The following is a 54,558-nucleotide window of genomic DNA, read 5'->3' on the forward strand; positions in this document are numbered from 1 at the left end:
CGCGCCGGCGCAGAACCATGTCGGCGTCTTCTTCGGCCGCAACGAGAAGTTCGGCGCCACGCAGGCCTGGTCGCGGTTGAAGCCGTTCCAGCCGGCGATCGAAGACAGGCTGAAGCTCAGGCCGGAGCAGAGTTGCGAGGGCCTCGGCATCAATTCGATGTGGCGGGTCAACTGCTATGCCGAGGACAACTGGCCGGCCATGGCCGACTGGCTGGTGACGGAATGCTCACGCATCGAGCGCGCCGTCACCGAGGTGCTGGGGCAGAGCAAGATATGAAATCCGGCGTCGGGTCCTTCTTTGGCCAGCGCTGGCAAGGCTTGGTACCGCTCGACCGGCTGTTCTGGCGCGACCTGGCCTTTGTCGGCACCGCCATCAACATCGCCTCGACGGTGGCGGCACTCATCCTGCTCGGGCTGAAGCTGCCGCTCGCGTTGGTTCTGGCAGTGCATTTTTCGCCGGTGCCCTACAACATCTTCCTGACCCTTGCCGTCTGGCGAACCGCTGAGAAGGCCGGTGGCGCCAAGGCCTCGGCGATGATGCTCGGTTCCGCCTTGTGGCTGATCCTGACGGCTGTCCTCTGAGGCCGTCGCTGAACGAAAAGGGCGGCCGGAGCCGCCCTTCGCGAGATGACCGAGTTGCGGTTTAAGCCGCCGGCTCGAATTTCAGCGCCACGCCGTTGATGCAATAGCGCAGGCCGGTCGGCGGCGGGCCGTCGTCGAAGACGTGGCCGAGGTGACTGCCGCAGCGGGCGCAGTGGCATTCGGTGCGGACCATGCCGTAGCTGCGGTCGACCGTGTTCTCGACCGAACCCGGAACCGGATCGTTGAAGCTCGGCCAGCCGGTGCCGCTCTCGAACTTCAGCTTGGATTCGAACAGCGGCTGGTCGCAGCCGACGCAGGAAAAGGTGCCGGCGCGCTTTTCGTAGAGCAGCGCGCAGCTTCCCGGCCGCTCGGTGCCATGGTTGCGCATCACCGCATATTGCTCAGGAGTCAGCCGGGCGCGCCATTCGGCGTCGGTGCGGGTCACGGGATAGGTGTGGGTGTCCATTTGATCTCCTCAGCCTTGACGGCTCGTTGTTGATTGCAAGCTATATTCGCACCAACATAGGCATTTGTTACAGCGATATTCAGGTGAGGCCGGCCTGCAAATGGCTGATACCTGCGCTTCCGGTGCTCACATACGAAAAGTACGCTCCGCTCCGGTTCTCGGTATCAACCATTTTCGGCTCGACCTGACCTGAATCTCCACCGTTCGAGCAGGCAAATCAATGTTTCCTGGAAAGCTGCTTGGTCGCGCCTTCCAGACCGGCGAGCGTCAGCGGAAACATCCGGCCGCCAAAGATGTCGCGGATCATCGCGATCGAATGGGTAAAGCCCCAATTCTTCTGGTTTTCCGGGTTGAGCCATACCGCGTTCGGCCATTGCTGCAACAGGCGACCGAGCCAGACGACGCCGGCCTCCGGGTTCCAGTGCTCGACCGAGCCGCCGGGGTGCGCAATCTCGTAGGGGCTCATCGAGGCGTCGCCGACGACGATCACCTTGTAGTCCGGGCCGTATTTGTGGAGCAGGTCGAAGGTCGGAATGACCTCCGAGTGGCGGCGGCGATTGTCCTTCCACACGCCCTCGTAGACGCAGTTGTGGAAATAAAAATATTCGAGCTGGCGGAATTCGGCGCGAGCGGCCGAAAACAATTCCTCGACGGTTTTGATGTGATCGTCCATCGAGCCGCCAACATCGAAGAACATCAGCAGCTTCACGGCGTTGCGTCGCTCGGGCCGCGTCTGCACGTCGAGATAGCCGTGCTCGGCGGTGGCATGGATGGTGCCGGGCAGGTCGAACTCTTCTTCGGCGCCTTCGCGCACCCAGCGGCGCAAGCGCTTCAGCGCGATCTTGATGTTGCGGGTGCCGAGTTCGACGGCATCGTCGAAGTTCTTGAACTCACGCTTGTCCCAGACTTTGACCGCGCGGCGGTTGCGGCTTTCGTGCTGGCCGATGCGCACGCCTTCGGGATTGTAGCCATAGGCGCCGAAGGGCGAGGTACCGCCGGTGCCGATCCATTTCGAGCCGCCCTGGTGGCGGCCTTTTTGTTCCTCGAGCCGCTGCTTCAGCGTCTCCATCAATTTGTCGAAACCGCCCAGCGCCTCGACCAGTTTTTTCTCTTCCTCGGTCAGGTGCTTTTCGGCAAGCCGGCGCAACCATTCCTCGGGAATATTGGCGACGTCTACCGCATCCGGCCCGCCCAGCGCCTCCACGCCCTTGAAGACATGCGCAAACACCTGGTCGAAGCGGTCGATATGGCGCTCGTCCTTCACCAGCGCGGCGCGGGCAAGATAGTAAAAACCCTCGACATCATAATCGACCAGTCCCGCTTCCAGCCCTTCCAGCAGCGACAGATATTCCCTGAGCGAAACAGGAACCCGCGCAGCCTTCAGTTCGAGGAAGAAGGGGATGAACATGGTCTATCTACAGCAGATCGTACTCAATGAAGCCCGTCCGCCGTGCCACGTGGTCGTAGAGCTTGCGCGCCGTGGCGTTGGTTTCGTGGGTCATCCAGTAGACGTTCTTGACGCCGATCTTGGCCGCTTCCTGCTTCACCGCTTCGATGAGGGCCGCGCCGATGCCTTTGCCGCGCACATCGGGGTCGGCGAACAGGTCCTGCAGATAGCAGTTGTTTTTCTCCGACCAGCCGGAGCGGTGGTAGAGATAGTGGGTGAGGCCGACCGCCTTGCCGTCGAGCGTAGCGATGAAGCCCTTCGGCTCGAACTCACCTTCCGTGAACAGTCGTTTCCAGGTGATGGCGTAGACCTCCTGCGGCAGTTTCGTCTCGTAGAAGGTGAGATAGGCGGTCCACAGCCGCTGCCAGTCTGCGTGATCGGATTGCGCCAGCGGGCGCACGGTGATTTCGGTCATTTCATTCCTCCGAAGTTTTAGAGCGCCAAGCTGCCTCGGCGCGCAGTCGCCGGCAACGGTCCACAGCAGGGGAAAACCCTATTGCTGCCGCTTACCCCTGCCTTCGCGCCATGAAGGCCAGGCGCTCGAACAGGTGCACGTCCTGTTCGTTCTTCAACAGCGCCCCGTGCAGCTTGGGCAGAGCGTTCTTCGGGTCGGCGCGCAGATCCTCCGGTGCGATGTCGTCGGCGACGAGCAGCCTGATCCAATCCAGTGCTTCGGAGGTCGACGGCTTTTTCTTCAGCCCGGGCACGTCGCGGATTTCGTAGAACTGGGTGAGTGCGGCGCGCACCAGATTCTGCTTGATGCCGGGATAGTGGACGTCGACGATCTTGTGCAGTGTGTCGACGTCGGGAAAGCGGATGTAGTGGAAGAAGCAGCGACGCAGGAAGGCGTCCGGCAGTTCCTTCTCGTTGTTGGAGGTGATGATGACGATCGGCCTGACCTCGGCGCGGATCGTCTCGCCGGTCTCGTAGACGAAGAACTCCATCCGATCGAGTTCCTGCAGCAAATCGTTGGGGAACTCGATGTCGGCCTTGTCGATCTCGTCGATCAAAAGCACAACCTTCTTGCCGGCGGCGAAGGCTTCCCAAAGCTTGCCGCGCTTGATGTAGTTCCTGATGTCGTTGAACCTGTTATCGCCGAGCTGGCTGTCGCGCAGCCGCGACACGGCGTCATATTCGTACAGACCCTGCTGTGCCCGGGTCGTCGACTTGACGTGCCATTCGATCAGGTCGAGGTCGAGTGCGGATGCCACTTGCCTGGCAAGTTCGGTCTTGCCGGTGCCGGGCTCGCCCTTGACCAGCAAGGGCCGCTCCAGCGCGATCGCCGCGTTGACGGCCACCATCAGGTCCTTGTCGGCGACATAGGCCGCCGTGCCTTCGAAACGCATTTTTGCTCCTTGGTTCTCTTCAGTTGAACCGTAAGGACGCGGCCTTGCCTGTGCAAGGCTGCGGCGAAGCTGCCGTGAAACCTCGTGCCGCCAAATACGTTGCTTCGTCAGGTCCAACCTCGGACTGGGGGCGACAGAGTTGAAAGAAAAGACGTTCGGCAAAGCGGCGCTACAAGTGGCTGTCGGGGTGCTGGCGGCGACGCCGGTGCTGGTCGGCTTCGAAGGCATGGTGTCGGGACCGCAGTTTCTGCATGTCACAGCACCGTGGCCGGTCGATCTCGACAGCCATTTCCGTTTCCTCTCCGGCTCTTTCCTCGCCGTCGGCATCGCCTGGTACAGCTGCATTCCTGGCATCGAGACCAATACCGAACGGTTTCGCCTGCTCGCCGCCTGCACCTTCACCGGCGGGCTGGCGCGGCTCTTCTCGCTGCTGATGGCCGGCGCGCCGTCGGCGGGCCACATCGCCGGGCTCTGCGTCGAACTGCTGGCGGTGCCGGCGCTGGTGTGGTGGCAGGGGCGTGTCGCGAATAAAGCGGTCGAGAATGCCCTGGCATCTGGTCTATAGGCCGCAACAAGCCTATATCAGGGGCGACGGTCTGCGCTTCCCGGCAGGAGAACATTTTCCCCGGGGCCTTAATGATCCCTAGGGAGCTGTCCCTGGGAAGACCCGTGGGTTTTCTCATACGGCGCCCACCTACTTTGTAGGTTCCCGGGATCGCTCTCTCCACCGGTTGTGTGGATCGTCACTCAAACGCTTTGGATCCACTGACATTTCGGCGGATCATGCGGTAGAAACGTCGTTCCTGACACTCCGTTCAAACCCGACCTTTTCTACCTTGGCTCCATGACATCTCCAAAAGAATTGAAAAAACACCTCCGCAAGGAAGCACTCGGCCGCCGCGATGCGCTCGATGCGTTCTGGCGGGTGGAGGCCGCGCTCGAAATGGCCGAGACGGCGCGCGATCATCTAGCGGTCGAATCGGGCCAGATCGTCTCTGGCTTCTGGCCGATGCGCTCGGAGGTTGATGTGCGGCCGCTGATGTTTGCCTTGCGCGAGCAAGGAGCGCGGCTCTGCCTGCCGGCCATCCTCGACAAGACGACCATCGTCTTTCGCGAACTGGTGCGCGGCGCGCCGATGGTCGAGATGGGATTCGGCACTGTCGGGCCGCATGAAGAGGCAGAGGTGCTCGACCCCGCGGTGATGCTGGTGCCGCTCGCCGCCTTCGACGCGCGCGGCCACCGCATCGGCTACGGCGCAGGCTATTACGATCGTGCCATCGCCAGACTGATCGACAAGGGCCTGCCGCCCCGGCTGATCGGCATCGCCTTCGACTGCCAGGAAGTGGCGCTGGTTCCCGACGAGCCGCATGACGTCGTCATCTCGGAAATACTCACCGAGAGCGGGTTGCGCCGGTTCGCGCCAAAATTGTAGATAGATTATCTTTCAGACGCATGATCCTTTCCAAGGAGCCATGCAGCTTTTCAGGACCTAGATGAGACTTCTCTTTCTTGGCGATATGGTCGGCAAATCGGGACGCACGGCAGTGTGGGAACAGCTGCCTGGCCTGATCTCGGATTTCAAACTCGATTTCGTCATCGTCAATGGCGAGAACGCCGCCGGCGGCTTCGGCATCACCGAAGACATCTTTCGCGACACGATCGCAGCCGGCGCCGATGTCGTGACCACCGGCAACCATGTCTGGGACCAGCGCGACGCGCTGGTTTTCGCGCCGCGCGAGGAACGCTTCCTGCGCCCGTCCAATTTCCCCAAAGGCACGCCGGGGCGTGGCTCCGGCGTCTATATCGCCAGGAACGGCGCGCGCGTTCTGGTCGCCAACATCATGGGCCGGGTGTTCATGCATCCCGAGCTTGACGATCCGTTCCAGGCCGGCGAGCGCGAACTGGCCGCCTGTCCGCTCGGCGAACAGGCCGATGCGGTGGTCATCGATTTCCATGCCGAAGCGACCTCGGAGAAAATGTGTTTTGCGCATTTCGTCGATGGCCGCGCCAGCCTCGTCGTCGGCACCCACACGCACCAGCCGACCGCCGATCACCAGATCCTCAATGGCGGCACCGGCTATCTGTCCGACGCCGGCATGTGCGGCGATTATGATTCCTCGCTCGGCATGGACAAGGAAGAGCCGCTCAACCGGTTCCTGTCGAAAGTGCCGAAAGGCCGGTTCGAGGCGGCGACCGGGCCGGCGACACTGTGCGGCGTCGGCGTCGACATTTCCGATCGCACCGGCCTGGCCGAGAAGATCGCGCCGTTTCGCCGCGGGCCACGGCTGGAGGAAACCGCGCCGTCCTTCTGGTCGTGACATTGATATGGGTGCGCGCAGTACCTAACTGCCGGCCAACCGCGAAACTGCTCTAGATCGTTAAAGAGGGGACGACCTCCATGCAGCTCATCGAATTCCTGGCGCCGCATTTTGCCTTCGTCAACGATCCGACCGCGTGGATCGCGCTGCTGACGCTGGTGGTGCTGGAGATCGTGCTCGGCATCGACAATCTGATCTTCATCTCGATCCTGACCAACAAATTGCCGGAAGCGCAGCGGGCCCGCGCCCGGCGGCTCGGCATTTCGGCGGCGCTGGTCATGCGGCTGGTGCTGCTTGCCACCATCTCGATCATCGTCCAACTGACGACGCCGGTGTTCACCGCCTTCAGCCACGGCTTTTCCTGGCGCGACCTAATCCTGATCGCCGGCGGCCTGTTCCTGGTCTGGAAGGCGACCAAGGAAATCCACCACACGGTCGATCTCGACGACCATCAGGATTCAATGATGGGCGAGACGCTGCAGCTTTCGCTCGCCGGCGCCATCTTCCAGATCCTGTTGCTTGACCTCGTCTTCTCGATCGATTCGATCATCACCGCCGTCGGCATGACCGACGAGATCGCCATCATGTACATCGCGGTGATCGTGGCGGTGAGCGTGATGATGCTGGCGGCCGCGCCGCTGGCCAATTTCATCGCCAAGAACCCGACCATCGTCATGCTGGCGCTGGGCTTCCTGCTGATGATCGGCATGACGCTGATCGCCGACGGCATGGGCTATCATGTGCCCAAGGGCTACATCTACGCCGCCATGGGTTTTTCGGCGCTGGTCGAAGGTCTCAACATGCTGGCACGCAAGCGCAAGAAGTCCCGGTCCAGCGGCCATTAGTCCAGGAAAAGGCCGCGATCCTGAACGCGGGCGCCGCATACACGGCGCGGCTGGACGAATTGAGCCGATTTATCTATAAGCCGGCCATTCCGACAGAGAGCGCCGTTGCGTCCATCCGGACGCGCAAGGCCGTTCTAAATTTTGAATTTGAGCATTGCGGAAGACGAGGTGAAATCACCTTCGCTTCGGCATGCTCAGCCGAAAAGACGACAGGGGTGCCATGGCTGGCCATTCACAGTTCAAGAACATCATGCACCGCAAGGGCCGTCAGGACGCGGTGCGGTCGAAAATGTTTTCCAAGCTGGCGCGCGAAATCACCGTCGCCGCCAAAAGCGGTACGCCCGATCCATCGATGAACCCGCGCCTGCGACTGGCAATCCAGAACGCCAAGGCGGTGTCGATGCCGAAGGACAACATCCAGCGCGCCGTCAACAAGGCGTCGATGGGTGATGCCGAGAATTACGAAGCGGTGCGCTATGAAGGCTACGGGCCGGGCGGCGTGGCGCTGATCGTCGAAGCGCTGACCGACAACCGCAACCGCTCGGCCTCGAACGTGCGCGCCGCCTTCACCAAGGCCGGTGGTGCGCTCGGCGAAACCGGCTCGGTGTCGTTCATGTGGAACCGCGCCGGCGAGATCTACTATCCGGCGTCTGCCGGCAGCGCGGACAAGGTCATGGACGCGGCGATCGAGGCTGGCGCCGATGACGTTGAAACGGACGAGGAAGGCCACACCATTTATTGTGGCTTCGAGAGCCTCGGGGAAGTGTCCAAGGCACTGGAAGCCTCGCTCGGCGAGGCCGAGTCGGTGAAGCCGATCTGGCAGCCGCAGAACAATGTTCCCGTCGACGAGGAACGGGCACAGTCGCTGATGAAGCTGGTCGCCACGCTCGAGGATGACGACGACGTGCAGAGCGTCTACGCCAACTTCGAGGTCGATGACGAGACCATGGCCAAGCTCAGCGCGGCGTAAGATATGAGCGGAGCTCAATCTGATATGAGCGATGCTCAATCCGTGATGACCGACAAGCCGCTGCCCACCATCCGCATCACCTACTGCACGCAGTGCCAGTGGCTGCTGCGGGCCGGCTGGATGGCGCAGGAGCTGCTCTCCACCTTCGGCACGGATCTGGGTGAAGTAACGCTGGTGCCCGGCACCGGCGGCATTTTCACCATCACCTGCAACGACACGCTGGTCTGGGACCGCAAGCGCGACGGCGGCTTTCCCGATGCCGCCAAGCTCAAGCAGCTGGTGCGAGACGTGATCGACCCGGACCGCGATCTGGGCCATTCCGACCGCAAGGCCTAATCTGCGTCGATATTCAGCTGAGGCCGGCCTGCAAATGGTGGATACCTGCGCTTCCGGTGCTCACGTACGAAAAGTACGCTCCGCTCCGGTTCTCGGCATCCACCATTTTCGACTCGGCCTGACCTGAATCTCAACGCAGCTTACTTGCTCAACGACTTTCAGAGCAGCGCGAAGATGAAGCAGGCCATCGCCACGATGGCGGTGATGGTTCGGACGTGGTTCCACATCACCCATTGGCTCAGATGGTTCGCCCACACGGCAGCGCCGTTGGCGCTGGCCGGGTCGACGGCGGCGAGCGCATCGTTGAGCGGCACGTTGAAGACCATGGTCACGATCGGGTTGCCGATCAGGTAGATCACCGCGCCGGCAAGCAACCAGTACGAGCCGGACTGGCTCCAGCCCATGATGGCGGCGGCGATAAGCACCACACAGAGCAGGCCGGTGCCGAAAAGCGCCGTCATGAAGGTCGGGGTGATCACCGTGATGTTGATCGAATTCATCGCGGCGATGCCCGCTGGGACGGGCAACCGGGCGAGCGCTGCCATGACGAAATTGGAAAAGGCGAAGAACACGCCGCCGACGACGCCCGAGCCGATTGCGGCAATGATGGTGAGGGTGGGAAGAAGCTTGATCATCTCATTTGCTCCAGATGCCGGTTGCGGCGGTTTCGGTTGCGTAGGTGGAGAAGTCTTTCGGCGCGCGGCCAAGCACGCGCTGGACGCCGTCGGTGAGCACCTCGTTGCGGCCGTCGAGCACTTCGGTGAACAGCTCGTTGAGCAGCCAGGCGAACTCAGGCGGCATGTCGTGCGCGGCCACCGCGGCCGTGAACTCGGCGTGCGAAATCCTGACAAAGCGGATGTCGCGCCCTGTGGCCCTGGCGATCTCGGCGACCGCGTCGGCGAAGCTCAGGAGTCGCGGCCCGGTCAGCTCATAGAGCTGGCCGACATGGCCTGGCTCGGTCAGTGCGACGAAGGCGGCTTCGGCAATGTCGTCGGCATCGACGAAAGGTTCGCCGACACTGCCGACCGGCAACGCCACCTCGCCGTCGAGCAAGGAATAGATGAGGAAGCCTTCGCTGAAGTTCTGGGCAAACCAGGCGCAGCGCAGGATCGTCCAGTCGGCGCCGGAGGCTTTTACCATCTCTTCGGCGCGTTGCGCTTCCGTTTCGCCGCGCCCCGACAGCAGCACCAGCCGCGTGACGCCGCTGGCCACGGCAAGCCTGGCGAAGGCGCCGATCGCTTCGGCGGCACCCGGCACGGCCAGGTCGGGATAGTAGCTGATGTAGACAGCGCCGACGCCCTTGAGCGCCGGGCCCCAGGTGGCGGGGGTTTCCCAGTCGAAGCCTGGGGTGCTCGTGCGCGAGCCGATCCGCACCGGCAGGCCGCGCGCGGTCAGCCGCTCGGCAAGGCGGCGGCCGGTTTTTCCGGTGCCGCCGAGTACCAGAATTGGTTTCGATGTCGTGTCAGTCATTTCGGTTTCCTCTGTTTTGAAAATATGAGTAATCCTCACATTTGCAAAACGTGATAAACCCTCGTATTTTGCGAGTCAAGCGATTTTGGCGGCGAATTTTGGCGGCGATTTTTGGGAGACAGTCATGGAAGACACCGCAGCATCCGTTTCGCCGCCGGAGCAGATTGCATCGCCGCGCCGGGCGCCGAGCCAGCAGCGCAGCCGCGAACGCGTCGAGCGGATGCTGGCCGCCGCATCAGTGCTGATCGCCGAGCAAGGCAGCGACGCCATGCGCATGGGCGAAGTGGCGGAAAGGGCCGGCGTGTCGATCGGTTCGCTCTATCAGTTCTTTCCCGACAAGCGGGCGATCATCTGGGCGCTGGCCGAGCGCCACACCGCCGAAAGCCAGGCCTGCATTGCGGCCGCTTTGGCCAATGTCAGTGACGCCGAGGGCCTGCGACGGGCGTTTTCGGAGTTGGTCGATATCTATTACGGGCTGTTTCTGGCCGAGCCGGTGATGCGCGACATCTGGTCGGGCACACAGGCCGACAAGGCGCTGCGTGAACTCGAACTCGCCGACAGCCGCGCCAACGCCGAATTCCTCACCACGGTGCTGAAGCGGCTGCGGCCGGCCGCCGATCCTGCGGCGCTGGAAACCACGGCATTTCTCATCTGGCAGATGGGCGAGGCCGCCATGCGGCTGGCGATCTCGGTTGAGCGGCAAGAGGGCGATGATCTGGTCGCCGCCTACAAGCGCATGGCGCTCAGGGAGTTGGTGGGCGAGTAGAGACGAACCGCCCTTGGCGCTTTTCCCGCAGCGTTGGTGGTTGGCGAAACCGTTAGCGAGAGCGCCCCTCTCCCCGTCGCTATACGGGGAGAAGGGAGCTGTGGCCAACAAAAAACCCGCCTCGAAGGCGGGTTTTTCAAAATGCTGCAGGCGTATCCGGCTTAGAGGCCGAAACCTTCGAAACGCTTCTTGAACTTCGACAGGCGGCCACCGCGGTCGAGCAGGGTCTGCTGGCCGCCGGTCCAGGCCGGGTGGGTGGTCGGGTCGATATCGAGGTTCATCGTATCGCCTTCCTTGCCCCAGGTCGAACGGGTCATGTATTCGGTGCCGTCGGTCATGACGACCTTGATGGTGTGGTAGTCGGGATGGATGTCGGTCTTCATTGTTCTGATCCTGGGCTTTGTTCGTGGCTTGCCGGAGCGGCCGACGGGCGCAAAGCCTGCGTCGATGCGCCCCTTTTTAAAACTCGAAGCCGCAGCTATTGAGGAGCCACGGCTTCTAAAACGGTCGGCGAGCCTATACATCAGCCGGAATTGAATCACAAGGCCGCGGCAGGCGCATATTGAAGCGCCCACCCGGAAGCGGCCAGAGGAAACGGTCATGGCGGATATCAGCGGCGGGGAAGACGAGCGTCGGCGCTCGCTCAGGCCGCTGCGGCGCCTGTTTCCCTATCTCACCCGCTACCGGAAAATGGTCATCGGCGCGGTCATCTCGCTGGTCGTTGCGGCGGCAACGACGCTGGCGCTGCCGCTGGCCGTGCGGCGCATGATCGACCACGGCTTTTCGGCGTCCGATTCCAGTTTCATCGCCGAGTACTTCGCCATGCTGGTGGTGATGGCTGCCTTGCTGGCGGCGGCGTCGGCCAGCCGCTACTATTTCGTCATCACGCTGGGCGAGCGCGTCGTTGCCGACATCCGCAGCGATGTGTTCCGCCATGTCACCACGCTATCGCCGTCCTTCTTCGACACCGCCCAGTCAGGCGAGATCGTGTCGCGCCTCGCCGCCGACACGACGCAGGTGAAATCAGCTGTCGGGGCGACCGCCTCGGTGGCGCTGCGCAACGTCATCCTTGGCCTTGGCGCCGTGGCGATGATGGTCGTCACCAGCCCGAAACTGTCAGGGTTGGTCATCGCCGCAATTCCGCTGATCGTGCTGCCGCTGGTCGCCTTCGGCCGTTCGGTGCGGCGCAAGTCGCGGTTGGCGCAGGACACGCTTGCCAATGCGACGGCCTATGCCAGTGAGCAGATCGGCGCTGTGCGCACGCTGCAGGCCTTCACCAATGAGAAGCTGGTCACCAATCGCTTTTCGGCTGCCGTGGAAGCCGCGTTCGACGCGGCGCGGGCCTCGGTCTTTGCCCGCTCCTTCCTCACCTTCTTTGCCATCTTCATGATCTTCTCCTCGGTGGTGGCGGTGCTGTGGTTCGGCTCGCGCGACGTGCTCGCCGGCACGCTGTCGCCGGGCACACTCGGCCAGTTCCTGCTCTATTCGGTGTTCGCCGCCGGCGCGCTCGGCGCGCTGTCGGAAGTGTGGGGCGAACTTGCCCAGGCGGCCGGTGCCGCCGAGCGGCTGACCGAAATCCTCGCTGAAAAACCGGCCATCCAGGCACCGGCCGATCCGAAGCCGCTGCCTGCGACGGCGAAAGGCGCGATCAGCTTCGATGACGTGTCCTTCTCCTATCCGGCCCGGCCCGATCGCGCCGCTGTCCATGGCCTCAGTTTCCAGGTCAGGCCGGGCGAGACGGTTGCGATCGTCGGTCCCTCGGGGGCCGGCAAGAGCACGGTGTTCTCGCTGATCCTGCGCTTCTATGATCCCGAGACCGGCAGGATCGTCATCGATGGTGTCGATGTGCGTGAGGCCGATCCCGCCGCGGTGCGGGCGCGCATCGCCATCGTGCCGCAGGACGTCACCATCTTCGCCGCGACCGCGCGCGAAAATATCGGCTTTGGCCGGCCGGGCGCCAGCGAGGCCGAAATCGAGGCGGCGGCGAAAGATGCGCTGGCCGACGAATTCATCCTGAAGCTCGAGAAAGGCTATGACAGCCAGGTCGGCGAGCGCGGCGTGACGCTGTCCGGCGGCCAGCGCCAGCGGGTAGCGATCGCCCGCGCGATCCTGCGCGATGCGCCGATCCTGCTGCTCGACGAGGCGACCTCGGCGCTCGACGCCGAAAGCGAGACGCTGGTGCAGATGGCGCTGGAACGGCTGATGCAGGGCCGCACCACCATCGTCATCGCCCACCGGCTGGCGACGGTGCTGAAGGCCGACCGCATCCTGGTGATGGATGGCGGCCGCATCGTCGAGGAAGGCACCCACCAGAGCCTCGTCGCCAAGGGCGGCATCTATGCGCGGCTGGCCAAGCTGCAGTTCGAAACCGGCGCCAGCGCATTCAGGGGCGCTGCCGAGTAGGCATTTCCGGGGCTCAGTTTGGCAATCGTCTTGAGATACCAGTTGAGCTGAAATTTGGTCGGCGTGCTCGACCAGCGCGCCTTGCTACGGGACATTCCGAGATCGGCGATGCGTTGCGCCTATAGCATTGCGCCGTAACGCTCAAGCAGCCGGATAATCTCCACCTGTTGCGTCTTTGCCTCTGGTGAACTGCTGCCGCCACGGCCTGTCTGCCGCGTTGCAAGCATCATTGGCGTCGAGCCGTTCCCGTTCCTACGCAAGGCGTCAGCGCCGCCGTCCAGGAGCGCGCTCGCCGCTGCCGCGCACCGAGTTCTGACGGCGCGATGTAAAGGCGTCACGCCGTTCAGGTCGACGGCGTTGGGATCGGCCCCTGACGCGATCAGGCAGGCGACGGTAGCGGATTGGGCGACTGGATCCCACTTTGGCGACCCCGGAATCCCATCGGCGGCATAATGGAGCGCTGTCGCACCCCGCCGGTTTTTCGCGGCGACGTCGGCCCCGAGGCTGATGAACTTGCTCACGATCTCAGGCCGATGGGCCGCCGCCGCGACGTGAAGCGCCGTGTCGCCAGTATAAACTTGGTGGTTGATCTCGGTGAAAGCGTTGCCTGCCGACGCCCGGGTCGCCCCCTCTTTCAGGGTCGCCCGGCAGAGAGCAGGAGAGGTGGTCAGCAAGTCCAGCATGGCTGCGTCGTCAGCCAATGCGATAGCACTCATCAGGCGCCGGAGTTCAGCGTCATCGCCCATGGTTTGCTGCAAATCCTTTCGTTCGGGAATTCAGCGACGAAAGTGTATGTCCTACAACGGCATCTCACGATCCCGATTGACGTTTCATGCGATGGTGCCTTGCGGGCCTATAGGCCATGAACAAACAGCAGGAGCGGAAACGCAACTGTGTTCAGTTCCCATACCGCTTGCGCAAATGATCGGTGAAATGCGTGGCATTGAGCTTTTCGCCCGTGGCGCGTTCGAGCAGTTCCGGTGTCGACCAATGCGACCCTTGCGACCAGATTTTCCTGCGGCGCCAGTCGTTGATGGCGGCGAAATCGCCTCTGGCAAGATCGTTGTCGACTGAGGGATGGTCTTTCGTCAGCGCCGCCCATTGCTGCGCCGCCATCATGGCACCCAGCGTGTAGGAGGGGAAATAGCCGAAGGCCGCACCCGGCCAATGTACATCCTGCATCGGCCCGTCGGCCGGATTGTCGATGGTCGAGAGGCCGAGATAGTCGCGCATCTTGGCGTCCCAGGCCTCGGGCAGGTCGGCCGCCTGCAGCCGTCCGGAGACCAGTTCCTGCTCCAACTCGTAACGCAGGATGACATGCAGAGGATAGGTCACCTCGTCGGCGTCGACGCGGATCAGGCCACGCTCGACACGGTGCACATGCGGCAGGATGTCGTCGAGCGTCCAGCTTTCGCCGAGATGCCGTTCGACCACCGGCAGCGCCCAGCGCCAGAATTCGGGGTTGCGGCCGAGCTGCTTTTCGACGAACAGGCTCTGGCTTTCATGCACCGCCATGCCGCGCGCCTTGCCGAGCGGCCAGTGCGCCCATGCCTTCGGCAGATTCTGCTCGTAAAGAGCATGGCCGGTCTCGTGCAGCACGCCCATCAGCGCCGACAGGAAATCGGAGGTCTTGTAGCGGGTGGTGATGCGCACGTCGCTGGGCACGCCGCCGCAGAACGGATGGTGCGACACAGACAGCGAGCCATGGGTGAGGTCGAAGCCGACCGCCGCCATCATGGCGAGACCGAGCTCGCGCTGCCTGTCGATCGCATAGCTGCCCGAAAGCGGCTTTAGCGGGCGTTTTGCCAGGCGCTCTTCCTGCACCGCCAGCGCCTCAGGGACAAAGCCTTTCAGAAAGGTCTTCAATTCGGCGAACACCGGCGTGATGTCGGCGACGCGGTTGCCGGGATCGTACTGCTCCATCAGCGCGTCATAGGGATCGAGGCCGAGCACATCGGCGCGCAGTGCTGCCTCTTCGCGCACTAGCGTCACGATGCCTTCGAGCGCCGGCAGGAAACCGGTCCAGTCGTTCTCGGCGCGCAGGTCGCGCCAGAGCTGTTCGGAACGCATGCGGGCGACCGTCTGCCGCTCGACGAATTCCACCGGCAGGCAGGTCAGGTTGGTGTATTGCCGGCGCAATTCCCTGACCGCCACCTGCTGTTCTTCGTTCAGCACTTCCTGTTCGGCCGCCGCGATCCAGTCGGCGATCTCCGGCGCTGTCGCCTGTCGGTGATGCATGCCGGCAAGGGCCGACATCGCCTCGGCACGCTTCTCGCCACCGCCGACGGCCATATGGGTCGCCTCGTCTGCGCCGAGGATGGCAAGCGCATGCTCCAGCGCTTCGAGCTTGTGGCCGAGGTCATCGAGTTTCTGAAAGGACATGGGCTGCTTCCGGTGGGTTTGGACGGCGGGAAAAGATACCAACGCACGGCGATTGGCAACCCTCCAGGGCCGGTCTCGTTGATGCACCTTGCGGAAGTGACGGCGCGCGTGGAATGCTGGTGACTGCAAAAGACGGCGATGGAGGGAGACAAGATGATCGGCAACATTCTGGTCGGGCTGGTGGCCCTGATCCATGCCTACATCGTCTATCTGGAGATGGTGCTGTGGGACACGCCGCGCGGCCACAAGGCGTTCAGCCTGACGCCGGAATTTGCAAGCGCCTCGAAAGTGCTCGCCGCCAATCAGGGGCTCTACAATGGCTTTCTCGCCGCCGGGCTGATTTGGGGACTGTATCTCGGCGCCGCCGGATTCCAGATCAAAGTGTTCTTCCTGCTCTGTGTCGCCATCGCCGGTCTCTACGGCGCGGCGACGGTGGGCAGGAAAATCCTGTTCATCCAGACGGTGCCGGCAGTGCTGGCGCTGCTGGCGGTGTGGATCGGCTGGTAAAAAAGACGCCAGCGGGGCAACAGCCCCGAGGCGCCAGGCAGTCCCTTCCTTGTCCGTGCTGGACAGCGTCAACCGTTCGGATAGTTTCCGCCGTCGGCACCGTCGCCGATGGCGAAGCCGCTGCCGGTATCGCTCATCAGCCGCTGATCGAGGTTGTCGAGCCGGTGCAGCAGCTGGGCGTATTGCGCTGCCGGTATCCTGCCATGGTCGGCGGCGGCGGTTTTTTCGGCGGCCTGGCTGATATGGGCAGCCCGCTGGTGCAGCTTTTGCGCCTCGGCCGGCGTGATGGTGTTCGCCTGCTTGCGTCGGTGATGCCCTTGTCCACGCCTTGCACCTGCTCGATGAGGGCTGCAACGCGCGGGCCGGTTAGATCGGTCGGTGCAGCCTCATCGAGGGCGCCCTTGTGGTGTCCGGCGGCGTAGGCGCCTGCGAGTGGGACGGCGATGAGAAGTGCGGTGAGCGTTGCAGTCCTGTTGAAAGAGCGCATGGTTGCGTCCTCCTCTTATTGGGGAAGGCGGCGATTGTTTCGCCAGGCTTCCGTCCGGGCCGTCCGGTTCCGTCGCGTCGCGATGATGGGAGCCATCGCCGGCGGTTCTCGGCCCATGGCGGACGCTAGGATCGCGTTGCGGCAAAGTGTAATTAAAAAAAGATAATCTTTTCAGGCCTTGCCGGCCTCGGGCTGCGCCCTAGAGTTGAGCCGACGAAACAAATTCGCGTGATACCGCGTGAAGATCGATCAACGTTCGGTGAGCTTCAATTCGATACGGCGGTTCTTGTTGCGCGCCTCTTCGGTGTCGGCGGGATCGAGCGGCTGGAATTCGCCGAAGCCGGCGGCGACCAGCCGGTTGGCCGGCACGCCGTTCTCGATCAGGAACTTCACCACCGAGGTCGAGCGCGCCGTCGACAGTTCCCAATTGTCGCGGTAGCGGCCGGCGCCGGACAGCGGCTTGTTGTCGGTATGGCCGTCGACGCGCAGCACCCAGTTGATCTCCGGCGGAATCTCTTTTTGCAATTCGATGATGGCGTCGGCGAGCTTCTTCATCTCGACCTTGCCGGCGTCGTTGATTTCTTCGGAGCCGGTCGGGAACAGCACTTCCGACTGGAAGACGAAGCGGTCGCCGACGATGCGGATGTTCTCGCGGTCGGCGAGGATTTCGCGCAAGCGCCCGAAGAAGTCGGAGCGGTAGCGGTTGAGTTCTTGCACGCGCTGCGCAAGCGCCACATTGAGGCGGCGGCCGAGATCGGCGATCTTGGTGTTGGAGTCGCGGTCGCGCGTTTCCGACACGTTGAGCGCATCCTCGAGCGCGCCGATCTGCTTGCGAAGTGCGGCGATCTGCTGGTTGAGGATCTCGACCTGGCTCAGCGCCTGCTGGCTGATCTGGCGCTGGCTGTCGAGTTCGCCGCCCAGCTGTATGGCGCGCTGGTTGGCGGCGTCGCCGGCGCCGGCACCTTGCGCCAGCAACTGTTCGAGCCGGCTCTTTTCCGCCTCTGACGCCGACAGCGATGCCTGCAGATTGGCGAGCGAATCATCCTTGTCCTGCGTCGTCGAGCGCTCCAGCGCCAGCAGTTGCGTCAGTTCGTTGATCTGCGAGTTGAGGCGGGTGAGCGCCGTATCCTTGCCGGAGAGTTCGCGACCGAGCAGGAATTGCGCCAGAACGAAGACGGTGAGCAGGAACATGATCGCCAGAAGCAGCGTCGACAGCGCGTCGACAAAGCCCGGCCAGTAGTCGATGCGGCGATCGGTGCGCCGCTTGGCGAGCGCCATGTTAGTGGACCCCGGGCTTCTTCAGGGCGTCGGCGATCTTTTCCAGCGTGTTGCGCATCGCCTTCTGTTCGTCCGACTGGGCTTCGACCCAGTCGCGCATGATCTGCTGTTCCGAGCGCATGTTCTTGACCAGACCCGAAATGCCATCGGCGAGATTGGCCATGGCGGTGGCAACGCGCGGATTGGAGCCGCCGCCATTCTCCTGCATGCTGCGCAGCCTTTCCGACAGCACGCGGATCTCGTCGGAGGATTCGGTCTTGGCCGGATCGGCGACGACGATGTCGGACGACAGGTCAGTGACCGAGGACAACCAGTTTTCAAGTTCGGTGTAGAAACGGGTCTGGGCGCGGCCGGCCTGCAGGTCGAGGAAGCCGAGCACCAGCGAGCCGGAGAGGCCGAACAGAGAGGACGAAAACGCGGTGCCCATGCCGGCCAACGGCGCCGACAGACCCTGCTTCAGCGAATCGAGCACGGCGGCGGCGTCACCGGTGCCGGGATCGAGCGACTCGATGGTTTCGCGGATCGAGCCGATGGTGTTGAGCAGGCCCCAGAAGGTGCCGAGCAGACCGAGGAACACCAGCAGGCCGACAAGGTAGCGCGAGGTGTCGCGGCTTTCGTCGAGGCGGGTGGCGATCGAATCAAGCATGGTGCGCATCGAGCTGGTCGAGAAGGCCACGGTCGACGAGCGGCCGATCATCGCCTTCATCGGCGCCAGCAGCACCGGTTCGGTGGTTTCGGAGCCGGCACGGAAGGAGTTGACCCAGCGCACTTCCCGAAACAGGCGCCCGACCTGGGCGAAGGCGAGCAGGATGCCGACCGCCAGCACGCCGACAATCAGGCCGTTGAGGCCGGGATTGCTGCCGAAAGCGGTCGAGATCTGGCGGGTCAGGATGGCGGCGATGAAAGCGACGATGGCCAGGAAGATGACCATGGTCAGCACAAAGACCTGCGGGCTCGACAGTTTGTGCGGATCGTAAATCAAGACGTCGGAACGCCTGCCCATGCCGAAGGATCTGAGAAAAGCCATCCGTGCCCCGTTTCCGATGCTCTATTTGCCTTGACGCAATTCCGAACGGGAAACCGCTCACACTTTCCCTTGAATTGCTCCAGTGCCGCCGATCACGTATTTCGCGACTTTAAACGGAATTGTGACCAAATTGAATGGCGCCTGGCAATATTGCCGGAGAGCCTAGAACCGGTTGATGACCAGGCAGTCGACCATGGCGGCCAGATGCAGGCCAGCGCCGGTGACGACAAAGCCGTGCCACAGCGCATTGTGGAAGCGCAGGCCTTTCCAGGCGAAGAAGATGACACCACAGGAATAGACGACGCCGCCGGCAACGATGAGCGCGATCGACGTCGTCGGCAGCGTCTCGACAAGCGGCTTGGCCACGACGATGCCGCTCCAGCCGATGGCGAGGTAGAAGACGATGGCCAGCCGGTCGAAGCGGCCGGGAAGCAGCACTTTTATGGCGATGCCGATGGCCGCCGCGGTCCACACCAGGACGATCATCGAAACGGCCAGCGGCGAGGTGTCGAGCTGGGCGAGGAAAGGCGTGTAGGTGGCGGCGATCAGCAGGTAGATCGCGGCATGGTCGAAGCGCCTCAGGATCCACTTCGCCGGTGACGACACAGGCCACAGATTATAGGCGAGCGACACCGACAGCACAGTCAGCAGCGAAACCACGTAGAAGGCGGCGGCGACATATTCGCCGGGACCGACATGGAAGGCGGCCAGCGCCAGCAACGCCGAGCCGGCTGATATCGCCAGCACGATGCCCACCGCGTGGACGACGCCGTCGGCGATCATTTCGGCGCGCGAATAGTGCCAGCGACCCACGAAGGGGATTTCAATCTCTGGCCGCGCGTCCGTCATGAATGATCCTGCATCACCCCTATTTGGGCGCTTGCCGGACAGTATTTCAAGCTTTGGTTGCGGTTTTGCGACTGCGGCGCTTCAGCGCGCCAGGTGCTTTGGGCGCCAAGCTTCTCAGCGTGGCGTGACCGGCTTTTTGACCGTCTTCAACAGCGCGCGATGGATGACCTCGTTGCCGGCGACGACCGAGCCGTGGTCCAGCATGTCCTGGCCGCCATCCATGTCGGAGACAAAGCCACCGGCTTCGCGGATCAAAAGAATGGCCGCGGCCATGTCCCAGGCCGACAGGCCGGTTTCCCAGAAACCGTCCATGCGGCCGGCGGCGACATAGGCGAGATCGAGCGAGGCGGAGCCGAGGCGGCGGACGCCGGAAACCTCGGCCATGACGTTGCGCAGTTCGACGAGGAAATTGCCGTGCTGGCCGCGCCCGAGATGTGGCACGCCGCAGCCGATGACGGTGTCGACCAGCTTGGTGCGGCCGGCGACGCGTAGCCGGCGGTCGTTCATGAAGGCGCCGCCGCCGCGCTCGGCGGTGTAGAGCTCGTCCATCGCCGGATTGTAGATGACGCCGGCGACAACCTGGCCCTGGCGCTCCAGCGCGATCGAGATGGCAAACAGCGGAATACCGTGCAGGAAATTGGTGGTGCCGTCGAGCGGATCGACGATCCAGCGGTGCTGGCCGTCGTCGCCTTCGATGGCGCCACGCTCTTCCATCAGGAAGGCGTAGCCCGGCCGCGCCTTCGACAGTTCGGCAAACAGGATGTCCTCGGCCTTGCGGTCGGCCTGGCTGACATAGTCGCCCGGCCCCTTCATCGACACCTGCAGGTTCTGCACTTCGCCGAAGTCGCGCGCCAGCGAGCGGCCGGCCTTCATGGCGGCCTGAACCATGACGTTTAGAAGTGCGGAGCGTGCCATCGTTATTCTTCCTGCTGCGCTTTAACCTTTGATTTGATGCATGTCGTTGACCCAAAACCGGGGCCACTTTTGGGCGACATGCATCAGTCCGCGCGGCGCACGTAAGTGATTTCGTTGGTGTCGACGATGATGCGCTCGCCCGAACCGATGAAGGGCGGCACCAGCACGCGGATGCCGTTTTCCAGTACCGCGGGCTTGTAGGAGGACGCGGCTGTCTGCCCCTTCACCACAGGATCGGCCTCGGTGATGGTCAGCGTAACATAGTCGGGCAGTGAAATGCCGATCGGCCTGTCTTCATAGAGCTGAACTGTCACCATCATGCCGTCCTGCAGGAACGCAGCACGATCGCCGACGAAGTCCTTGTTCAATTCGAGCTGCTCGTAGCTCTGGGTATCCATGAACACCAGCGCGTCTTCTTGCGCGTAGAGGAAGGAAAAATCCTTCAGGTCGAGCCGGATCTGCTCGACCGTCTCGGCCGAGCGGAAGCGCTCGTTGAGCTTGGTGCCGTTGATCAGGTTCTTGAGTTCCACCTGGTTGTAGGCGCCGCCCTTGCCGGGCTTGACCGTGTTGGTTCTGACCGCCACCCACAGGCCGCCATCGTGCTCGATGACGTAGCCGGGACGGATTTCGTTGCCATTGATCTTGGCCATGATGATTTTTGATCCGGAATGAGATGTTCGCCGCTGCGAATTTCGGCCTCCAAGACCACAAATCGCCAGAAGAGGCAAGGGAGGCGGCTTTGAGGGGGGTAGACCAGGGGGTAGGCGTCAGGGCAGGCGGTTTGCCTTCTGCAACGCCTGCTTGGTCTGGTCGTCGGTCAGGCCCTGCAGGAAATCGTCCATCTCGGGATCGATGAGCCCGGCGCGGCGGGCGACGATGTACCAGGCGCCGGCGAGGATGAGATCCGGATCGGTGCCGATGCCTTGCATATAGAGTTTGGCGAGGCGATTCTGGGCGGCGACGTTGCCGCCCTCGGCAGCCTGTTTCATCCAGCCGAAGCCGGATTTCATGTCGCGCGCGCCGCCACGTCCCTCGATCATCCAGGCGGCAAGATCGATCTGCGCGGTGTCGTAATTCTGCCTGGCAGCCTGTGCCAGCAGGCGGCGGGCCTGGGCATCGTCGCGCGGCTTGCCGCCGGCGCCATTGGCATAAATCTGCGCCATCGCATACTGCGCGTCGGCAAGGCCGGTGGCGGCGGCCCGCTCGTAGTAGGATACCGCCTTGGCGATGCCGGCATCGCCGGAGTCCTGCTGGACCAGCAATTGCGCGAAATTGAACTGCGCCAGCCGATTGCCGGCCTCGGCGGCAGCCTGCATCAGCGCATAGGCCTCTTTCTCGTCCTTCTTGACGTAGCGGCCGTCGAGCAGCATCAGCGCATACTGGAATTGCGATTCAGATACGCCTTGCTCGGCGGCAAGCGCGTACCACTTGGCGGCCTCCGCCGCGTTGAGCGGCACGCCGAGACCGCGCGACAGGATCTCGGCCAACAGGGTCTCAGCTGCCGGATCGCCGTTCTGGGCGCGAACCAGCGCGAGATTGTAGGCTGTCTTGTAAAGCCCGCGCTGAAAGGCGCCGTAGGCCGGGTCCGCCGGCTTGGCGCCAAAGCGATCGGGATTGATGGTGTCGGCCGACGGCAGCGGGGCGGGTTCGGCGGTGGTGGCGGGCTGCGGCAGCGGCTTGTCGATGGGCTTGTCGACATGCACGCCGATATCGGGCACGCCGATGTCTGGCTTGGGTTGCGGCAGCGGTATGGTCTGCGCAGCGGTGGCGGCGCCCTGCATCATCAAGACCGCAACCAGGGCCTGGAGAGGAAGCATTGGCGAGGACATTTCAGTCCTCGAAACGCGGAGCTGTTTCATCGAGCAGCAAATTGGCGGCGGCGACCGCCGCCTTGGGGTCGACACCATCGGCGAAGACGGCGCTGGACAGCGCCACGAATTCGGCGCCGATGGCGGCCACCGCTGTCACCGAAGCGAGATCGGAACCGGCCATGACGATGCACGGGATCTGGATCACGTCGGCCCAGAATTGCCCAAGCGACAGGTTGCGGGGGTGCGGCTCCGGCTTGTTGTCGTAGCCGAAGCGGCCAAAGAACATGTAGTCGGGCCTGAGCTCGCCGAGCTCCAGCGCATCGTCGCGGGTCTTGGCGCCACCGGTGCCGACCATCATCTTTGCCTGGAAATGTCCGATCGTCTCGGCAAGTTCGGCCTTGCCGACCTCGACATGGATGCCGTCGGCCTGGACGCGGCCGGCAATGCGGGTGTCGCCGGCAATGATGACCGCGACACCGGCCGCTTGTGCAACCGGCACGATCTCTTCGGCGAAGGCCTGGAAGGAGGCTTCATCCATGCCGTTTTCGGGCAGGATCAGCGAGGCGACGTCGCCGCCTTCGAATGCCGCCACAATACGTTGCGCAGGCGCACCTGGCGGCGCGATCAGCACGATGCGGCAGCGGTTTGGAGGTGTTGCTTCGTTCATAGGCCTTCGATCCCGGTTTTCGCCTATGCCGGGCGAAGATGGTTGGATTGCGGCATAGAGCAAACTGCCCGCCTTGAACAGGCGGGCAGCCGGGATCGCGATTTGAAAGTCTAATGCCTGCTTTATCGGTTCACTTGATCGCTTGCGGGCTTTCCAGCGGGGACCTCGACTTCCACAGCGTCCAGCCGAGATTCATGCCGGCGGCGGCGATCAGGATGGCGGCAGCGCCGACGATCTGGAGGGGATGCAGCCGATGGCCGAAGGCAACGACATCGACCAGGATCGCGACCACCGGGTAGATGAATGACAGCGATCCTTGCAGATGCGTCGGCAGCTTCTGGATGGCGCCATACATCAATATGTACATGAAGCCGGTATGGACGACGCCGAGGGTCGCCAGCATGGCCCAGCTCCACGCATCGGTGGGAAGCTGGGTGAGATTGGCAAAGGGTGCCAGCATGACGACGCCGACGCAAACCTGGATGAGAGCGATCAGGTGCGGCGGCGTGCCTTTGAGCTTCTTGGTGACGATGGCGGCAACGGCCCAGAAGAAAGCCGCCCCCAACGCCATGGCGATGCCGGTGAAATAGTCGGTGCCGACGTCGCCGGCATCAGGCGTGGCCTGCACGATCAGCAGCATGCCGGCGAAGGCGATGCCAAGCCAGGTCAGCTTTGTCAGGGTCAGCCGTTCGGAGAAGAACAGCGCGCCGAAGCCGACCAGCATGAAGGGCTGGGTGTTGTAGACCGCCGTGGCGATCGAGATCGAGGCACGCGAAAACGCGCTGAACAGCAGCAGCCAGTTGATGACGATGGCAGCGCCGCCGAGAGCAGCGATGCCGATGACGCGCAGCGACAGCCTGCCGCGCAGCAACCCAAGGGCGGCACAGATGACCAGCAGCGTTATCGCACCGAAAGCGCAACGCCAGAACACCACGTCCATGATCGGCTGGCCTGAGAGCACGACGAACCAGCCAATGGTGCCCAGGATCGCCATTGCGGCGGACATTTCGATCGTGCCGCGTACCGTGTTGTCCATCAGAAACCTCTACAGTTTGAGGCTTCATGATCTCATGCCGGATCGTCTCTTTCTATAGTCCACAAAAATCCGTATAGGAGGTTTGCCTTATTATCTAAGGTAAATCCTGTTTTCACCTAAGGAACAAAAATGCTGGATGAGCTGGACAGAAAGCTTCTCGAGATCCTGCTCAAGGATTCACGAACCTCGCTGAAGGAGCTGGCGAGCCAGGTCGGGTTGTCGTCGCCGAGCGTCTCGGAACGGCTTCGGCGGCTCGAGGAACGCGGCGTCATCCGGGCCTTCACCATCGAGATCGATCCGCAGGCGCTCGGCTTTACGTTGCAGGCGATCGTTCGCATCCGGCCTCTCCCGGGCAAGCTGCATATCGTGCAGAAGCTGATCGAGGAGATCCCGGAGTTTGGCGAATGCGACAAGGTCACCGGCGATGACTGTTTCGTCGCCCGGCTGTTCGTGCGCTCGATCGGCGACCTCGACCAGATTCTCGACCGCATCGCCGACGAGGCCGAGACCAGCACCGCCATCATCAAGGGGCAGCCGATCCGCCGCCGCCCGCCGCCGCTGGCGCCTGTGCCGAACATGTGACCGGCCTCGGCGCGCCGCGCGATGTTTGCAGTCGCGGCGTGACCATTTCTGGTCTATTCCAGAATTCCCGTCCTTCCCTCCAGCCTCCTCTCCCCCATGTCAGGTCTGCTCGCCGATCCCTGGTTTTATGCCGCCGCCCTTCCGGCGGTCATTCTCGTCGGCCTGTCGAAGGGCGGCTTTGGTGGTGCCGTCGGCTTTGTCGGCGTGCCGCTGATGGCGCTGGCCATGCCGCCGGTGCAGGCCGCCGCCATCCTGCTGCCGATCCTGTGCCTGATGGATATCGTCTCGGTGTGGACATGGTGGGGCGTCTACGACCGCAAGATGCTGGTCGACATGATGCCGGGCGCTTTGATCGGCATCGGCCTCGGCTGGCTGACGGCAGCCCTTGTCACCGAAGAGATGGTGCGGCTGATCGTCGGCGCGGTCGCGCTGATTTTCGTGCTGCGCTGGCTCTATCTGCAATTTCGCCACGGCGCCGATCATGCGGCGGCGCCAAACCGCATCGCTGCCGGCTTCTGGGGCACGGTCGCCGGCTTCACCAGCTTCGTCGCCCATGTCGGCGGACCGCCCTTCCAGGTCTACGCGCTGCCGATCCGGCTCGACCCGAAAGTGCTGACGGGCACATCGGCGATCTTCTTTGCCGCCACCAATGCGCTGAAGCTGGTGCCTTATTTCGCGCTCGGCCAGTTCGACACCGCCAATTTGACGGCTTCCGCCGTGCTGATGCCGCTGGCGCCGCTGGCGACCATCGCCGGCGCCTGGCTGGTGCGGCGCATGCGGCCGGAAATCTTTTATCCGTTCACCTATGCGACGGTCGCAGTCGTCGCGGTCAAGCTGCTGTGGGACGGCATCGCGGGGCTTATGTGATGCGGGCGGCTGCCTTGCAGGCCGCTCGCATCATCCGATGGCCTTAGGCCGCGCTCGGCACCATCCTGCGGCTGCCGCCCATGGCCAGCATGGCGCCCGCTGCCAAGACCATCGCCATGCCGGCGAGAACGCCGATGTCATGCACGGTCGGCTTGAGCGCCATGTCGGCGAGGATCACTAGCATCACCGCATAGTCGAAGCGCGCCGCACTCATCATGCGCTGGCCAATGGCGAGAACCTCGGGCGTTATGCCGTCTTTGGCGATCATGGCGCCCATCCGCTCGCCGGTCGGCTTGAAGATGAACATGCCGATCGAGAAGGTCGTGGCATAGCCGGCAAGACCGATCAGGATCCACAGGTCGGTGAACCCAACCCAGAAGCTGCACATGATGAGCCCGAACAGCAGCGTCAGCATCGACATCGGCGCAAAGAAGCGGCTGCCCAGCTGTCCGCTGGCGCGCATCGCCTGCAGCTTTTCCTCGATGTTGCCGGCGCGCTCGGCCATCACGCCAAGCAGGAACAGGACGAAACCGCCACCGACCCACAGGGTCGCCGAAACGATGTGCAGAAACTTGACGATCGAGTACCAGTCCATGGTTTTATCCTTTGATTTCTTATGATTGCGAGCAGGGCTGGGGTGCGCTGCGTAGTTTCGAGGAGCGGGCGTTTAGCGCGGCGGCTGTTTCGGAACGATGTCGCGCGCCAAGCCGGTTTGTTTCGGCCGTCGAGTCGCCGCGCCGGGACAGGGCGGGCGCGATGCGGCATCATCCGGAAACATTGCCGATGCTAATGCGCCTGTGCCGGGAACCCGGTGGCGGGGAAACCGCCTGACATCAACCCATTCCCAGCAATGGGAACAGGCAATTCGGGGGATACTATGCAAGGCGTCGCACGAAATTTCTTCACGCTGGCCATCGTCTACGCGCTGTGCGGAATGGCGCTTGGCATTCATATGGCGATCAGCGACGACCATGGCCAGATGCCAACCCACGCTCACACGATGGTGGCGGGATGGCTGATGTCGGCGGTGTTCGCCTTCTTCTACCACCTGTTCCCGGCGATCGCGCAAAAGACGCTTGCCAGCGTTCATTTCTGGCTGACCGCGATCAGTGGCATTGGCCTTCTGATCGGGCTCTATTTTCTGCTTGCCGGTCACCCGGCGATCGAGCCGTTGGTGGCAGCATCTTCGATGGCGTTCTATGCCGGCATGCTGCTGTTCGCCTTCATCGCTTTGCCGGCGGTGTGGAAGGCCTGAGCGCCGTCCTGATGTGCTGTTCCGGCACAGAAGGGTGGCGCTCGATCGAAAAATATCCGCCCCGTTAAGGCTTCATTAAGCTTTACAGGCGTTTACTACGTTCATCCAGTTATCTGGATTCTTACCGAGTGGTTGGAGCCACTTCGTTTGACGCCTCCCTGTTAAACTCCTGAGAGCCGCCTTATCCGCGGCTCTTTTTTTGTCCGCTTTCCCGGGTCGTCCGGCGTCAGTGCCGCCGTTAACCGTTTGTTAAACATGTGCTTGCCTTCACCGGTGACGAAGCGCATTTTCAAGCTTCAGTCGTTTAGGGTGCAGGGGTGACGGTGATGAAGCCGAATCAGCCAGCGGGTAGTGCAGGGGCGTCTCCAATGAACGAGCCTTCGAAGGGCATCGCGAAAACCATTAAGCTGGCGGAACGCCGGGTTTTCTCCCAATCCTTCAAGCCGCTTTACCAGGAGGGTATGGGCCTGGTCGAGCAGGCGGCAGAATATCTCGACGGCAAGGGCCGGGCCGAGGCGAAGAAGCTCTCCAGGCTGGCAGCAACGCTCTATGCCGCTGAATCGATGCGGCTGACCACGCGGCTGATGCAAGTCGCCTCCTGGCTGCTTTTGCAGCGAGCCGCGAACTCCGGCGAGATGACCCGCGACCAGGTTGCTTCCGAAAAATCCAAGGTGCGTCTCGACACCGCTTCCGCGCATGACGAAGCGGCAGGCTGGAGCGAACTGCCCAAGGACTTCCTTGACCTCGTCACCCGCTCGTTGCGGCTGCAGGCGCTGGTGCGCCGCATGGACGAGGAAATCTACGGCGGTGCGATGGTCGACACGCCGCCCATGGGCCGCCGCGCCAATCCGGTTTCCGACCAGATCACGCTGCTAAACACGGCTTTTGCCCGCGGCTGACAGACTGCTTGACAATTCTACTCTGACGGCCATCTGGCGTCGCTTTCTGCGCTTCCGGTGCTCGCGTATTTATGTACGCTGCGCTCCGGTTCTCGAAAACCACGCCATATGTCTCGTCAGAGCGAGTTCTGAAGCAGCCTGTGGTCGCGTGAGGCAACGTTTCTGGTTTGTTCACATTTCGCTGGCATCGCTGTCCGCCGGAGGTAAAGTCGGCGTATGGGGGAAGCGATTCGCATCATCGGCATCGATCCGGGGCTGAGGCGCACCGGCTGGGGCATCGTCGAGAGCCTCGGCAATTCGCTGCGCTTCATCGCCTCCGGCACCGTGCGGTCCGACGACAAGGCGGCGCTGGCGACGAGGCTGTGCCAACTGCATGACGGGCTCGCCGAGATCCTGCACGCCGCAATGCCGCACGAAGCGGCGGTCGAACAGACCTTCGTCAACAAGGATGCGGTGGCAACGCTGAAGCTCGGCCAGGCACGCGGCATCGCCATGCTGGTGCCGGCGCGGGCCGGCCTTGTCGTCGCCGAATATGCCCCCAATGCCGTCAAGAAGGCGGTCATTGGCGTCGGCCATGGCGACAAGAAGCAGATCCACATGATGGTAAAGGTGCTGTTGCCAAAAGCCATTTTCGACACCGAGCATGCCGCCGATGCGCTGGCCATCGCCATCTGCCACGCGCACCACCGGCAGAGCGTCGCCTACAGGATGGCGGCGCTGGCATGAGGGATCGCCCATGATCGGCAAGCTCAAAGGCACGCTGGACGAGATCGACGAGGATTTCTGCCTCGTCGATGTGCATGGCGTCGGCTATGTCGCCTATTGCTCGGCGCGCACGCTGGCGGCGTTGCCGGCGCCGGGCGAGGCGGTGGTGCTGTTCATCGAGACCTATGTGCGCGAGGACATGCTGCGGCTCTATGGCTTCCAGTCGGTGCTGGAGCGCGAATGGTTCCGGCTGCTGATGACCAATGTGCAAGGCGTCGGCGCCAAGGTGGCGCTGGCTATCCTGTCGACGCTGGCGCCTGCCGATCTCGCCAATGCCATCGCGCTGCGTGACATCGCCATGGTCAGCCGCGCACCCGGCGTCGGCAAAAAGGTGGCCGAGCGCATCGTCACCGAATTGAAGAACAAGGCGCCGGCCTATGCCGGTTCCGCCTCCGGCACCATCGGTCTGAAGCAGGAACTCGGCGAAGGCGTGGCACCGGCGCCGATCACCGATGCCGTCTCGGCGCTGGTCAATCTCGGCTATTCGCGCGACACGGCAGCCAATGCCGTGGCGGCAGCGCTGAAGACGGCCGGAGAGGATGCGGATGCCTCGAAGCTCATTCGATTTGGGCTGAAGGAGTTGGCACGGTGAGGCATCGCTTGTCCCGTCCCCAGCGCTATGCGAGGAAGGCGGCATGAGCCTTTCGCCCCGTCTCATCGCTCCCGAAAAACGCGGCGAGGATGCCGAGCAGACCTTGCGGCCGCAGACGCTTGACGATTTCGTCGGCCAGGCGGCGGTGCGGGCCAATCTCAAGGTTTTCATCGAGGCCGCCAAGGGCCGCGGCGAGGCGCTCGACCATGTGCTGTTTGTTGGGCCACCCGGTCTCGGCAAGACGACGCTGGCGCAGATCATGGCGCGAGAACTCGGCGTCAATTTTCGCTCGACCTCCGGGCCGGTCATCGCCAAGGCCGGCGACCTGGCGGCGCTGCTGACCAATCTCGAGGACCGCGACGTGCTGTTCATCGACGAGATTCACCGGCTGAACCCTGCGGTCGAGGAAATCCTCTATCCCGCGATGGAGGATTTCCAGCTCGACCTGATCATCGGCGAAGGGCCGGCGGCGCGCTCGGTCAAGATCGATCTCGCCCGTTTTACCCTTGTTGCCGCGACCACGCGGCTCGGCCTTTTGACCAACCCGCTGCGCGACCGTTTCGGCATTCCGGTGCGGCTCAATTTCTATTCGGTCGAGGAACTGGAGCAGATCGTGCGCCGTGGCGCCCGCATCCTGCAAATGCCACTCGGCGACGATGGCGCGCTGGAGATCGCGCGCCGCGCCCGCGGCACGCCGCGCATCGCCGGCCGGCTGCTGCGCCGCGTGCGCGATTTCGCCAGCGTTGCCGGCGACGGCCATGTCGACCGCAAGGTCGCCGACGAGGCGCTGACGCGGCTGGAGGTCGACGCGCTCGGTCTCGATGCGCTCGATCGCCGCTATCTCTCGATGATTGCCGGCAATTTCGGCGGCGGGCCGGTCGGTATCGAGACCATCGCCGCGGGCTTGTCCGAGCCGCGCGACGCCATCGAGGACATTATCGAGCCCTACCTGATCCAGCAGGGGTTCATCCAGCGCACGCCGCGTGGCCGCGTGCTGACCGCCAATGCCTGGCGGCATCTTGGCCTCGACGCGCCGAAGGATCTGGCGCAGCAGCAGATCAGCCTGTTCCAGGAAGAGTAACGGAGATTTGTTCTTCGGTTGCGCGAAGAACGGCTTGTCTGCGCAAAATCTGCGGATCTCCGCCAGCGTGAAGGCGCAATTTCAGATTTTGCTGAAATCCCTGTATGCGCCCGTTCTTCAGTCGCCGGAGCCTCCCCGATGATCACCAGACGTGGTTTCCTGCGCCTCGTCGGTGGTTCGTTTTTCGCGGTGGTGTCGCTCGGCGCCTATGCGGTCGGCATAGAGCCGATGCTTCTGACTCATGTGAAGCGTTATGCGATGAAGCCGCCGCACTGGCCGGCTGGAATGCGCTTGCGAATCGTGGCACTTGCAGACATCCATGCCTGCCGGCCGTGGATGACGCCCGAGCGGATCGCTTCGCTTGTCGAAGACGCGAATGCTCTTCAGCCCGATCTGATCGTTTTGCTCGGCGACTATATGTCGGGCATGCCTCTGGTGACGGCTCAGGTGGAGGCGCCCGAATGGGCCTCGGCTTTGTCTGGGTTGAAAGCGCCGCTCGGGGTCTTGTCGATCCTCGGCAATCACGACTGGTGGCACGATCTTGCCGCGCAAGAGGCCGGGGCCGGGCCGACGGTGGCGCGCAAGGCGCTCGAGCGTGCGGGTATCTCAGTCCTGGAGAATGATGCCGTGCGCCTGGAAAAGGACGGATATGGCTTATGGATAGCCGGGCTCGCCGACCAACTGGCCCTGTTGCCGAACAAAGCCGCGGGCCGCGACAGATTTGAAGGGCTGGACGATCTCGACGGAACGTTGGCGAAAGTCAGCGACCAAGCACCCATCATCCTGCTAGCGCACGAGCCGGATATTTTTCCGCAAATACCGTGGCGGGTTTCGCTGACGCTCTCCGGCCATACCCATGGCGGGCAGGTCAGGTTGTTCGGCTATTCGCCGGTGGTGCCGTCCCGCTTCGGCAATCGTTTTGCCTATGGCCATGTCGTCGAACACGATCGCCATCTCATCGTTTCTGGCGGGCTTGGCTTCAGCATCGTGCCGGTGCGCTTTGGCATGCGCCCGGAAATCCTGTTGATCGAGCTGGGTTCGGCGTGAACCCTGTCAATGAAGTGACTTGATCGCGTCCAGAACGTTCGGCTCGGCCCTATCGCCGTTGAAAGCGTCGACGATGCCGAAGGCGCCTCCATAGCTCCATACCGACCAGGAGAAGCCGTGCGCTTCTGCGCGGGCGACCATATCCTTGACATAGGCAGCCCGGTACTGCGCCGGCATCACATAGGCATTGCCATATTCCTGGCGGATCATGCCGAACTCGCCCAGCGTGATGTTTTCCGGCTTGATGCCGTTGGCCTTGGCCCAGTCTTCAACCAAGGTGAACGGCGCGTCCATCGCTGCGAGCAGCTTTTCATTCGTATCCAGGCTGGCCACCTGCTCTTCGAGATAGGCGAGCAGCCCGCTCCGCCGCGCCCAAGGCGCTTCGGCCTTGATCCTGGCGCGGATGGTGTCGAGCGTCACGTCGAGCTCTGCGCGCGGCACCGCTGTCAGCGGAAAGGGCAGGCCGGTGACATAGGGGATGAAATCGCCGGCCCAGGTCGCGCCCTGATGGGTGAGCAGGAACGGATCGTAGGAATGGAAGGTCCAGATGACGTTGTCGTCGGGGACCGTCTTTGGGTCGATTTTCGTCAGTGACGCCGCGTTGGAATAGCAGGCGCCGGTCAGGATCAGCGTCAGCCTAGTGGCCGAAGCACGCGCCGCGGCGAACAGTTTGCGCTGCCGATCCGGCCACAGGCTGGTGCCGTCGGAATCACAATCCACGATCGGCTCGTTCATCGGCTCGAAGGCGACCTGGCGTGGGTCCTCGGCGGCGAGCGTATGGGCCATTTTGCGGATCATCTCGACATAGGTGTCAAAGGTTTGCGGGTCGTCCATCACCTCGCCCATGCCGATCTTGCGGCTGGCGCCGGACGGGATCAGGTGCATGTCGACGATCACCTTCAGCCCGGCACGGTTGATCATGCGTACCGAGTCCAGCACGCTGGCATAGAGGTCGTCGCGCAGCGCCGGCGTCTGGTCGGAAAGGAAGGGCGACGGGTCGACCGGCATGCGCAGGAAATCGAAGCCGGCGTCTTTCAGCGCCTTGAGGTCGTTGTCGTTGAGAAATTTGCGCCATTCCGGATAAGGCAGGATGGCGCTGGGATCGTTCCATTTGTCCTCGCCTGGCCAGGTCGTCCACTGGTCGAGGTTGAGGCCGCGCTTCATCGAAAAGCTCGCGGCGTGGCCCGGCATGGCGAGGGCAGCCAGCACAAGCAGGGCTGCTATCAAGGTCTTGATCATCGTCGTCAACAGTGCCATCGGGTTGCTGCGCCACCACGAGCAGGTGCCCCGTCAGGGCCAAAAAGGAAAGCGCAATGGACGATCATGGTGAATCGGCAGCGCTTGCCGCAGGTCTTTCCGGCGCGCTGACGGAGTTCGGCCATCGGCTGATGGCACGGGTCTATTACGCCGACACCGATTTTTCCGGCGTCGTCTACCACGCGCGCTATCTCGAATTCTTCGAACGCGGTCGTTCCGACTATCTCAGGCTTACCGGCGTCCACCACACCGAGCTAGCCGAGGGCAAGCATGGCGAAAAAATCGTCTGGGTGGTGCGGCGCATGGAGATCGATTTTCGAGGGTCCGCCCGCATCGACGACATCCTGACCATCGACACGCGTACCGAGGAGATTTCCGGTGCCCGCATCTTCATGGCCCAGCAGCTGAAGCGTGGTGATGACGTGCTGGTCGAGGCGCGGGTCGAGGCGGCGATCATCGGCGAGAACGGCCGGCCGCGCCGCTTCCCCAGGGAATGGGTGGCAGCATTTATGTCCAAGGCAAGCGCCTAGAAATAGCTCCTTCGTCATTTCCGGCAGTCGCGCGAGGCGAAAGCAGACCCTTTGCTTGGCGTCGAGGGCGCGGCAATGCGCCGCGCCTTATTTCCTAACCCATCCTTAACCATAACGGTTCATGAAGAGATTGGTGAAGATTGGAAGAATCCAAGCGCCTTCCTTTCACCAATATTTGCCCTGAAAAGGCCGCCAACGCTGCATTTTGGGGTTATTCCGCGAGCCTCGCGCGAACGGACCACAAGGGATGCCCAGGGGCCAGCCGCCAGCCATGCCCGGAAAATCTTAAGGACGTAAACATGGAAAACATCGCACTCGCCGAACCGGGCGCGCAATTGTCGATTTGGGCGCTGTTCATGCAGGCCAGTTGGGTGGTCAAGCTGGTGATGATCGGCCTGCTCGGCGCTTCGATCTGGACCTGGGCGATTGTCGTCGACAAGCTGGTCGCCTACGCCCGCATGCGGCTCGCGCTCAACCGTTTCGAACAGGTTTTCTGGTCGGGACAGTCGCTGGAAGAACTCTACCGCACGCTCGCCGACCGCAAGACCGCCGGCATGGGCGCGATTTTCGTCGCCGCCATGCGCGAATGGAAGAAGAGCTTCGAGAAGGGCGCCAAATCACCGCTCGGCCTGCAGACGCGCATCGACAAGGCGATGGATCTGGCGCTGACCCGCGAGATGGAGAAGCTGGAAGGGCGTCTCGGCTTCCTCGCCACGGTCGGCGCGGCCGCGCCCTTCATCGGCCTGTTCGGCACTGTCATCGGCATCATGACCTCGTTCCAGGCGATCGCCGGATCGAAGAACACAAGTCTCGCCGTCGTGGCGCCCGGCATTGCCGAAGCGCTGCTGGCGACCGCCATCGGCCTGCTCGCCGCCATCCCGGCGGTCATCGCCTACAACAAGCTGTCGTCCGACGCGAGCAAGATCGCGGTGCGCATGGAGGGATTCTCCGACGAGTTCTCCGCCATACTCTCGCGCCAAATCGATGAAAAAGTCGCGCAGAAGGCCTGAGGAACGATCATGGGAATGTCTGTAAGCGCGGGTGGTGGACGCGGCGGGCGCGGGCACAGGCGACGTGGCCGTCACCATGGCCTGATGGCCGAGATCAACGTCACGCCGATGGTCGACGTGATGCTGGTGCTGCTGATCATCTTCATGGTCGCGGCGCCGTTGCTGACGGTCGGCGTGCCGATCGACCTGCCGGACACGCAGGCCAAGGCGATGAACGCCGACACGCAGCCGATCACCGTCTCGATCAACGCCGCTGGCCAGATCTACCTCCAGGAAACCGAGATTCCGATCGACGAGCTGGTGGCCAAGCTGCAGGCAATCTCGAAGACCGGCTATGACGAGCGCATCTTCATCCGCGGCGACAAGCTGACCGACTATGGCACGGCGATGAAGGTGATGGCCCGCATTTCGGCCGCCGGCTACAAGAATATCGGCCTCGTTTCGCTCCAGGAACAGGATCAATAGACGTACGATGAAGACCGGCCTCACCACATCGGTGATATTGCATGCTGTCGTGCTCGGCTTCGGTCTGTTCACGCTGTCGGCGCCGGCTGCGCTTCCGAGCGCCGAAGAGTCGGTCGCGGTCGACATTGTACCGATGGAAGCGATGACGCAGGTCCTGCAAGGCGACAAGAAGGCCGTCGTCCACGAAAAGCCGGCACCGGTACCGACCCAGCGCCCGGATATCGTGCCGGATGCGCAGAAGGTCGGCGAGAACAGCGTCGACACTGACAAGCCGGTGACGCCAGAAGCCAAGCCCAAGCCGGTCGATACGACGTCGGCTCCGCCGCCGGCGCCGACACCGGTCGAGAAACCAAAGACCGAGGACGTGCCGAAGCCGCAGGAAAAGCCGAAGCCTATTCCGGCGACGGAAGTGGCCCCGGCGCCGCAGCCGAAGGAAGAGGTCAAGCCCGAGCCGGTCAAGCAGACGGACCCAAAGCCGACGCCGGCCAAGGAGCCCACGCCGACGCCACCGGAGGACAAGACTGCCGCGATCGAGCCGACGCCGGAAGTCAAGCCGGATGCGGTGGCTGAAGCCATAGCGCAAGATCCGCCCACCGAGGCGACACAGCTTCCGGATTCCGCGCCCGCCCCGGAAGCCCGGCCGAAGCCGCAGCCGGCCCAGGCCGAAAGCGCCAAGGCACCGGACCGCAAGGACGCCGAAAAGCCGGTCAAGGAAGCGTCGTCCAAGCCGAAATCGGATGACAAGCAGTTCAATGCCGACGAGATTTCCGCACTCCTCGACAAGCAGAAGCCATCCGGCGGCGGCGCCAAGCGTTCGACCCAGCAGGCGTCGCTGGGCGGTGACAAGACGACTGGCAACAAGTTGTCGCAAAACGAATTGGATGGACTGAGGCAGAAAATCCAGGGCTGCTGGAGCATCCCGGCTGGTGTCGATGATGCAGAGCTTTTGAAGGTCTCGATACGGTTTCATCTCGACCGCTCCGGCATGCTCGATGGCCGGCCAGAAGTGATCAAGGGCGGCGCGGCTTCCGGTCCTGGCAGGACGGCAGCGGAATCGGCAATACGCGCGGTGCAAAAATGCGCCCCGTACAATCTTGCCGCAGACAAATACGACGACTGGGCTGATGTGACGCTCAATTTCGACCCGAGTGACATGTTCTAACCGATCGCTCGCCAGACAAACGAGGCTGAAAGCATGAAGAAATTTCTCATCCCGCTCATGATGATCGGGGCCATGGCCACCGGCATGAGCGCACTTGCCACGCTTTCGGCGAAGGCGGAGATCGTACTCGACATCAACAAGGGCACTGTCGAGCCGCTGCCGATCGCCATCACCGATTTCCAGTCAGGCGATGCGCTCGGCGCCCAGATATCGGGCATCGTCAGTGAGGATCTGAAACGGTCCGGCCTGTTTGCGCCGATCGACAAGAGCGCTTTCATCGAAAAGATCGCCAATCCGGACGCCGCCCCTCGCTTCGACGACTGGAAGGTCATCAACGCCCAGGCGCTGGTCACCGGCAGCGTCAGCAAGGAGGCAGACGGCCGCGTCCGTGCCCAGTACCGGCTGTGGGATACTTTTGCCGGCCAGCAGCTTTCCGGCGAGCAGTTCTTCGCCAACGACGCCAACACCAGGCGCGTCGCCCACATCATCGCCGACGCCATCTATGAGCGGTTGACCGGCGAGAAGGGCTATTTCGACACGCGTGTCGTCTTCATCGACGAATCGGGCGCCAAGAATGCGCGCAAGAAGCGGCTGGCCATCATGGACCAGGACGGCGCCAACGTCCGCTATCTCTCCGACGGCAAGTCGATCGTGCTGACGCCGCGTTTCTCGCCGAACCGGCAGGAAATCACCTATATGTCCTATGAAAGCGGCCAGCCGCGGGTCTATCTCTTGCAGATCGAGACCGGGCAGCGCGAACTGGTCGGCAATTTCCCCGGCATGACCTTTGCGCCGCGCTTCTCGCCGGACGGCCAGAAGGTGATCATGAGCCTGCTGCGCGACGACGGCAATTCCAACATCTTCGCCATGGATCTGAGAAGCCGCTCGACGACCAGGCTGACCAATTCGACCGCCATCGACACTTCGCCATCGTATTCGCCTGACGGCAGCCAGGTGGTATTCACCTCCGACCGCGGCGGCCGTGCGCAGATCTATGTGATGGGCGCCGATGGCTCGGGCCAGAACCGCATCTCTTTCGGCGACGGCGTCTATTCGACGCCGGTGTGGTCGCCGCGCGGCGACCTCATCGCCTTCACCAAGCAGACCGGCGGCGAATTCCAGATCGGCGTCATGAAGACCGATGGTTCGGGCGAGCGCATCCTGTCTTCCGGCTTCCAGCAGGAGGGTCCGACCTGGGCGCCCAACGGCCGGGTGCTGATGTTCTTCCGCGATTCCGCCGGCGGCCCGAAACTCGTTTCGGTCGATCTCACCGGCCGCAACGAACAGTCGATCCCGACCGCGAACTTCGCTTCCGACCCGGCATGGTCGCCGCTGCTGGAATAACCAAGTTGGGTTTTTCGGTCGAGCCTCCGCTCGCTCCGTTGCAACTTGGCAACAGTGCCTCAAAAGCCCCGTTTTGGGGCTTTTTTCACGCCTTGGTCGCGTTTCAGCCGCATTTCCGCCTACGGTCCGCGCACATTGTGGCCTTCGGTCAAAGCGACTGCGGACGGCAGCCGAAACCAAATCTTAACCGTGTTTGTTGAATGCCGGTTAACCCAAACGTGGTTACTGGGTGATCAATGAAATCACTCGAAATACGAAGGAGAGGCGGCATGGGCCGTATCGCAGCACTTACCAGAAACCCGGTCATGATCGCGCTCGTCGCGATGCTCGCCATTACCGGTTGCGCCTCGAAGAAGACGCCGAACAGCGCCGCCGATCTCGGCCTCAACGGCGCCGGCGCGGCAACGCCCGGCTCGGCGCAGGACTTCACCGTCAACATTGGCGACCGCATCTTCTTCGATACTGACTCGACCGCGATCCGCGCCGACGCGCAGACGACGCTTGCTCGCCAGGCGCAGTGGCTGAACCAGTACAAGCAGTATGCCATCGTCATCGAAGGCCATGCCGACGAGCGCGGCACGCGTGAATACAATCTGGCTCTCGGCGCCCGCCGCGCCGCCGCCACCCGCGACTTCCTGGTGGCAAAGGGTGTTTCGGCCCAGCGCCTGAAGACGATTTCCTACGGCAAGGAACGTCCGGTCGCGGTTTGCGACGACATCTCCTGCTGGTCGCAGAACCGCCGCGCCGTCACCACGCTCAGCGGCGCCGGCTCCTGATCGGCAAAAATACAACACATCCATGCGAAAGGCGGCCAAATGGCCGCCTTTTTCATATCTGGACCAGCGAAACAAAATTTGGCCGAAGTCTCACGCCCTGCTAAGAGCCGAGGGTGCCTGACCGGTCCACCCTGACCGGAAAGGCGCATACCAACGATTTTCACGGCGAGAGGCACATGCATTTCAGAACGGTCTTGAGCGGCACCCTTGCGCTGCTGCTCGTATCAAGCGTCGCTGCCCCGGCTAGCGGCATCGGGCAACCGGCGGAAAGCGGGTTTTCCTTCCATCTGCCCAACCTCGGCATTTTCGGCGAAAAGAAGAAGCCGGATCAGTTGCAGGTCGCGCAGCAGGCGGACGGCACCACCGCCACGGCGCTCGAAGAGCAGCTGCGGCAGATGAACGGCAAGATCGAGGAGCTCAACTTCCAGGTGCTGCAGATGCAGGAGCAGATCCGCAAGCAGCAGGAAGACAACGAGTTCCGCTTCCAGCAGCTGGAAGGCGGTTCGCAAGGCGCGCAGCAGCCTCCGGCACAGAAGAAATCGGACGCCACGACCACCACCGACGACAGCGTCGCCGAGGCGCCTGCGACGCCAGCGCCGGCCGATTCAGGCACGGCGCCGGCCGGTGATCAATCCGCAGGCGGCCAGAGCGTCCAGGATGTCATCATCGAATCGCCGACCGGCGACCCTGGCACCACCGTGACGGGTACGCCGCCCAAGACGTTCGGCACCATCACCGTCGACAAGAACGGCAATGTGATCGACGCCAACGGCAATACGCAGGCAACCGCGCCGGCGGAGACTGCCCCTCCTGCGACAGAGGCTCCGGCAGCAGGCGCCAAGGCCGCCAAGGCCGGCAAGTCGGATGGCACGGTGGTTGCGGCGCTGCCCTCCACCAAGGATCCGGAAGAGCTTTACCGCAATTCCTACCAGTTCATCCTATCGGGTGACTACAGCACCGCCGAGGAAGGGTTTCGCGACCATATTTCCCGCTTCCCCAAGGACGCCAAGGCGGCGGACGCGCATTACTGGCTGGGTGAATCGCTGCTCGGCCAGCAAAAGTACCACGACGCGGCCGAGGTTTTCCTTGCCGCCAGCAAGGACTACCCGAAGGCCAAGAAGGCACCTGACATGCTGTTGAAGCTCGGCGTGTCGCTGGTTGGCCTCAAGCAGAAGGATGTTGCCTGCGCCACCTTCAGCGAGATCGGCAAGCGCTATCCCGACATTTCCGGCGCGCTCAAGGAACGCGTCAAGCAGGAGAAGGCGCTCGCGGCTTGCTAGTCTTTCCCTTGCATGTCGTTGTCCCAAAACCGGGACCACTTTTGGGCGACATGCATGATGCTCGATACCGAGCCTGACCTTTCGGATTTTTCGCAGATCGACTTTACCAACGGCGCTGTTGCGGCCGTGTCCGGCGGCAGCGACTCGACCGCCCTTCTCCTCCTCCTCAAAAACCATCTCGACCGTACCGCACCGGCAACCAAGCTGCTGGCGGTGACGATCGACCACGATTTGCGGCCGGGTTCGGCAGCAGAGGCGCAAGCCGTGGCCGGGCTCTGTGCCGGGCGCGGCATTGCACATCGCACTCTGCTCTGGTCCGGGCCAAAGCCGTCGACCGGCCTGCCCGCCGCCGCGCGCGAGGCGCGCTACCGGTTGCTGGCGCAGGCCGCACAAGCCGCTGATATCGGCCTGATCCTGACTGGCCACACCGCCGACGATCAGGCCGAGACGGTGCAGATGCGGTACGCGCGGGATGACGGCCGCGGGCTCGCCGAAACGGCAGGCCGCGGCCTGGCGGGCATGGCGCCGGCAACCCTCTACGATTGGCGCATCTGGATCGTGCGGCCGTTGCTCGGCATGCGGCGGACCGCGCTGCGTGACGCCCTGCGGCGCGAACTTGTCGGTTGGATCGAAGACCCGACCAACACTGACGCGCATTTCGAACGGCCGCGCATCCGCGCCGCACTTGCCGGCGACGGTGGGCAGCGTTTTGCAGCAGCGATCGCCTTGGCCAAGCAGGCTGCCACAGAGCGCGAACAGCTCGGCCATCGCGCGGCCGGGCTGATCCGTGCCTTGGCCAGCCAGCCAACCCCCGGTCTCATCCGGCTCGAGCCCGGCTTTGCCACATCCGGCGACGGTCAGGCTGCAGTTTACACCTTGCGCATCCTGCTGGCCGCTTGTGGCGGCGTCTCCTTTCTGCCGGACCAGGCCCGCAGCGAAGCGCTGTTCGACAGCCTAAGGGCCGGACCGCTTTGCGCCACATTGTCGCGGACGGTGGTCGACGCAAGGCGGGCCGGCATCTTCCTGCACCGTGAAATCCGTGATCTGCCGCCCGCGGCACCTGCGAACACTGCCCTTTGGGACGGCCGCCGGTGGATCACGTCGAAAGACAAGTCAGATGCATTGTTGATCGCGCCGTTGGGAGCGGCTGCTGCCGCCAGGCGCACTCTTGCCGAAGACGGCACGCCACCGAGCCTTGTCCGCGCCGCGCTTGCCGCCGAGCCAGCGCTGTGGCGCGACGGCGAATGCCTTGGCTTGGCGCAGCACAGCCCGGTGCTGCCGGCGATCGCGGCACATCCGGTCGTTGCGCCCTTTGCCCGCTTCCTGCCATCCTTCGATCTGGCACCGGCCGACGCTGTCGCCGGGCTGATCGGCGCGCCGCCTGTTCCGGCCCCGCCTTTCCACGGCCACACTGCCGGTTGATCATGGGCGAAAGCTTAACCCAGACGTGCTGTTATGCTTGGCAAGGGGAAGCGCTCTCCCTATGTTAGGCCCAAGTTTCCTCTCATGACGTGTGTCCGCCAGCGGACGCCAACGGGACAATTGATGAATCCGAATTATCGCAATCTCGCGCTCTGGGCGATCATAGCGGTCCTGCTCATCGCACTCTTCAATCTGTTCCAGACGCCGCAGACGCGTGGAGCCTCGAGCGACGTCCCCTATTCGCAGTTCCTGCAGGAAGTTTCGGCCGGCCGGGTCAAGACGGTGACGATCGCCGGCGCTCGTATCTCCGGCACCTACACCGACAGCGCAAGTGGCTTCCAGACCTACTCGCCCGGCGATCCGCAGCTGGTGTCGAGGCTGCAGGAGAAGAACGTCACCATCAATGCCCGTCCTGAATCCGACGGTTCGAACACGCTGTTCGGTACCCTGATCGGCTGGCTGCCGATGCTCCTCATCCTCGGCGTCTGGATATTCTTCATGCGCCAGATGCAGTCCGGCTCCGGTCGTGCCATGGGCTTCGGCAAGTCGAAGGCCAAGCTTCTGACCGAGGCGCATGGCCGCGTCACCTTCCAGGACGTCGCGGGTGTCGACGAAGCCAAGGAAGATCTGGAAGAGATCGTCGAGTTCCTGCGCGACCCGCAGAAGTTCCAGCGTCTCGGCGGCAAGATCCCGCGCGGCGTGCTTCTGGTCGGCCCTCCGGGAACCGGCAAGACGCTTCTCGCGCGCTCCGTCGCCGGCGAAGCCAACGTGCCGTTCTTCACCATCTCGGGTTCTGACTTCGTCGAGATGTTCGTCGGTGTCGGCGCATCCCGCGTCCGCGACATGTTCGACCAGGCCAAGAAGAACGCACCCTGCATCATCTTCATCGACGAAATCGACGCAGTCGGTCGCCATCGCGGCGCCGGTCTTGGCGGCGGCAACGACGAGCGCGAGCAGACGCTGAACCAGTTGCTGGTCGAGATGGACGGCTTCGAGTCCAACGAAAGCATCATCCTGATCGCCGCCACCAACCGGCCCGACGTGCTTGACCCGGCGCTGTTGCGTCCGGGCCGTTTCGACCGCCAGGTGGTGGTGCCGAACCCCGACATCGTCGGCCGCGAGAAGATCCTCAAGGTGCATGTGCGCAACGTGCCGCTGGCGCCTAATGTCGACCTCAAGGTGATCGCACGCGGCACGCCGGGATTTTCCGGCGCCGACCTGATGAACCTCGTCAACGAATCCGCCCTGATGGCGGCGCGCCGCAACAAGCGTCTCGTCACCATGGCCGAATTCGAGGACGCCAAGGACAAGATCATGATGGGCGCCGAGCGTCGCTCGTCTGCGATGACGCAGGCCGAGAAGGAGCTGACCGCCTATCACGAGGCCGGCCACGCCATTCTGGCGCTCAACGTGCCGTCGGCCGATCCGCTGCACAAGGCGACGATCATCCCGCGCGGCCGGGCACTTGGTATGGTCATGCAGTTGCCGGAAGGCGACCGCTACTCGATGAGCTACAAATACATGATCTCGCGCCTCGCCATCATGATGGGCGGCCGCGTTGCCGAGGAGTTCAAGTTCGGCAAGGAGAACATCACTTCGGGCGCCTCCTCTGATATCGAGCAGGCGACCAAGCTGGCGCGCGCCATGGTCACGCGCTGGGGTTTCTCCGACAAGCTCGGCCACGTCGCCTATGGCGACAACCAGGAAGAGGTGTTCCTCGGCCATTCGGTGGCGCGCACGCAAAACGTTTCGGAAGAGACGGCGCAGATCATCGACGCCGAAGTGCGCCGGCTTATCGACGAGGCCTATGTCTCGGCCAAGTCCATCCTGACCAAGAAGAAGAAGGAATGGATTGCGCTGGCGCAAGGCTTGCTCGAATACGAGACGCTGTCAGGCGAGGAGATCAAGCAGTTGATCGCCGGCCACAAGCCAGCCCGCGACCTTGGCGACGACACGCCGCCGAGCCGTGGCTCGGCCGTGCCGAAGTCCGGTGGCCGCCGCAAGAAAGGCCCGGAGCCGGAAGGCGGCATGGAGCCTCAGCCATCAAGCTGAGGTCCGGACAGGACAGGTTTTGAAAAACGCCGCGGCTCAAACCGCGGCGTTTTCGTTTCCGGCTGGCCATTTCCGTTCGGGCAGGCGTTGCACTCCATTGGCTTGACTCCCCTCACAGTCGGTATTGAATCGATTAGCCGGCTGCCGCCGGATCAACCGGCGCGGCTGCGTGGGAGGTGTGATCATGGGCAAGAGGGACAAGCAGGCCAGAAATGCGCCGGTCGGAGGCGATATCCATCTCGACGCGGTCGAGGGCGCGGCAAAGGAAGTAGCCTGGAGATTGCCGAACGGCGATGCCGGCGGGGTCAAGAAAAAGAAGAAGAAGAAGGCCAAGCAGGCCAAGGCGGCAAAGCCCTACCGTTATGTCGACGAACTGGTCCGTCTGCAGTTCGAACTGATCAAGCTGCAGGATTGGGTGCAGAAGGAAGGGCTGAAGGTCGTCGTGATCTTTGAAGGCCGCGACGCGGCCGGCAAGGGCGGTGTCATCAAGCGCATCACCGAAAGCCTCAATCCGCGCGTCTGCCGGGTCGTGGCACTGGGCACGCCGACCGAGCGCGAACGCAGCCAATGGTATTTCCAGCGCTATGTCCAGCACCTGCCCGGCAAGGGCGAGATCGTGCTGTTCGACCGCTCCTGGTACAACCGTGCCGGTGTCGAGCGCGTCATGGGCTTCTGCACCGACGAAGAGTACGGCGAATTCCTGCGCTCGTGCCCGCTGTTCGAGGAGATGCTGATCAAGTCCGGTATCATCCTGATCAAATACTGGTTCTCGGTTGGCGACGACGAACAGGAACGCCGCTTCAAGGAGCGTATCGACAATCCGATCAAGCGCTGGAAGCTATCACCCATGGACCTGAAGTCGCGCGAACACTGGGTCGAGTATTCACGGGCCAAGGACATGATGCAGAAATTCACCGACACGGATCAGTCGCCCTGGAACATTGTCGATGCCGATAACAAAAAGAAGGCACGGCTCAATTGCATCAGCCATCTGCTGACGCGGATTCCATACAAGGAAATCCGTCCGGCGAAGATAAAGCTCAGCCCGCGCCAGAAGGACGACGGCTATGTCCGTCCGCCCAAGACCAGCCAGCACTGGGTGCCGACCGTCTACTGATTGCCGTGCTCAAATGAAAACCCCGCGGACCTGACAGGCCAGCGGGGTCCTGTATCAGCTCTTCAGCTTGGCGTTGCAGAGGCTGTAATAGCCGCCACCCTTCTGGATCCAGCGAAGGCCGTTCAACGTACCTGCGTCCTTGTTGCCGTGGTAACCCTGCAGGCAGGTCTTCATCCGCGCCTTCGCGGGCTTTTCGGTCTTGAACTCGGCGGCGAGGGTGGTCGGGAATGTCACGCCCGCCGGCGCTACAGCGGGGGCGACCGCCGCGCTGGTTTCCTTCTTCGGCTGCGGCTCGGTTTTGACCGTATCCGCGCTGGCACTCTCCGCAGCTGACGTCGCGCACTTCTCCGTGCGGAAAGCGGTCCAATCCATGCCGTTCAGAGTGCCGCCTTCCTTGGCTGTGCGATAGGCCTCGCCGCATTCCTTCATCGTCAGTGCGCTTGCAGGGGCGACGCTCCAAGCAACCCATGCCGTCACAGCCAATGCCGCCAATTTCAATCTGGACATAAGACCCTCCTGGTTGACAAAAGTTCGATGTCCTTTTGTATACTGTTTGTTCTGCATATGTTCAATTGGAATCTTTGCAAACCACCGATAAGTCTGGCGGTGGGCAGTGTGGGCGAATATGCCGACAGCTTCCGCCAGATGTAGACGCGAGCAAAGCCGGGCGTCTTCGAGCGCAACAAAAAGGCCCGCGCATGTTGCGATGCGCGGGCCTTTGTCTTGAGAATATGGCTACGCGATCAGCTCTTCAGCTTGGCATTGCAGAGGCTGTAGAAGCCGCCACCTTTCTGGATCCACTTCAGGCCGTTCAACGCATTGGCGTCCTTGAGAGCATAGTACTGCTCGAGGCAGGTATGCATGCGGGCCTTGCCGGGGGTTTCGCTGGCATATTTCTTGGAGATCGCGGTCGGGAACTTCACGCCCTTGGGAGCAACGACGGTCGGGGCTTCCGGATCGGCCTTGTAGGTCGCCTCGCTCGGGGCCGGCACGGTGTCGTCGTCATCTGCGCCGGCGCCGCATTCGGCCTTGCGGAAGTCGTTCCACTTCTTGCCGCCCAGCGTGTTGGCGGTCTTGGCCGCCTGATACTTGGCGCTGCATTCGGCCATCGTCAGGCTTTTGCCGGCGTCGGCTGCCTTGGTCGTTGCTTTCACGGGTTCAGCCGTGGCCGACGCGCCGGCAGCGCATTCGGTCTTGCGGAAGTCGTTCCACTTCACGCCGCCCAGCGTGCCGGCGGCCTTGGCCGCCTGATACTTGGCGCTGCACTCTTTCGTCGTCAGGCCCTTTGCCTCGTCGGCAGACGCGGCAGCCGCCTTGGTCGCTTTGGTCGTCGCCTTGGCTGGCTCGGCTGCAGCGGACGCGCCGGCGGCGCATTCGGTCTTGCGGAAGTCGTTCCACTTCATGCCGTTCAGCGTGCCGGCGGCCTTGGCGGCCTGGTATTTGGTGCTGCATTCCTTCGCCGTCAGGCCCGGCGCCGCGTCAGCGGCGGCTGCCTTGGCGTCGGGCTTGGCCGCGTCGGTGGCCTTTGCCGTCTTCTTGGCTGGCTTGGTATCGGTGGTGGTGGCGCTGGCGTCGGTGCCGCATTCAGCCTTGCGGAACTGGTTCCAGGTCGCCCCGTTCAGTGTGCCGGCATCCTTGGCGGTGTTGTACTTGGTGCTACACTCGGCCATGGTCAGCGCATTGGCTGGCGCTGCCAGAAACAAGGTCACGACGGCAAGGCCCGTCAAAGTGGCTAGTCGGTGGATGAGCATAGCGTTTCTCCGTTGCTGCAGCCCATAATATGTCCCTTGCGGATCATTAGCTCTCAACGATCGGTTGCGCCAGATGCAACTGGTGCGGATGCAGCTAGAAACTGCACTCCTCCCGATAAGGTGATGAAATTGTTGTGTCCTGCGCCATCGACGCAAGGTGTTTCGGGGGAATCTACAGCGGCCGGCACGCCGTGGCCGGGTGTATTGCCGAAACCCCGTGTTGCCATGGTAAGCTGTCGAATCATTTTAACAGCCGACACAATGCTTTTCTAAGGAATCGTAATATATAATCATACAATGTGATGATCGGATGCGGCCCAATTGTGGCACTAGGGGCGGCTGAAAAACCGACGGGGATCTGGCAAGCATGGCAGGGCGTTATTTCGGCACGGACGGCATTCGCGGGCGCGCCAACAAGTTTCCGATGACGGCGGAGATCGCCATGCGGGTCGGCATGGCCGCTGGCCTGTCGTTTCAACGCGGGAGCCATCGCCACCGCGTCGTGCTTGGCAAAGATACAAGACTTTCCGGCTACATGATCGAGAACGCGATGGTGTCGGGCCTGTGCGCCGCCGGCATGGACGTGTTCCTGCTTGGCCCCATTCCGACGCCTGCAGTCGCCATGCTGGTACGGTCGCTGCGCGCCGACATTGGCGTGATGATCTCGGCCTCGCACAATCCCTATTACGACAACGGCATCAAGCTGTTCGGTCCCGATGGCTACAAGCTTTCCGACGAGATCGAGGAGCGGATCGAGGGAATGCTCGACAAGGATATCGAACTGGCGCTCGCCGATTCGGACGGGCTTGGCCGCGCCAAGCGTGTCGATGGCGTGCATGACCGCTATATCGAATTCGCCAAGCGCACTCTGCCGCGCTCGATGTCGCTTTCGGGCCTCAGGATCGTTGTCGATTGCGCCAACGGCGCCGCCTACAAGGTGGCGCCAGAGGCGCTGTGGGAATTGGGCGCCGAGGTCGTCGCCATCAATGTCGAGCCCAACGGCTTCAACATCAACAAGGAATGCGGCTCGACCCATCCGGCCGGGCTACAGAAGAAGGTGCATGAGGTGCGTGCCGATATAGGCATCGCGCTCGACGGCGATGCCGACCGCGTCGTCATCGTCGACGAAAACGGCGCCATCGTCGATGGCGACCAGATCATGGCGCTGATCGCCGAGTCCTGGCACCAGAGCGGCCGGCTTGCCGGTGGCGGCGTCGTCTCGACGGTGATGTCCAATCTCGGCCTCGAACGCTTCCTTGGCGGCATGAACCTGCAACTGCATCGCACCAAGGTCGGCGACCGCTATGTCGTCGAGCATATGCGCGCGCACGGGTTGAATGTCGGCGGCGAACAGTCGGGCCACATCGTGCTTTCCGATTTCTCGACAACCGGCGACGGCCTGGTCTCGGCGCTGCAGGTGCTGGCCTGCATCAAGCGGCAGAACCGGCCGGTCAGCGAACTGTCGAAGAAGTTCGAGCCGGTGCCGCAGTTGTTGAAGAACGTGCATATTTCCGGTGGCAAGCCGCTCGAGGAGGCGCCGGTCAAGGCGGCAATCGAAGACGCCCGCAATCGCCTCGGCAAGGCCGGGCGCCTGGTCATCCGGCCCTCGGGCACCGAGCCGCTCATCCGCGTCATGGCCGAAGGTGACGACCCGCTACTGGTCGAGGCCGTCGTCAACGATATCGTCGAGGTCATTTCGGAAACACGCAGCGCCGCCTGATTCCCGGCGCGTCCAGGGGACGCGCAGCGCCGTCGGTTCGAGACGTTGCAAAGCCCGCCTTCAGGCGGGCTTTTTTTGTCGAGTCGAGGCAATTCCCCGCCCCGGACAGGCAGCGTCTTCCCGCTAAAATTGTATAGATTCGTAGTTAACCGACACGGTTAAACGCGTTTTAACCTTTGCAATTCATTATCCACAACTGAGGTCAATCACATTCGGGCGGGTTCGATGGTCCGAGAGTTCTCAGGGGTGACAAGCATGTTCAATACAGCAAAAAGGGCTCTCCTTGCCGCGCTGTTCTCAGGCGTGGCCGGGCCGGTATTCGCCGCCGATTTGGCGGAGCCGCAGGTCGAAGAAGCACCGCCGCCAGCAGTCTACGAGCAGCCGGCAGAGGTCGGTGGCTGGTACATCCGCGGCGATCTCGATTACCACAAGTCGACCCTACGCGGCATCGACTATACGACGTACACCGTCGATCCCGTTACCTCCGTTGTCACGCCTGGCAACAGAAGTTTTGATTTCGGGAAGCTCAAGGGCGGTTTCTCGCTCGGCGCCGGCGTCGGCTACAAGATCAACGATCACTTCCGTACGGATCTGACCGCCGACTATTGGTTCAAGTCGAACTTCAACGGCCAGACCTCGGATCTCGTCTCGACATCGACCGAGGTGTCGAAGATGAGCGCCTTCCTGCTGCTTGCCAACGCCTATGTCGATATCGGCACCTACCACGGCATCACCCCTTATGTCGGCGCCGGCATCGGCGGCGCGCACGTCAAGTGGGATGCCGTCAGGGACCCGAACACCACCGAGTTCAATCCAGGGTCATCCAACTGGCGCTTCGCTTATGCACTCATGGCCGGCGCTTCCTACTGCTTGACCGACAAAGTGATACTCGATGCAGGCTATCGCTTCTCCCATATCCAGGGCGGTCGCATGTTCGAGTGGGATGCGAGCAGTTCAGGCCCGGGCTTCGACCGCGGCATCAATACCCACGAGGTGCGTGGTGGCCTGCGCTATCAGTTCGGCGGCAACAATGGGTGCGCCGCGCCGGTGGCCTATCAGCCCGAACCCGAGCCGATCTACACCAAGTAGCCGCTTCGAGATCCACGAGTTCGCGAACCGCCCGGCCCCTGCCGGGCGGTTTTCGTTTGAGCCGAAAGCCCATCGAAATCAATTTGGTAACTCTCCGTTATCCTTAACCGGCACTTAACCACTATGGTTAACAATGCTCTCAAACGGCGCTCGTGAATGCGAATAGCGCCAACTTCGGGAGCCGGGGACCATGACCTTCAAATCGCGTATCGCATTGATGCTCGCCGCAATCGTCCTTATGCCGCTGGCGCCCGTGCAGGCCGCCGACTACGACCCGCCGATCTATGTCGACCAGGCACCGGACTATCAACCGGTCGAGGTCGGCTCCGGATGGTATCTGCGCGGCGATCTCGGCTATTCCTTCAGCCATCCGTTCACCGACGAAACCAACGCTCTTGGCGCTATCAACTTCTCCCAGAGCAGCAGCCTTTTCACCGGCAGTGTCGGCATAGGCTACCATCTCAACGACTATCTTCGGCTCGAGCTGAATGGCGGAATCCTGCCGAGCAACGAGTTCGGCGACCATGCATTGGTGCCAGCCGGGTGCGCTGGAACGACAAACTCCCTGTTCCCTGACGGGAGTGGCGGGTTCATCATCGTTCCGGTGGCGGCGACCCAGGATTGTATGGCCTCGAACTTCGCTACTAACAAGGGCTACAGTGTCATGGCCAATGGCTATTTTGACCTCGGCACCTATGTCGGTATCACTCCGTACGTCGGTGGTGGCGTCGGTCTCGCCTACAACAAGTATTTCAAGACCCAGGGCGAGCGCGATTGCGTTGAAATCGCTCCTGATCCGACGTCGGGCGCTGGCGGCTTCGCGTGTAACGATCCGGCCGGATACAAGGGGTCAGAAGACTCCCAGGCCAAATTCAATCTCGCCTACTCGATCGGTGCCGGCCTGTCCTATCAGGTGTCCAAGAATCTCTCGCTCGACCTCGGCTACGAGTATTTCTCGATTCCGAGCGGCAAATATGTCGCGTATGACAGCGGCGCCTTCAACATCCACAAGGGCATCAACTATCAGACGGTCAAGCTCGGGCTGCGCTACGACCTCTGGTAGGTGCGGCAAAGCCGAAGAATCAGAACGGCGGATCGGCTGATCCGCCGTTTGCTTTTTCGCCCCATGCGACCAGTATCCTGACCGCGACAAAAACTTTCCTCTTGACGCCTGAAGCCTGAACGCATATCGCCGTCCGTGGGCCACCCCTCCCCAACGAGGGGCCACTATCTGGAAGGATAGACCACGATGACGACGCATACGAAGCCTGGACTCCGTCCGGCAAGTCCCAATTTTTCCTCAGGTCCCTGCGCAAAACGCCCCGGCTGGTCGGTCGAGGCCTTGAGAAACGCTGCGCTCGGGCGCTCCCACCGCGCCAAGATCGGCAAGACCAAGCTCGAACAGGCGATCGAGCTGACGCGCGAAATTCTCCAGGTCCCGGTGGATTACCGCATCGGCATCGTCCCGGCGTCGGACACCGGCGCCGTCGAGATGGCGCTGTGGTCGCTGCTCGGCGAGCGCGGCGTCGACATGGTCGCCTGGGAGAGCTTTGGCTCCGGCTGGGTCACCGATGTGGTCAAGCAGCTGAAGCTCGCCGACGCGCGCAAGATCGAGGCTGGCTACGGCGAATTGCCTGACCTGGCGAAGATCGATTTCGACCGCGATGTGGTCTTCACCTGGAACGGCACCACATCCGGCGTGCGCGTGCCGAACGGCGATTTCATCCCCGCAGATCGCCAAGGGCTGACCATCTGCGACGCCACCTCGGCGGCGTTCGCACAAAGGCTTGATTTCCAGAAGCTGGATGTCGTCACCTTCTCCTGGCAGAAGGTGCTGGGCGGCGAGGGCGCGCACGGCATGCTGATCCTGTCGCCGCGCGCCGTCGCGCGGCTGGAGAGCTACAAGCCTGCATGGCCGCTGCCGAAAATCTTCCGCCTGACGTCCGGCGGCAAGTTGATCGAAGGCATCTTCAAGGGTGAGACCATCAACACGCCGTCGATGCTGTGCGTGGAGGATTATCTCGACGCCTTGCACTGGGCGAAGTTGATCGGCGGCCTCGAGGCGCTAGTCGACAGAGCGGATGCCAATGCCGCCATCCTCGACGGCTTTGTCGGCAAGTCTTCATGGCTCGGCCATCTCGCCGTCGAGCCGGCAACGCGCTCGAACACCTCGGTCTGCCTGTCCTTCACCGACCCCGATGTTGCTGCACTCGATGCCGACGGACAGGCGGCTTTCGCCAAGGGGCTGGTGTCGGTGCTCGACAAGGAAGGCGTTGCCTATGACATCGGCGCCTATCGCGACGCACCGCCGGGCCTGCGCATCTGGTGCGGCGCAACGGTCGAGACATCCGACCTCGAAGCGCTGCTGCCCTGGCTCGACTGGGCCTTTGCCGCGCAGAAGGCGTCGCTGAAAGCGGCGGCCTGAGATTTTCTTGAGGCGGCCCTTGGGCCGCCCATTCCCCACGGATCAAATCCCATTGAAGGAGGTCGCCATGGCGCCCCGCGTTCTCGTCTCAGACAAACTCTCCACCACCGCCGTGCAGATCTTCAAAGACCGCGGCATCGAGGTCGACTACCTGCCCGATCTCGGCAAGGACAAAGAAAAACTGCTGGAAGTCATCGACCAGTATGACGGTCTCGCCATCCGCTCGGCCACCAAGGTCACCGAAAAGCTGATCAACGCCGCCACCAGGCTGAAGGTCGTGGGCCGCGCCGGCATCGGCGTCGACAATGTCGACATCCCGGCTGCGAGCCGCAGGGGCATCATCGTGATGAACACTCCCTTCGGCAATTCGATCACCACCGCCGAGCATGCGGTGGCGATGATCTTCGCGCTCGCCCGCCAGATTCCGGAAGCCAACGCCTCGACCCATGCCGGCAAATGGGAAAAGAACCGATTCATGGGGATCGAGATCACCGGCAAGACGCTGGGTGTCATCGGTTGCGGCAATATCGGCTCGATCGTCGCCACGCGCGGCGTCGGCTTAAAGATGCATGTCGTCGCCTTCGATCCGTTCCTGTCCGACAAACGTGCCGAGGAGCTTGGGGTCGACAAGGTTGAACTCGACGAGCTGCTAGCCCGCGCCGACTTCATCACCTTGCACACGCCTTTGACCGACAAGACGCGCAACATCATCGACGCGGCCGCAATCGCCAAGATGAAAACAGGCGTGCGCATCATCAACTGCGCGCGCGGCGGGCTGGTTGTCGAGGCCGATCTGGTCGCGGCGCTGAAGAGCGGCAAGGTTGCCGGCGCCGGCATCGATGTGTTCGAGGTCGAACCGGCGGACCAGAATGAACTGTTCGGTATGGAAAACGTCGTGGCGACACCGCATCTCGGTGCTTCGACCGCCGAGGCGCAGGAGAATGTGGCGTTGCAGGTCGCCGAGCAGATGGCCGACTATCTGATCAAGGGCGCTGTCTCCAACGCCATCAACATGCCGTCGATCACCGCCGAGGAAGCGCCACGGCTGAAGCCCTTCGTCAAGCTCGCCGAAGTGCTCGGCGCCTTTGTCGGCCAGGTCACCGAGGATCCGATCACGGAGGTCGAGATCCTGTTCGACGGCTCGACCGCGACGATGAACACGCGCGCGCTGATCAGCGCTACGCTTGCCGGCCTGATCCGGCCGCAGGTCTCCGACGTCAACATGGTGTCGGCGCCGATCATGGTGAAGGAGCGCGGCATCATCGTTGCCGAGGTCAAGCGCGACAAGTCGGGCGTGTTCGACGGCTACATCAAGCTGACGGTCAAGACCGAGCACAAGACGCGTTCGATCGCCGGCACCTGCTTCTCCGACGGCAAACCACGCTTCATCCAGATCAAGGGCATCAATCTCGACGCCGAGGTTGGCCAGCACATGCTCTACACCACCAACGCCGATGCGCCGGGCATCATCGGCCTGCTCGGCACGGTCTGTGGCGAGAACGGCGTCAACATCGCCAACTTCCAGCTCGGCCGCAACCGGCCGGGCGGCGACGCCATCGCGCTGCTCTATCTCGATGCGCCGTTCCCGGAAAAAGTGCTGGAACAGGTGCGGGCGCACAAGTCGATCGACTCGGCCAAAAGGCTGCAATTCGATGTCGGCGGCGTATAGGCCGGGCTTGCTTTAAAGCTGGAAATGGCGCGAACCCGTTCGCGCCATTTCGCTTTCTATGTCTTTGTTTGAGCGTGAAAACCGGATTCCACTTTTCGGGATCATGCTCTAGAGACCTGTTCGCACTGCCGAGTGCTTCGCCGCCTTGCGCCCGCTATTTTCGGCAAGGCCGATGCCGCCCAGCACCAGCACCAGCGCCAGCGCCTGATAGAGCTGGAATGTCTCGCCGACGATCAGCACTGAAAGCAACGTGCCGAAGATCGGCACCAGATTGATGAACAGGCCGGCGCGGTTGGCGCCGATCAGTTCGTTGCCCCTGATGTAGAAGATCTGCGAGATGATTGAGGCGCCGACCGCGGTGTAGATCGTCACCGCCCAGCCGCGCGCATCGGGAACGATGACCTTGCCGGCGGCGATTTCCCACAGGAAGAAGGGCAGCGCTGTGATGAGCGCAGCGACCGACAGTGCCAGCATCAGGCTCTGCCAGCGCATGACCGGTTTCAATCGCAACCCGACCGAGTAGCCGCTGTAGAGTAAAACCGCGATCAGCATGATCGCATCGCCAAAGTTGAGCTCCAGCGTCAGCAGTCGCCGCGGATCGCCGTGGCAAGCGGTCAGGATCACGCCGGCGATGGTCAGCACGACGCCAACAATCTGGGCCCAGTTCACCCGCAAGCGAAAGAACAGGAAATTGGCAACGATAATTAGGATCGGCATCGCCGCCTGCTCGATCGAGACATTGATTGCCGTCGTGTAGTTGAGCGCGGTGTAAAAGATGGTGTTGAAGAAGGTGAAGCCGCTGGCGCCAAGTGCTGCCAGCACGAGCCAGTGCTTGCGCACGATCGGCCAATCCTCACGCAGCGTGCGCCAACCGATCGGCAGCATGATGAGAACCGCCAGCACCCAGCGCAGAAAGACAAGCGTCATCGGCGAGATGTGACCGACCGCCAGCTTGCCGGCCACCGAGTTGCCGCCCCACAGCAAGGTGGTGAACAGCAGGAACAGATAGGCGTTTCGATGCATGGCGAAATCCAGCCGGAGGAAGGCATGGCGAGGGTCACTGCCGACCTATTGCGGCTGCTCAGCCAAGTAAATGATGCGAATAGCGAAAATTGTTGTGCCTCAGGGCGTTTTCGGCTGCAAAGAATGGTCGCGCCCGCCGGGTCTTGACGTTATAGAGGCCTGTCGTTTCGAACCGTCTTCAAGCCGCAATGGCGGCATCTCAAGGGAAAAGAAACATGGCCAATGTGGTGGTCGTCGGCTCGCAATGGGGCGACGAGGGCAAGGGCAAGATCGTCGACTGGCTTTCGGAACGCGCCGACGTTGTCGTGCGCTTTCAGGGCGGCCACAATGCCGGCCATACGCTGGTCGTCGACGGCAAGGTCTACAAACTGTCGCTGCTGCCGTCCGGCGTGGTGCGACCAGGTAAGCTGTCGATCATCGGCAATGGTGTGGTCTTCGATCCGCATGCTTTCGTCGCGGAAGTGGCGAAACTGAAGGCGCAAGGCGTCGAGGTGACACCAGACCGCCTGAAAATAGCCGAAAACACCGCGCTTATCCTGTCGGTGCACCGGGAGCTGGACGGATTCCGCGAGGACGCCGCTTCCAATTCCGGGACGAAGATTGGCACGACCCGCCGCGGCATCGGCCCCGCCTATGAAGACAAGGTGGGCCGGCGCGCGGTTCGGGTGATGGATTTGGCGGATTTGGAAACGCTTCCCCTGAAGGTCGACAGGCTGCTGACGCACCACAATGCGCTGCGCCGCGGGCTCGGCCATGCCGAAGTCACGCATGACGCCATCCTGGGTGAACTGACCTCGGTTGCCGATCAGATCCTGCCCTATATGGACCGCGTCTGGAAAATCCTCGACGACAAGCGCCGCGCGGGCGAGCGTATCCTGTTCGAGGGTGCGCAAGGCACGCTGCTCGACATCGACCATGGCACCTATCCGTTCGTCACCTCGTCGAACACCGTCGCCGGCCAGGCTTCCGCCGGTTCCGGCGTCGGTCCCGGCGCCATCGGCTATGTGCTCGGCATCACCAAGGCCTATACGACGCGCGTCGGCGAAGGTCCGTTCCCGACCGAACAGAAGAACGAGATCGGCGAATTCCTCGGCACGCGCGGCCATGAGTTCGGCGTCGTCACCGGCCGCAAGCGCCGCTGCGGCTGGTTCGACGCGGTGCTGGTACGCCAGGCCGTCGCTGTCAACGGCATCAAGGGCATCGCGCTGACCAAGCTCGACGTGCTCGACGGCCTGGACGAGATCAAGGTTTGCACCGGCTACCGGCTCGACGGCGAGATGATCGACTATCTGCCGGCCAGTCAAGGCGCGCAGGCCCGGGTCGAACCGATCTACGAGACGCTGGAGGGCTGGAAAGGCACCACCGCCGGCGCCAGAAGCTGGAACGATCTACCGGCCCAGGCGGTCAAGTATGTCCGTTACATCGAGGAACTGATCGGCGCGCCGGTCGCACTCCTTTCCACGAGCCCGG

57 protein-coding genes, 1 other RNA gene and 1 pseudogene (2 of these 59 running past the window's edge) are annotated in these 54,558 nt (G+C 62.8%); 36 read left to right on the forward strand and 23 right to left on the reverse strand.

Going from position 1 to position 54,558, the window contains the following annotated elements; genetic code table 11:
* Positions 1 to 277, forward strand: the 3' portion of a protein-coding gene (locus AC1DXU_RS28285; protein ID WP_477374302.1) for a hypothetical protein. 170 nt of this gene lie to the left of the window's left edge; the window shows 277 of its 447 coding nt (coding positions 171-447); its start codon lies off the left edge, out of view; the stop codon is at positions 275 to 277.
* Positions 274 to 582 (forward strand): hypothetical protein, encoded by a 309-nt coding sequence (locus AC1DXU_RS28290; RefSeq protein ID WP_477374304.1) that lies wholly within the window; start codon positions 274 to 276, stop codon positions 580 to 582. Before AC1DXU_RS28285 ends, AC1DXU_RS28290 begins: the two co-directional genes overlap by 4 nt.
* 61 nt (positions 583 to 643) lie before the next feature.
* Here the strand turns inward: AC1DXU_RS28290 and msrB are convergent, their stop codons facing one another.
* The 4 genes from msrB to AC1DXU_RS28310 all read right to left on the reverse strand — a co-directional run bounded on the left by msrB (position 644) and on the right by AC1DXU_RS28310 (position 3,841).
* Positions 644 to 1,048, reverse strand: a complete 405-nt coding sequence (msrB, locus tag AC1DXU_RS28295; RefSeq protein WP_477246052.1) for a peptide-methionine (R)-S-oxide reductase MsrB — start codon at positions 1,046 to 1,048, stop codon at positions 644 to 646.
* A 217-nt stretch (positions 1,049 to 1,265) separates the two neighbouring features.
* The gene (locus AC1DXU_RS28300; protein WP_477374306.1) at positions 1,266 to 2,456 is read right to left on the reverse strand and encodes a vWA domain-containing protein; all 1,191 of its coding nucleotides are present in this window, start codon (positions 2,454 to 2,456) and stop codon (positions 1,266 to 1,268) included.
* 7 nt (positions 2,457 to 2,463) lie between these two features.
* Positions 2,464 to 2,910 (reverse strand): N-acetyltransferase family protein, encoded by a 447-nt coding sequence (locus AC1DXU_RS28305; protein WP_477374308.1) that lies wholly within the window; start codon positions 2,908 to 2,910, stop codon positions 2,464 to 2,466.
* Positions 2,911 to 3,001: 91 nt separating this feature from the next.
* Complete coding sequence (locus tag AC1DXU_RS28310) at positions 3,002 to 3,841, reverse strand: AAA family ATPase (protein ID WP_477374310.1); 840 nt, start codon at positions 3,839 to 3,841, stop codon at positions 3,002 to 3,004.
* Between the two features lie 139 nt (positions 3,842 to 3,980).
* Here AC1DXU_RS28310 and AC1DXU_RS28315 point away from each other — a divergent pair, with 139 nt between their 5' ends.
* The 7 genes from AC1DXU_RS28315 (at position 3,981) to AC1DXU_RS28345 (ending at position 8,310) form a co-directional block, all read left to right on the forward strand.
* The gene (locus AC1DXU_RS28315; RefSeq protein ID WP_477374312.1) at positions 3,981 to 4,406 is read left to right on the forward strand and encodes a DUF4345 domain-containing protein; all 426 of its coding nucleotides are present in this window, start codon (positions 3,981 to 3,983) and stop codon (positions 4,404 to 4,406) included.
* A gap of 25 nt (positions 4,407 to 4,431) precedes the next feature.
* Positions 4,432 to 4,587, forward strand: a non-coding RNA gene (ssrS, locus tag AC1DXU_RS28320) — 6S RNA.
* Between the two features lie 98 nt (positions 4,588 to 4,685).
* Positions 4,686 to 5,273 carry a 5-formyltetrahydrofolate cyclo-ligase gene (locus tag AC1DXU_RS28325; RefSeq protein ID WP_477374314.1) on the forward strand — a complete coding sequence of 196 codons (588 nt, stop codon included), beginning with the start codon at positions 4,686 to 4,688 and terminating at the stop codon, positions 5,271 to 5,273.
* Positions 5,274 to 5,334: 61 nt separating this feature from the next.
* Complete coding sequence (locus AC1DXU_RS28330; protein WP_477374315.1) at positions 5,335 to 6,159, forward strand: TIGR00282 family metallophosphoesterase; 825 nt, start codon at positions 5,335 to 5,337, stop codon at positions 6,157 to 6,159.
* A gap of 80 nt (positions 6,160 to 6,239) precedes the next feature.
* Complete coding sequence (locus AC1DXU_RS28335) at positions 6,240 to 7,004, forward strand: TerC family protein (protein ID WP_477374317.1); 765 nt, start codon at positions 6,240 to 6,242, stop codon at positions 7,002 to 7,004.
* Positions 7,005 to 7,224: 220 nt separating this feature from the next.
* Positions 7,225 to 7,974 carry a YebC/PmpR family DNA-binding transcriptional regulator gene (locus AC1DXU_RS28340; RefSeq protein WP_477319980.1) on the forward strand — a complete coding sequence of 250 codons (750 nt, stop codon included), beginning with the start codon at positions 7,225 to 7,227 and terminating at the stop codon, positions 7,972 to 7,974.
* 45 nt (positions 7,975 to 8,019) lie between these two features.
* Positions 8,020 to 8,310, forward strand: a complete 291-nt coding sequence (locus AC1DXU_RS28345; protein ID WP_477374374.1) for an Rdx family protein — start codon at positions 8,020 to 8,022, stop codon at positions 8,308 to 8,310.
* 158 nt (positions 8,311 to 8,468) lie between these two features.
* On the opposite strand, the gene AC1DXU_RS28350 is transcribed toward AC1DXU_RS28345, so the two are convergent.
* Positions 8,469 to 8,945: an anthrone oxygenase family protein gene (locus AC1DXU_RS28350; protein WP_477319889.1), complete on the reverse strand. Its 477-nt coding sequence runs from the start codon at positions 8,943 to 8,945 to the stop codon at positions 8,469 to 8,471.
* A gap of 1 nt (position 8,946) precedes the next feature.
* Positions 8,947 to 9,780, reverse strand: coding sequence for an NAD(P)H-binding protein (locus AC1DXU_RS28355; protein ID WP_477374319.1), 834 nt, complete (start codon positions 9,778 to 9,780; stop codon positions 8,947 to 8,949).
* 124 nt (positions 9,781 to 9,904) lie between these two features.
* Here AC1DXU_RS28355 and AC1DXU_RS28360 point away from each other — a divergent pair, with 124 nt between their 5' ends.
* Positions 9,905 to 10,546: a TetR/AcrR family transcriptional regulator gene (locus AC1DXU_RS28360; RefSeq protein WP_477374321.1), complete on the forward strand. Its 642-nt coding sequence runs from the start codon at positions 9,905 to 9,907 to the stop codon at positions 10,544 to 10,546.
* Positions 10,547 to 10,707: 161 nt separating this feature from the next.
* On the opposite strand, the gene rpmE is transcribed toward AC1DXU_RS28360, so the two are convergent.
* Positions 10,708 to 10,929 (reverse strand): 50S ribosomal protein L31, encoded by a 222-nt coding sequence (gene rpmE, locus AC1DXU_RS28365; protein WP_006327661.1) that lies wholly within the window; start codon positions 10,927 to 10,929, stop codon positions 10,708 to 10,710.
* Between the two features lie 217 nt (positions 10,930 to 11,146).
* Here rpmE and AC1DXU_RS28370 point away from each other — a divergent pair, with 217 nt between their 5' ends.
* Positions 11,147 to 12,949, forward strand: a complete 1,803-nt coding sequence (locus tag AC1DXU_RS28370) for an ABC transporter transmembrane domain-containing protein (protein WP_477374323.1) — start codon at positions 11,147 to 11,149, stop codon at positions 12,947 to 12,949.
* A 119-nt stretch (positions 12,950 to 13,068) separates the two neighbouring features.
* Here the strand turns inward: AC1DXU_RS28370 and AC1DXU_RS28375 are convergent, their stop codons facing one another.
* Both AC1DXU_RS28375 and AC1DXU_RS28380 read right to left on the reverse strand, forming a co-directional pair.
* Complete coding sequence (locus AC1DXU_RS28375) at positions 13,069 to 13,695, reverse strand: ankyrin repeat domain-containing protein (protein WP_477374325.1); 627 nt, start codon at positions 13,693 to 13,695, stop codon at positions 13,069 to 13,071.
* Positions 13,696 to 13,846: 151 nt separating this feature from the next.
* Positions 13,847 to 15,331, reverse strand: coding sequence for a carboxypeptidase M32 (locus AC1DXU_RS28380; RefSeq protein WP_477374327.1), 1,485 nt, complete (start codon positions 15,329 to 15,331; stop codon positions 13,847 to 13,849).
* 153 nt (positions 15,332 to 15,484) lie between these two features.
* On the opposite strand from AC1DXU_RS28380, the gene AC1DXU_RS28385 reads away from it, so the two are divergent.
* Positions 15,485 to 15,838 carry a DUF1304 domain-containing protein gene (locus tag AC1DXU_RS28385; RefSeq protein ID WP_477319877.1) on the forward strand — a complete coding sequence of 118 codons (354 nt, stop codon included), beginning with the start codon at positions 15,485 to 15,487 and terminating at the stop codon, positions 15,836 to 15,838.
* Between the two features lie 68 nt (positions 15,839 to 15,906).
* Here AC1DXU_RS28385 and AC1DXU_RS28390 read toward each other — a convergent pair.
* From AC1DXU_RS28390 to AC1DXU_RS28430, 9 genes and pseudogenes are all read right to left on the reverse strand, one after another.
* A pseudogene (locus AC1DXU_RS28390) lies at positions 15,907 to 16,325 on the reverse strand (hypothetical protein).
* A gap of 249 nt (positions 16,326 to 16,574) precedes the next feature.
* Positions 16,575 to 17,603, reverse strand: a complete 1,029-nt coding sequence (locus AC1DXU_RS28395; protein WP_477319873.1) for a peptidoglycan -binding protein — start codon at positions 17,601 to 17,603, stop codon at positions 16,575 to 16,577.
* 1 nt (position 17,604) lies between these two features.
* A complete protein-coding gene (locus AC1DXU_RS28400) occupies positions 17,605 to 18,630 on the reverse strand; it encodes a MotA/TolQ/ExbB proton channel family protein (RefSeq protein WP_477319871.1) in 1,026 nt (341 codons plus the stop codon).
* A 162-nt stretch (positions 18,631 to 18,792) separates the two neighbouring features.
* Entirely contained in the window at positions 18,793 to 19,479 is a 687-nt protein-coding gene (trhA, locus tag AC1DXU_RS28405) for a PAQR family membrane homeostasis protein TrhA (protein ID WP_477319869.1), read from the reverse strand.
* A 114-nt stretch (positions 19,480 to 19,593) separates the two neighbouring features.
* Complete coding sequence (locus AC1DXU_RS28410) at positions 19,594 to 20,394, reverse strand: inositol monophosphatase family protein (protein WP_477319867.1); 801 nt, start codon at positions 20,392 to 20,394, stop codon at positions 19,594 to 19,596.
* 83 nt (positions 20,395 to 20,477) lie between these two features.
* The gene (gene efp / locus AC1DXU_RS28415) at positions 20,478 to 21,044 is read right to left on the reverse strand and encodes an elongation factor P (RefSeq protein ID WP_477246089.1); all 567 of its coding nucleotides are present in this window, start codon (positions 21,042 to 21,044) and stop codon (positions 20,478 to 20,480) included.
* A 117-nt stretch (positions 21,045 to 21,161) separates the two neighbouring features.
* Positions 21,162 to 22,253, reverse strand: coding sequence for a tetratricopeptide repeat protein (locus tag AC1DXU_RS28420; protein ID WP_477374329.1), 1,092 nt, complete (start codon positions 22,251 to 22,253; stop codon positions 21,162 to 21,164).
* A complete protein-coding gene (locus AC1DXU_RS28425) occupies positions 22,225 to 22,872 on the reverse strand; it encodes a thiamine phosphate synthase (protein WP_477319863.1) in 648 nt (215 codons plus the stop codon). The genes AC1DXU_RS28420 and AC1DXU_RS28425 overlap by 29 nt, the downstream gene beginning before the upstream one ends.
* 130 nt (positions 22,873 to 23,002) lie before the next feature.
* Positions 23,003 to 23,908: a DMT family transporter gene (locus tag AC1DXU_RS28430; protein ID WP_477374331.1), complete on the reverse strand. Its 906-nt coding sequence runs from the start codon at positions 23,906 to 23,908 to the stop codon at positions 23,003 to 23,005.
* A 129-nt stretch (positions 23,909 to 24,037) separates the two neighbouring features.
* On the opposite strand from AC1DXU_RS28430, the gene AC1DXU_RS28435 reads away from it, so the two are divergent.
* Together AC1DXU_RS28435 and AC1DXU_RS28440 are read left to right on the forward strand one after the other, a co-directional pair.
* Entirely contained in the window at positions 24,038 to 24,490 is a 453-nt protein-coding gene (locus AC1DXU_RS28435; protein WP_477374333.1) for an Lrp/AsnC family transcriptional regulator, read from the forward strand.
* 96 nt (positions 24,491 to 24,586) lie between these two features.
* Positions 24,587 to 25,357: a sulfite exporter TauE/SafE family protein gene (locus AC1DXU_RS28440; RefSeq protein ID WP_477319857.1), complete on the forward strand. Its 771-nt coding sequence runs from the start codon at positions 24,587 to 24,589 to the stop codon at positions 25,355 to 25,357.
* Between the two features lie 43 nt (positions 25,358 to 25,400).
* Here AC1DXU_RS28440 and AC1DXU_RS28445 read toward each other — a convergent pair whose 3' ends face one another.
* The gene (locus AC1DXU_RS28445; protein WP_477374335.1) at positions 25,401 to 25,952 is read right to left on the reverse strand and encodes a DUF2269 family protein; all 552 of its coding nucleotides are present in this window, start codon (positions 25,950 to 25,952) and stop codon (positions 25,401 to 25,403) included.
* A 282-nt stretch (positions 25,953 to 26,234) separates the two neighbouring features.
* Here AC1DXU_RS28445 and AC1DXU_RS28450 point away from each other — a divergent pair, with 282 nt between their 5' ends.
* The 6 genes from AC1DXU_RS28450 (at position 26,235) to AC1DXU_RS28475 (ending at position 30,996) form a co-directional block, all read left to right on the forward strand.
* Entirely contained in the window at positions 26,235 to 26,612 is a 378-nt protein-coding gene (locus AC1DXU_RS28450) for a hypothetical protein (protein ID WP_477374336.1), read from the forward strand.
* Positions 26,613 to 26,980: 368 nt separating this feature from the next.
* Entirely contained in the window at positions 26,981 to 27,511 is a 531-nt protein-coding gene (rcdA, locus tag AC1DXU_RS28455) for a protease adaptor protein RcdA (RefSeq protein WP_477319851.1), read from the forward strand.
* 216 nt (positions 27,512 to 27,727) lie between these two features.
* Positions 27,728 to 28,237, forward strand: a complete 510-nt coding sequence (ruvC, locus tag AC1DXU_RS28460; RefSeq protein ID WP_477374338.1) for a crossover junction endodeoxyribonuclease RuvC — start codon at positions 27,728 to 27,730, stop codon at positions 28,235 to 28,237.
* Between the two features lie 10 nt (positions 28,238 to 28,247).
* A complete protein-coding gene (gene ruvA / locus AC1DXU_RS28465; RefSeq protein ID WP_477374340.1) occupies positions 28,248 to 28,868 on the forward strand; it encodes a Holliday junction branch migration protein RuvA in 621 nt (206 codons plus the stop codon).
* 43 nt (positions 28,869 to 28,911) lie between these two features.
* Positions 28,912 to 29,949, forward strand: a complete 1,038-nt coding sequence (gene ruvB, locus AC1DXU_RS28470; RefSeq protein WP_477374342.1) for a Holliday junction branch migration DNA helicase RuvB — start codon at positions 28,912 to 28,914, stop codon at positions 29,947 to 29,949.
* Between the two features lie 138 nt (positions 29,950 to 30,087).
* The gene (locus AC1DXU_RS28475; RefSeq protein ID WP_477374376.1) at positions 30,088 to 30,996 is read left to right on the forward strand and encodes a metallophosphoesterase; all 909 of its coding nucleotides are present in this window, start codon (positions 30,088 to 30,090) and stop codon (positions 30,994 to 30,996) included.
* Between the two features lie 6 nt (positions 30,997 to 31,002).
* On the opposite strand, the gene AC1DXU_RS28480 is transcribed toward AC1DXU_RS28475, so the two are convergent.
* A complete protein-coding gene (locus tag AC1DXU_RS28480; protein ID WP_477374344.1) occupies positions 31,003 to 32,253 on the reverse strand; it encodes a glycoside hydrolase family 5 protein in 1,251 nt (416 codons plus the stop codon).
* Between the two features lie 56 nt (positions 32,254 to 32,309).
* Here AC1DXU_RS28480 and ybgC point away from each other — a divergent pair, with 56 nt between their 5' ends.
* The 10 genes from ybgC (at position 32,310) to ppk2 (ending at position 43,411) form a co-directional block, all read left to right on the forward strand.
* On the forward strand, positions 32,310 to 32,783 hold the full coding sequence (gene ybgC / locus AC1DXU_RS28485) for a tol-pal system-associated acyl-CoA thioesterase (protein WP_477374346.1): 474 nt from the start codon (positions 32,310 to 32,312) through the stop codon (positions 32,781 to 32,783).
* Between the two features lie 299 nt (positions 32,784 to 33,082).
* Positions 33,083 to 33,793 carry a protein TolQ gene (gene tolQ / locus AC1DXU_RS28490; RefSeq protein WP_477246118.1) on the forward strand — a complete coding sequence of 237 codons (711 nt, stop codon included), beginning with the start codon at positions 33,083 to 33,085 and terminating at the stop codon, positions 33,791 to 33,793.
* A gap of 9 nt (positions 33,794 to 33,802) precedes the next feature.
* Positions 33,803 to 34,258 (forward strand): protein TolR, encoded by a 456-nt coding sequence (tolR, locus tag AC1DXU_RS28495; RefSeq protein ID WP_477319837.1) that lies wholly within the window; start codon positions 33,803 to 33,805, stop codon positions 34,256 to 34,258.
* Positions 34,259 to 34,265: 7 nt separating this feature from the next.
* Positions 34,266 to 35,420, forward strand: coding sequence for a hypothetical protein (locus tag AC1DXU_RS28500; protein WP_477374348.1), 1,155 nt, complete (start codon positions 34,266 to 34,268; stop codon positions 35,418 to 35,420).
* 33 nt (positions 35,421 to 35,453) lie between these two features.
* Entirely contained in the window at positions 35,454 to 36,764 is a 1,311-nt protein-coding gene (tolB, locus tag AC1DXU_RS28505; RefSeq protein ID WP_477374350.1) for a Tol-Pal system beta propeller repeat protein TolB, read from the forward strand.
* Positions 36,765 to 37,033: 269 nt separating this feature from the next.
* On the forward strand, positions 37,034 to 37,540 hold the full coding sequence (gene pal, locus AC1DXU_RS28510) for a peptidoglycan-associated lipoprotein Pal (protein WP_477246126.1): 507 nt from the start codon (positions 37,034 to 37,036) through the stop codon (positions 37,538 to 37,540).
* Positions 37,541 to 37,716: 176 nt separating this feature from the next.
* Complete coding sequence (gene ybgF, locus AC1DXU_RS28515; RefSeq protein WP_477374352.1) at positions 37,717 to 38,820, forward strand: tol-pal system protein YbgF; 1,104 nt, start codon at positions 37,717 to 37,719, stop codon at positions 38,818 to 38,820.
* Positions 38,821 to 38,877: 57 nt separating this feature from the next.
* The gene (tilS, locus tag AC1DXU_RS28520) at positions 38,878 to 40,242 is read left to right on the forward strand and encodes a tRNA lysidine(34) synthetase TilS (RefSeq protein ID WP_477374378.1); all 1,365 of its coding nucleotides are present in this window, start codon (positions 38,878 to 38,880) and stop codon (positions 40,240 to 40,242) included.
* 123 nt (positions 40,243 to 40,365) lie between these two features.
* Positions 40,366 to 42,294 (forward strand): ATP-dependent zinc metalloprotease FtsH, encoded by a 1,929-nt coding sequence (ftsH, locus tag AC1DXU_RS28525; protein WP_477246130.1) that lies wholly within the window; start codon positions 40,366 to 40,368, stop codon positions 42,292 to 42,294.
* A 184-nt stretch (positions 42,295 to 42,478) separates the two neighbouring features.
* On the forward strand, positions 42,479 to 43,411 hold the full coding sequence (gene ppk2, locus AC1DXU_RS28530; protein WP_477374354.1) for a polyphosphate kinase 2: 933 nt from the start codon (positions 42,479 to 42,481) through the stop codon (positions 43,409 to 43,411).
* A 54-nt stretch (positions 43,412 to 43,465) separates the two neighbouring features.
* Here the strand turns inward: ppk2 and AC1DXU_RS28535 are convergent, their stop codons facing one another.
* Entirely contained in the window at positions 43,466 to 43,918 is a 453-nt protein-coding gene (locus AC1DXU_RS28535) for a hypothetical protein (RefSeq protein WP_477235077.1), read from the reverse strand.
* A gap of 236 nt (positions 43,919 to 44,154) precedes the next feature.
* Positions 44,155 to 45,162 (reverse strand): hypothetical protein, encoded by a 1,008-nt coding sequence (locus tag AC1DXU_RS28540; RefSeq protein WP_477374356.1) that lies wholly within the window; start codon positions 45,160 to 45,162, stop codon positions 44,155 to 44,157.
* Positions 45,163 to 45,529: 367 nt separating this feature from the next.
* Here AC1DXU_RS28540 and glmM point away from each other — a divergent pair, with 367 nt between their 5' ends.
* The 5 genes from glmM to serA all read left to right on the forward strand — a co-directional run bounded on the left by glmM (position 45,530) and on the right by serA (position 52,065).
* The gene (gene glmM, locus AC1DXU_RS28545; protein WP_477374358.1) at positions 45,530 to 46,882 is read left to right on the forward strand and encodes a phosphoglucosamine mutase; all 1,353 of its coding nucleotides are present in this window, start codon (positions 45,530 to 45,532) and stop codon (positions 46,880 to 46,882) included.
* 255 nt (positions 46,883 to 47,137) lie between these two features.
* A complete protein-coding gene (locus AC1DXU_RS28550) occupies positions 47,138 to 47,971 on the forward strand; it encodes an outer membrane protein (RefSeq protein ID WP_477374360.1) in 834 nt (277 codons plus the stop codon).
* Between the two features lie 190 nt (positions 47,972 to 48,161).
* Positions 48,162 to 49,034, forward strand: a complete 873-nt coding sequence (locus AC1DXU_RS28555) for an outer membrane protein (protein WP_477374362.1) — start codon at positions 48,162 to 48,164, stop codon at positions 49,032 to 49,034.
* A 186-nt stretch (positions 49,035 to 49,220) separates the two neighbouring features.
* Positions 49,221 to 50,396: a phosphoserine transaminase gene (locus AC1DXU_RS28560; protein WP_477374364.1), complete on the forward strand. Its 1,176-nt coding sequence runs from the start codon at positions 49,221 to 49,223 to the stop codon at positions 50,394 to 50,396.
* Positions 50,397 to 50,463: 67 nt separating this feature from the next.
* On the forward strand, positions 50,464 to 52,065 hold the full coding sequence (gene serA / locus AC1DXU_RS28565) for a phosphoglycerate dehydrogenase (RefSeq protein ID WP_477319817.1): 1,602 nt from the start codon (positions 50,464 to 50,466) through the stop codon (positions 52,063 to 52,065).
* 108 nt (positions 52,066 to 52,173) lie between these two features.
* On the opposite strand, the gene AC1DXU_RS28570 is transcribed toward serA, so the two are convergent.
* Complete coding sequence (locus tag AC1DXU_RS28570) at positions 52,174 to 53,088, reverse strand: DMT family transporter (protein ID WP_477374366.1); 915 nt, start codon at positions 53,086 to 53,088, stop codon at positions 52,174 to 52,176.
* Positions 53,089 to 53,303: 215 nt separating this feature from the next.
* Here AC1DXU_RS28570 and AC1DXU_RS28575 point away from each other — a divergent pair, with 215 nt between their 5' ends.
* Positions 53,304 to 54,558: the 5' portion of an adenylosuccinate synthase gene (locus AC1DXU_RS28575; RefSeq protein WP_477374368.1), read on the forward strand. The gene runs 44 nt beyond the window's last position; only the first 1,255 of its 1,299 coding nucleotides appear in the window; it begins with the start codon at positions 53,304 to 53,306; its stop codon lies beyond the right edge, outside the window.

This window comes from Mesorhizobium sp. P3_A10 (assembly GCF_056403175.1).

Bases quoted from the DNA above. Each gene is read 5' to 3' on its own strand.
- AC1DXU_RS28290 (WP_477374304.1), top strand. From the start codon at position 274: ATGAAATCCGGCGTCGGGTCCTTCTTTGGCCAGCGCTGGCAAGGCTTG.
- msrB (WP_477246052.1), bottom strand. From the start codon at position 1,048: ATGGACACCCACACCTATCCCGTGACCCGCACCGACGCCGAATGGCGC.
- AC1DXU_RS28300 (WP_477374306.1), bottom strand. From the start codon at position 2,456: ATGTTCATCCCCTTCTTCCTCGAACTGAAGGCTGCGCGGGTTCCTGTT.
- AC1DXU_RS28305 (WP_477374308.1), bottom strand. From the start codon at position 2,910: ATGACCGAAATCACCGTGCGCCCGCTGGCGCAATCCGATCACGCAGAC.
- AC1DXU_RS28310 (WP_477374310.1), bottom strand. From the start codon at position 3,841: ATGCGTTTCGAAGGCACGGCGGCCTATGTCGCCGACAAGGACCTGATG.
- AC1DXU_RS28325 (WP_477374314.1), top strand. From the start codon at position 4,686: ATGACATCTCCAAAAGAATTGAAAAAACACCTCCGCAAGGAAGCACTC.
- AC1DXU_RS28330 (WP_477374315.1), top strand. From the start codon at position 5,335: ATGAGACTTCTCTTTCTTGGCGATATGGTCGGCAAATCGGGACGCACG.
- AC1DXU_RS28335 (WP_477374317.1), top strand. From the start codon at position 6,240: ATGCAGCTCATCGAATTCCTGGCGCCGCATTTTGCCTTCGTCAACGAT.
- AC1DXU_RS28340 (WP_477319980.1), top strand. From the start codon at position 7,225: ATGGCTGGCCATTCACAGTTCAAGAACATCATGCACCGCAAGGGCCGT.
- AC1DXU_RS28345 (WP_477374374.1), top strand. From the start codon at position 8,020: ATGACCGACAAGCCGCTGCCCACCATCCGCATCACCTACTGCACGCAG.
- AC1DXU_RS28350 (WP_477319889.1), bottom strand. From the start codon at position 8,945: ATGATCAAGCTTCTTCCCACCCTCACCATCATTGCCGCAATCGGCTCG.
- AC1DXU_RS28355 (WP_477374319.1), bottom strand. From the start codon at position 9,780: ATGACTGACACGACATCGAAACCAATTCTGGTACTCGGCGGCACCGGA.
- AC1DXU_RS28360 (WP_477374321.1), top strand. From the start codon at position 9,905: ATGGAAGACACCGCAGCATCCGTTTCGCCGCCGGAGCAGATTGCATCG.
- rpmE (WP_006327661.1), bottom strand. From the start codon at position 10,929: ATGAAGACCGACATCCATCCCGACTACCACACCATCAAGGTCGTCATG.
- AC1DXU_RS28370 (WP_477374323.1), top strand. From the start codon at position 11,147: ATGGCGGATATCAGCGGCGGGGAAGACGAGCGTCGGCGCTCGCTCAGG.
- AC1DXU_RS28375 (WP_477374325.1), bottom strand. From the start codon at position 13,695: ATGGGCGATGACGCTGAACTCCGGCGCCTGATGAGTGCTATCGCATTG.
- AC1DXU_RS28380 (WP_477374327.1), bottom strand. From the start codon at position 15,331: ATGTCCTTTCAGAAACTCGATGACCTCGGCCACAAGCTCGAAGCGCTG.
- AC1DXU_RS28385 (WP_477319877.1), top strand. From the start codon at position 15,485: ATGATCGGCAACATTCTGGTCGGGCTGGTGGCCCTGATCCATGCCTAC.
- AC1DXU_RS28395 (WP_477319873.1), bottom strand. From the start codon at position 17,603: ATGGCGCTCGCCAAGCGGCGCACCGATCGCCGCATCGACTACTGGCCG.
- AC1DXU_RS28400 (WP_477319871.1), bottom strand. From the start codon at position 18,630: ATGGCTTTTCTCAGATCCTTCGGCATGGGCAGGCGTTCCGACGTCTTG.
- trhA (WP_477319869.1), bottom strand. From the start codon at position 19,479: ATGACGGACGCGCGGCCAGAGATTGAAATCCCCTTCGTGGGTCGCTGG.
- AC1DXU_RS28410 (WP_477319867.1), bottom strand. From the start codon at position 20,394: ATGGCACGCTCCGCACTTCTAAACGTCATGGTTCAGGCCGCCATGAAG.
- efp (WP_477246089.1), bottom strand. From the start codon at position 21,044: ATGGCCAAGATCAATGGCAACGAAATCCGTCCCGGCTACGTCATCGAG.
- AC1DXU_RS28420 (WP_477374329.1), bottom strand. From the start codon at position 22,253: ATGAAACAGCTCCGCGTTTCGAGGACTGAAATGTCCTCGCCAATGCTT.
- AC1DXU_RS28425 (WP_477319863.1), bottom strand. From the start codon at position 22,872: ATGAACGAAGCAACACCTCCAAACCGCTGCCGCATCGTGCTGATCGCG.
- AC1DXU_RS28430 (WP_477374331.1), bottom strand. From the start codon at position 23,908: ATGGACAACACGGTACGCGGCACGATCGAAATGTCCGCCGCAATGGCG.
- AC1DXU_RS28435 (WP_477374333.1), top strand. From the start codon at position 24,038: ATGCTGGATGAGCTGGACAGAAAGCTTCTCGAGATCCTGCTCAAGGAT.
- AC1DXU_RS28440 (WP_477319857.1), top strand. From the start codon at position 24,587: ATGTCAGGTCTGCTCGCCGATCCCTGGTTTTATGCCGCCGCCCTTCCG.
- AC1DXU_RS28445 (WP_477374335.1), bottom strand. From the start codon at position 25,952: ATGGACTGGTACTCGATCGTCAAGTTTCTGCACATCGTTTCGGCGACC.
- AC1DXU_RS28450 (WP_477374336.1), top strand. From the start codon at position 26,235: ATGCAAGGCGTCGCACGAAATTTCTTCACGCTGGCCATCGTCTACGCG.
- rcdA (WP_477319851.1), top strand. From the start codon at position 26,981: ATGAACGAGCCTTCGAAGGGCATCGCGAAAACCATTAAGCTGGCGGAA.
- ruvC (WP_477374338.1), top strand. From the start codon at position 27,728: ATGGGGGAAGCGATTCGCATCATCGGCATCGATCCGGGGCTGAGGCGC.
- ruvA (WP_477374340.1), top strand. From the start codon at position 28,248: ATGATCGGCAAGCTCAAAGGCACGCTGGACGAGATCGACGAGGATTTC.
- ruvB (WP_477374342.1), top strand. From the start codon at position 28,912: ATGAGCCTTTCGCCCCGTCTCATCGCTCCCGAAAAACGCGGCGAGGAT.
- AC1DXU_RS28475 (WP_477374376.1), top strand. From the start codon at position 30,088: ATGATCACCAGACGTGGTTTCCTGCGCCTCGTCGGTGGTTCGTTTTTC.
- AC1DXU_RS28480 (WP_477374344.1), bottom strand. From the start codon at position 32,253: ATGGCACTGTTGACGACGATGATCAAGACCTTGATAGCAGCCCTGCTT.
- ybgC (WP_477374346.1), top strand. From the start codon at position 32,310: ATGGACGATCATGGTGAATCGGCAGCGCTTGCCGCAGGTCTTTCCGGC.
- tolQ (WP_477246118.1), top strand. From the start codon at position 33,083: ATGGAAAACATCGCACTCGCCGAACCGGGCGCGCAATTGTCGATTTGG.
- tolR (WP_477319837.1), top strand. From the start codon at position 33,803: ATGGGAATGTCTGTAAGCGCGGGTGGTGGACGCGGCGGGCGCGGGCAC.
- AC1DXU_RS28500 (WP_477374348.1), top strand. From the start codon at position 34,266: ATGAAGACCGGCCTCACCACATCGGTGATATTGCATGCTGTCGTGCTC.
- tolB (WP_477374350.1), top strand. From the start codon at position 35,454: ATGAAGAAATTTCTCATCCCGCTCATGATGATCGGGGCCATGGCCACC.
- pal (WP_477246126.1), top strand. From the start codon at position 37,034: ATGGGCCGTATCGCAGCACTTACCAGAAACCCGGTCATGATCGCGCTC.
- ybgF (WP_477374352.1), top strand. From the start codon at position 37,717: ATGCATTTCAGAACGGTCTTGAGCGGCACCCTTGCGCTGCTGCTCGTA.
- tilS (WP_477374378.1), top strand. From the start codon at position 38,878: ATGCTCGATACCGAGCCTGACCTTTCGGATTTTTCGCAGATCGACTTT.
- ftsH (WP_477246130.1), top strand. From the start codon at position 40,366: ATGAATCCGAATTATCGCAATCTCGCGCTCTGGGCGATCATAGCGGTC.
- ppk2 (WP_477374354.1), top strand. From the start codon at position 42,479: ATGGGCAAGAGGGACAAGCAGGCCAGAAATGCGCCGGTCGGAGGCGAT.
- AC1DXU_RS28535 (WP_477235077.1), bottom strand. From the start codon at position 43,918: ATGTCCAGATTGAAATTGGCGGCATTGGCTGTGACGGCATGGGTTGCT.
- AC1DXU_RS28540 (WP_477374356.1), bottom strand. From the start codon at position 45,162: ATGCTCATCCACCGACTAGCCACTTTGACGGGCCTTGCCGTCGTGACC.
- glmM (WP_477374358.1), top strand. From the start codon at position 45,530: ATGGCAGGGCGTTATTTCGGCACGGACGGCATTCGCGGGCGCGCCAAC.
- AC1DXU_RS28550 (WP_477374360.1), top strand. From the start codon at position 47,138: ATGTTCAATACAGCAAAAAGGGCTCTCCTTGCCGCGCTGTTCTCAGGC.
- AC1DXU_RS28555 (WP_477374362.1), top strand. From the start codon at position 48,162: ATGACCTTCAAATCGCGTATCGCATTGATGCTCGCCGCAATCGTCCTT.
- AC1DXU_RS28560 (WP_477374364.1), top strand. From the start codon at position 49,221: ATGACGACGCATACGAAGCCTGGACTCCGTCCGGCAAGTCCCAATTTT.
- serA (WP_477319817.1), top strand. From the start codon at position 50,464: ATGGCGCCCCGCGTTCTCGTCTCAGACAAACTCTCCACCACCGCCGTG.
- AC1DXU_RS28570 (WP_477374366.1), bottom strand. From the start codon at position 53,088: ATGCATCGAAACGCCTATCTGTTCCTGCTGTTCACCACCTTGCTGTGG.